The organism is Acinetobacter sp. YH12052 (assembly GCF_013419835.1).
Lineage (GTDB): Bacteria > Pseudomonadota > Gammaproteobacteria > Pseudomonadales > Moraxellaceae > Acinetobacter > Acinetobacter amyesii.
In genome coordinates, this window is record NZ_VOZI01000017.1 from 1 (window position 1) to 57,671 (window position 57,671).

47 protein-coding genes and 1 pseudogene (1 of these 48 running past the window's edge) are annotated in these 57,671 nt (G+C 42.2%); 29 read left to right on the plus strand and 19 right to left on the minus strand.

The window, feature by feature from the left end; translation table 11 throughout:
• Both FTU06_RS12980 and tusA read right to left on the minus strand, forming a co-directional pair.
• Positions 1–1,022 (minus strand): phage late control D family protein (locus FTU06_RS12980; RefSeq protein WP_180147056.1); only part of this gene is annotated, 1,022 nt, incomplete at its 3' end.
• A 133-nt stretch (positions 1,023–1,155) separates the two neighbouring features.
• Positions 1,156–1,413 carry a sulfurtransferase TusA gene (tusA, locus tag FTU06_RS12985; RefSeq protein WP_078189780.1) on the minus strand — a complete coding sequence of 86 codons (258 nt, stop codon included), beginning with the start codon at positions 1,411–1,413 and terminating at the stop codon, positions 1,156–1,158.
• Positions 1,414–1,613: 200 nt separating this feature from the next.
• Here tusA and FTU06_RS12990 point away from each other — a divergent pair, with 200 nt between their 5' ends.
• Complete coding sequence (locus tag FTU06_RS12990) at positions 1,614–2,453, plus strand: HlyC/CorC family transporter (RefSeq protein ID WP_078189781.1); 840 nt, start codon at positions 1,614–1,616, stop codon at positions 2,451–2,453.
• Positions 2,450–4,009 carry an apolipoprotein N-acyltransferase gene (gene lnt / locus FTU06_RS12995; RefSeq protein WP_180147059.1) on the plus strand — a complete coding sequence of 520 codons (1,560 nt, stop codon included), beginning with the start codon at positions 2,450–2,452 and terminating at the stop codon, positions 4,007–4,009. Before FTU06_RS12990 ends, lnt begins: the two co-directional genes overlap by 4 nt.
• Before the next feature lie 83 nt (positions 4,010–4,092).
• On the opposite strand, the pseudogene FTU06_RS13000 reads toward lnt, so the two are convergent.
• The 4 genes and pseudogenes from FTU06_RS13000 to gspF form a co-directional block, all read right to left on the minus strand.
• Positions 4,093–4,432: pseudogene (locus FTU06_RS13000) on the minus strand (tRNA-binding protein).
• A gap of 232 nt (positions 4,433–4,664) precedes the next feature.
• Positions 4,665–5,000, minus strand: coding sequence for a hypothetical protein (locus FTU06_RS13005; RefSeq protein WP_180054286.1), 336 nt, complete (start codon positions 4,998–5,000; stop codon positions 4,665–4,667).
• A gap of 283 nt (positions 5,001–5,283) precedes the next feature.
• Positions 5,284–5,700, minus strand: a complete 417-nt coding sequence (gene gspG / locus FTU06_RS13010; RefSeq protein WP_373683967.1) for a type II secretion system major pseudopilin GspG — start codon at positions 5,698–5,700, stop codon at positions 5,284–5,286.
• Positions 5,701–5,757: 57 nt separating this feature from the next.
• Positions 5,758–6,963 (minus strand): type II secretion system inner membrane protein GspF, encoded by a 1,206-nt coding sequence (gene gspF / locus FTU06_RS13015; protein WP_180147061.1) that lies wholly within the window; start codon positions 6,961–6,963, stop codon positions 5,758–5,760.
• A 150-nt stretch (positions 6,964–7,113) separates the two neighbouring features.
• Here gspF and FTU06_RS13020 point away from each other — a divergent pair, with 150 nt between their 5' ends.
• From FTU06_RS13020 to FTU06_RS13060, 9 genes are all read left to right on the plus strand, one after another.
• Positions 7,114–9,336 carry a primosomal protein N' gene (locus tag FTU06_RS13020; protein WP_180147063.1) on the plus strand — a complete coding sequence of 741 codons (2,223 nt, stop codon included), beginning with the start codon at positions 7,114–7,116 and terminating at the stop codon, positions 9,334–9,336.
• A 78-nt stretch (positions 9,337–9,414) separates the two neighbouring features.
• Positions 9,415–11,256, plus strand: coding sequence for a monovalent cation:proton antiporter-2 (CPA2) family protein (locus FTU06_RS13025; RefSeq protein WP_180147066.1), 1,842 nt, complete (start codon positions 9,415–9,417; stop codon positions 11,254–11,256).
• A 50-nt stretch (positions 11,257–11,306) separates the two neighbouring features.
• Complete coding sequence (hslO, locus tag FTU06_RS13030) at positions 11,307–12,182, plus strand: Hsp33 family molecular chaperone HslO (RefSeq protein WP_078189788.1); 876 nt, start codon at positions 11,307–11,309, stop codon at positions 12,180–12,182.
• A gap of 245 nt (positions 12,183–12,427) precedes the next feature.
• The gene (locus tag FTU06_RS13035; RefSeq protein WP_180147069.1) at positions 12,428–12,880 is read left to right on the plus strand and encodes a DUF2147 domain-containing protein; all 453 of its coding nucleotides are present in this window, start codon (positions 12,428–12,430) and stop codon (positions 12,878–12,880) included.
• 284 nt (positions 12,881–13,164) lie between these two features.
• Positions 13,165–13,629, plus strand: a complete 465-nt coding sequence (locus FTU06_RS13040; protein ID WP_168377964.1) for a DUF2147 domain-containing protein — start codon at positions 13,165–13,167, stop codon at positions 13,627–13,629.
• 188 nt (positions 13,630–13,817) lie between these two features.
• Positions 13,818–14,282, plus strand: a complete 465-nt coding sequence (locus FTU06_RS13045; RefSeq protein ID WP_168377965.1) for a DUF2147 domain-containing protein — start codon at positions 13,818–13,820, stop codon at positions 14,280–14,282.
• 141 nt (positions 14,283–14,423) lie between these two features.
• The gene (locus FTU06_RS13050) at positions 14,424–15,386 is read left to right on the plus strand and encodes a DnaJ C-terminal domain-containing protein (RefSeq protein WP_180147119.1); all 963 of its coding nucleotides are present in this window, start codon (positions 14,424–14,426) and stop codon (positions 15,384–15,386) included.
• A gap of 10 nt (positions 15,387–15,396) precedes the next feature.
• Positions 15,397–15,735: a chaperone modulator CbpM gene (locus FTU06_RS13055; protein ID WP_078189792.1), complete on the plus strand. Its 339-nt coding sequence runs from the start codon at positions 15,397–15,399 to the stop codon at positions 15,733–15,735.
• Positions 15,736–15,804: 69 nt separating this feature from the next.
• On the plus strand, positions 15,805–16,068 hold the full coding sequence (locus FTU06_RS13060) for a YdcH family protein (protein ID WP_180147073.1): 264 nt from the start codon (positions 15,805–15,807) through the stop codon (positions 16,066–16,068).
• Between the two features lie 477 nt (positions 16,069–16,545).
• On the opposite strand, the gene FTU06_RS13065 is transcribed toward FTU06_RS13060, so the two are convergent.
• The 6 genes from FTU06_RS13065 to FTU06_RS13090 all read right to left on the minus strand — a co-directional run bounded on the left by FTU06_RS13065 (position 16,546) and on the right by FTU06_RS13090 (position 30,929).
• A complete protein-coding gene (locus FTU06_RS13065; protein WP_180022601.1) occupies positions 16,546–17,814 on the minus strand; it encodes a magnesium transporter CorA family protein in 1,269 nt (422 codons plus the stop codon).
• A gap of 137 nt (positions 17,815–17,951) precedes the next feature.
• Positions 17,952–20,039: a polyribonucleotide nucleotidyltransferase gene (gene pnp / locus FTU06_RS13070; protein WP_171262611.1), complete on the minus strand. Its 2,088-nt coding sequence runs from the start codon at positions 20,037–20,039 to the stop codon at positions 17,952–17,954.
• A gap of 284 nt (positions 20,040–20,323) precedes the next feature.
• Positions 20,324–20,593, minus strand: a complete 270-nt coding sequence (gene rpsO, locus FTU06_RS13075) for a 30S ribosomal protein S15 (RefSeq protein WP_067761248.1) — start codon at positions 20,591–20,593, stop codon at positions 20,324–20,326.
• Positions 20,594–21,454: 861 nt separating this feature from the next.
• The gene (recD, locus tag FTU06_RS13080) at positions 21,455–23,236 is read right to left on the minus strand and encodes an exodeoxyribonuclease V subunit alpha (RefSeq protein ID WP_180147121.1); all 1,782 of its coding nucleotides are present in this window, start codon (positions 23,234–23,236) and stop codon (positions 21,455–21,457) included.
• A gap of 140 nt (positions 23,237–23,376) precedes the next feature.
• Entirely contained in the window at positions 23,377–27,147 is a 3,771-nt protein-coding gene (locus FTU06_RS13085) for a UvrD-helicase domain-containing protein (RefSeq protein ID WP_180147076.1), read from the minus strand.
• On the minus strand, positions 27,144–30,929 hold the full coding sequence (locus FTU06_RS13090) for an exodeoxyribonuclease V subunit gamma (RefSeq protein WP_180147078.1): 3,786 nt from the start codon (positions 30,927–30,929) through the stop codon (positions 27,144–27,146). Before FTU06_RS13090 ends, FTU06_RS13085 begins: the two co-directional genes overlap by 4 nt.
• Positions 30,930–31,108: 179 nt before the next feature.
• Between FTU06_RS13090 and FTU06_RS13095 the strand changes: the two genes are divergently transcribed.
• The gene (locus tag FTU06_RS13095; RefSeq protein WP_180007073.1) at positions 31,109–31,630 is read left to right on the plus strand and encodes a hypothetical protein; all 522 of its coding nucleotides are present in this window, start codon (positions 31,109–31,111) and stop codon (positions 31,628–31,630) included.
• A gap of 138 nt (positions 31,631–31,768) precedes the next feature.
• On the opposite strand, the gene FTU06_RS13100 is transcribed toward FTU06_RS13095, so the two are convergent.
• Positions 31,769–33,187: a phosphate--AMP phosphotransferase gene (locus FTU06_RS13100; protein ID WP_180007071.1), complete on the minus strand. Its 1,419-nt coding sequence runs from the start codon at positions 33,185–33,187 to the stop codon at positions 31,769–31,771.
• A gap of 205 nt (positions 33,188–33,392) precedes the next feature.
• On the opposite strand from FTU06_RS13100, the gene FTU06_RS13105 reads away from it, so the two are divergent.
• From FTU06_RS13105 to FTU06_RS13135, 7 genes are all read left to right on the plus strand, one after another.
• A complete protein-coding gene (locus FTU06_RS13105) occupies positions 33,393–34,106 on the plus strand; it encodes a hypothetical protein (protein WP_180147081.1) in 714 nt (237 codons plus the stop codon).
• Positions 34,107–34,331: 225 nt separating this feature from the next.
• A complete protein-coding gene (gene ubiE, locus FTU06_RS13110) occupies positions 34,332–35,276 on the plus strand; it encodes a bifunctional demethylmenaquinone methyltransferase/2-methoxy-6-polyprenyl-1,4-benzoquinol methylase UbiE (RefSeq protein WP_078189802.1) in 945 nt (314 codons plus the stop codon).
• Positions 35,277–35,292: 16 nt separating this feature from the next.
• Positions 35,293–35,961, plus strand: coding sequence for an SCP2 domain-containing protein (locus FTU06_RS13115; RefSeq protein WP_180147084.1), 669 nt, complete (start codon positions 35,293–35,295; stop codon positions 35,959–35,961).
• An 18-nt stretch (positions 35,962–35,979) separates the two neighbouring features.
• A complete protein-coding gene (locus FTU06_RS13120) occupies positions 35,980–37,599 on the plus strand; it encodes an AarF/ABC1/UbiB kinase family protein (RefSeq protein WP_180123782.1) in 1,620 nt (539 codons plus the stop codon).
• A gap of 114 nt (positions 37,600–37,713) precedes the next feature.
• Positions 37,714–38,121 (plus strand): hypothetical protein, encoded by a 408-nt coding sequence (locus FTU06_RS13125; protein ID WP_180147087.1) that lies wholly within the window; start codon positions 37,714–37,716, stop codon positions 38,119–38,121.
• 106 nt (positions 38,122–38,227) lie between these two features.
• Positions 38,228–39,307: a patatin-like phospholipase family protein gene (locus FTU06_RS13130; RefSeq protein ID WP_180147089.1), complete on the plus strand. Its 1,080-nt coding sequence runs from the start codon at positions 38,228–38,230 to the stop codon at positions 39,305–39,307.
• Positions 39,308–39,379: 72 nt separating this feature from the next.
• Positions 39,380–39,694: a hypothetical protein gene (locus FTU06_RS13135; RefSeq protein WP_078189807.1), complete on the plus strand. Its 315-nt coding sequence runs from the start codon at positions 39,380–39,382 to the stop codon at positions 39,692–39,694.
• Positions 39,695–39,719: 25 nt separating this feature from the next.
• Here the strand turns inward: FTU06_RS13135 and FTU06_RS13140 are convergent, their stop codons facing one another.
• The 3 genes from FTU06_RS13140 to FTU06_RS13150 all read right to left on the minus strand — a co-directional run bounded on the left by FTU06_RS13140 (position 39,720) and on the right by FTU06_RS13150 (position 46,551).
• On the minus strand, positions 39,720–41,900 hold the full coding sequence (locus tag FTU06_RS13140; protein WP_180147092.1) for a SulP family inorganic anion transporter: 2,181 nt from the start codon (positions 41,898–41,900) through the stop codon (positions 39,720–39,722).
• A 233-nt stretch (positions 41,901–42,133) separates the two neighbouring features.
• Positions 42,134–44,101 carry a DUF2075 domain-containing protein gene (locus FTU06_RS13145; protein WP_180147124.1) on the minus strand — a complete coding sequence of 656 codons (1,968 nt, stop codon included), beginning with the start codon at positions 44,099–44,101 and terminating at the stop codon, positions 42,134–42,136.
• Positions 44,102–44,190: 89 nt separating this feature from the next.
• Entirely contained in the window at positions 44,191–46,551 is a 2,361-nt protein-coding gene (locus FTU06_RS13150) for a Tex family protein (RefSeq protein ID WP_180007060.1), read from the minus strand.
• A 335-nt stretch (positions 46,552–46,886) separates the two neighbouring features.
• On the opposite strand from FTU06_RS13150, the gene ompR reads away from it, so the two are divergent.
• From ompR to FTU06_RS13175, 5 genes are all read left to right on the plus strand, one after another.
• Positions 46,887–47,651 carry a two-component system response regulator OmpR gene (gene ompR / locus FTU06_RS13155; protein ID WP_078189809.1) on the plus strand — a complete coding sequence of 255 codons (765 nt, stop codon included), beginning with the start codon at positions 46,887–46,889 and terminating at the stop codon, positions 47,649–47,651.
• Between the two features lie 285 nt (positions 47,652–47,936).
• Positions 47,937–49,397 (plus strand): ATP-binding protein, encoded by a 1,461-nt coding sequence (locus FTU06_RS13160; protein ID WP_111885830.1) that lies wholly within the window; start codon positions 47,937–47,939, stop codon positions 49,395–49,397.
• A 206-nt stretch (positions 49,398–49,603) separates the two neighbouring features.
• Complete coding sequence (locus tag FTU06_RS13165) at positions 49,604–51,121, plus strand: acetyl-CoA hydrolase/transferase family protein (protein WP_168378000.1); 1,518 nt, start codon at positions 49,604–49,606, stop codon at positions 51,119–51,121.
• Between the two features lie 129 nt (positions 51,122–51,250).
• Positions 51,251–51,670 (plus strand): GNAT family acetyltransferase, encoded by a 420-nt coding sequence (locus FTU06_RS13170; RefSeq protein WP_078189811.1) that lies wholly within the window; start codon positions 51,251–51,253, stop codon positions 51,668–51,670.
• A 149-nt stretch (positions 51,671–51,819) separates the two neighbouring features.
• Positions 51,820–52,506: a DsbA family protein gene (locus FTU06_RS13175; RefSeq protein ID WP_111885832.1), complete on the plus strand. Its 687-nt coding sequence runs from the start codon at positions 51,820–51,822 to the stop codon at positions 52,504–52,506.
• Between the two features lie 77 nt (positions 52,507–52,583).
• On the opposite strand, the gene FTU06_RS13180 is transcribed toward FTU06_RS13175, so the two are convergent.
• Complete coding sequence (locus FTU06_RS13180) at positions 52,584–52,784, minus strand: dodecin family protein (RefSeq protein ID WP_067761311.1); 201 nt, start codon at positions 52,782–52,784, stop codon at positions 52,584–52,586.
• Positions 52,785–53,021: 237 nt separating this feature from the next.
• Between FTU06_RS13180 and FTU06_RS13185 the strand changes: the two genes are divergently transcribed.
• The 5 genes from FTU06_RS13185 to FTU06_RS13205 all read left to right on the plus strand — a co-directional run bounded on the left by FTU06_RS13185 (position 53,022) and on the right by FTU06_RS13205 (position 56,921).
• Complete coding sequence (locus FTU06_RS13185) at positions 53,022–53,270, plus strand: glycine zipper domain-containing protein (RefSeq protein ID WP_171525839.1); 249 nt, start codon at positions 53,022–53,024, stop codon at positions 53,268–53,270.
• Between the two features lie 234 nt (positions 53,271–53,504).
• Entirely contained in the window at positions 53,505–53,693 is a 189-nt protein-coding gene (locus FTU06_RS13190) for a hypothetical protein (protein ID WP_180147095.1), read from the plus strand.
• Between the two features lie 350 nt (positions 53,694–54,043).
• A complete protein-coding gene (locus FTU06_RS13195) occupies positions 54,044–54,223 on the plus strand; it encodes a hypothetical protein (RefSeq protein ID WP_078189814.1) in 180 nt (59 codons plus the stop codon).
• Between the two features lie 11 nt (positions 54,224–54,234).
• Positions 54,235–55,683 carry a hypothetical protein gene (locus FTU06_RS13200; RefSeq protein ID WP_180147098.1) on the plus strand — a complete coding sequence of 483 codons (1,449 nt, stop codon included), beginning with the start codon at positions 54,235–54,237 and terminating at the stop codon, positions 55,681–55,683.
• A 98-nt stretch (positions 55,684–55,781) separates the two neighbouring features.
• A complete protein-coding gene (locus FTU06_RS13205) occupies positions 55,782–56,921 on the plus strand; it encodes a hypothetical protein (RefSeq protein WP_306669627.1) in 1,140 nt (379 codons plus the stop codon).
• A 68-nt stretch (positions 56,922–56,989) separates the two neighbouring features.
• On the opposite strand, the gene FTU06_RS13210 is transcribed toward FTU06_RS13205, so the two are convergent.
• Together FTU06_RS13210 and htpG are read right to left on the minus strand one after the other, a co-directional pair.
• Positions 56,990–57,265: a hypothetical protein gene (locus tag FTU06_RS13210; RefSeq protein ID WP_180147101.1), complete on the minus strand. Its 276-nt coding sequence runs from the start codon at positions 57,263–57,265 to the stop codon at positions 56,990–56,992.
• 153 nt (positions 57,266–57,418) lie between these two features.
• Positions 57,419–57,671, minus strand: the 3' end of a protein-coding gene (gene htpG, locus FTU06_RS13215; RefSeq protein WP_180147104.1) for a molecular chaperone HtpG. Its footprint extends 1,667 nt past the window's final position; the window shows 253 of its 1,920 coding nt (coding positions 1,668–1,920); the start codon falls outside the window, past its right edge — the gene reads right to left on this strand; the stop codon is at positions 57,419–57,421.

Sequence of the window (57,671 nt, forward strand, 5' to 3'; positions counted from 1 at the left end):
GCATTGAATTTTTTCGATTGTAGCTCGTGATAGCGCGTTAGGTTTTGATTCAGTTTTTCAATTTGGCTATTGGATGAAGCGGTAGCTTGGTCTTCGCCTTTTAAGTCTTGCATCCATGCAGGGCTGATATGCCATGCTTGTTCCAAACTTAAGCTGGCATTGTCTTGGCTTTGGCTATGCTGATGTTTACTTTGAACTGAACCTGCGCCTTCTTCTTGGCTGAGTCCATCGGCTTGCCAGCGCTGCACATGGACCGCAGTCGGTTGAATGCTACGCTCACCGATCAAGCTGGTGATGCTGTCTTGTTTTTCTGTGGCACTAGAGCGATGAAAGCGGATACTACGACGGCTGAGTGCTTGATATTGGCTATTGTCATCAATCAGCCGGAGTTTTTGTTTTTCAATTGGCGCTGAGGAATGTGGTGCTTTCAGCTGCGCTTCATCGATGAGCCAATTGATGCCTTCACTGCGCCAAAGACGCGTTAAAAAGTCATAATCGCTTTCATTCGACTGCATGATGAAAGGTCGTACATCATAGTTCTGACTTAAACCGCTTAGATCTAGCGTTAGACTGGCAGCAAAGAGCGGACTTTTGCTTTGCCATTCTTTAAAGAGAGTTTCACTGACATCGCGAACAGATTTGTTCATAAACACACGGCTGTTCCTGCGTTTATGCCACAGCGATGTTGCATCTTCTAAAGTGAGTTTATACAGGGTGAGTGAACCGTCACTCTGCCCTTGGGTGGCTTCGGTAATAATACCCGTGGTGCGGAAGAGTTCGCCCTGATCGGTTACTTGATCAACGGCGACTTGTGCGCCAATAAATTGTTTTAGCGGAATAAGGGCATTAGTAGATAGGCAAATCAAAGTCGCTTGCACGCCTTGGTTTAAGACATGCTCCCCATCAATACGTTGAATAAAAAGCTCTTCATTCAACGCAGGGTTGGAAAATTGCACATGAATGGCACGTTTTTGGGCGGATAAGCCTAATTTTTCAAGTATAAGAGCAATCGAATTTAACATTTTAAAAGTCTGTTTTTTAAACTTTGTATAATTATGCTGCGAATGATATAGGCTAGCCATCAGACTTGACCAGCCTATTTTATTAATAAAAATGTAATATCTTAATAATTATTATTTTTTACAATCTCTTAAATTAACCTTTCTGAACCAAATAATGGAATTCTTTATTTCCATTTTCATCAAGACGTTCTTCTTGAAGCAAAAGCTCATGACCTAAATGCATACAAAATTTCGGAATATCCCAAGAGGTCGAATTATCTGTTGCAAAAACCTCAACAATATCGCCCGATTTTGATTTACGAATGGCTTGATGCAACATCATCACAGGCTCAGGGCAACGTAAGCCACGGGTGTTTAATTGAATTGATGGGGGCACAGAAGGCTCAGACATTAGAAAACTCAGTATTAAAATCTAGGCCTATTTTAGCATAATCCTAACGACCGAATGTTAGCTTGAATAATGCAGATGATAACGTCTTAAAATGACTTGATCGCTCATCATCTAGATCAACATTAACAATAGACAACTGTATTTTCTACGGTATGATAAAATCATCATTTATTAGATATTAAGAGTCTTTAGGAAAGATCATGCAAGAGGAATCCGGCCCGTCGTGGGGCATGCGCGGCTTACGTAAATGGCTGGGCACTGCACCAGAAACCCGTGACGAACTGTTGAAATTGGTACAAGATTCACGTCGCTTCTTAGAACCCGATACAGTTGCCATGCTCGAAGGGGTACTCGACTTACCTGCAACTAAAATCCGCGAGGTCATGACCCCCCGTACTGCGATGATCAGCTTGCAAGAAGATGATGAGCTATTAGATATTTTGCATGTACTTGTTGAATCTGCACACTCACGTTTCCCAGTCTTTTCCTCAGACCAGCCAGACAATGTTGTCGGTATTTTGTTGGCCAAAGATTTGTTGCCATTTTTGACAGAACCGACCACCAAAGTCGATATTCGTGCATTAATGCGTCAACCCTTATTTGTACCCGAGAGCGCGCGTTCTGACCAAGTTTTACGTATGTTGAAAAATACCCAAACCCATATCGCTGTAGTGATTGATGAATATGGCACAACTTCAGGCTTAGTCACTTTAGAGGACATTCTTGAAGAAATTGTGGGTGAAATTGAAGATGAACACGACAAAGTCGATGAAGAAGCTCAATTTATCATTCCAGATGAAGACCCACTAAGTGCAAATACATGGTTGGTTCAAGCACTTACACCAATTGAACACTTTAACAATCTTTTAGATGCTGATTTTTCAGATGATGAAGTAGAAACTGTGGGCGGCTTACTGCTACAAGAAATGGGCTTGGTCAGTGATTTACAAGGTCAAGTGATTGAACTTGAAAACTGGGAATTTACCATTTTGGAGGCAGATGCACGTACTATTCATCTGATCCGAGCTGTCCGTAAATGAGAACCTACTTTGATAAGCTGCTAAATCACTCACAACAAAAAAAACAGCTACCTTTCATCTATCCTTTGCTGATTGCATTATTTTCAGGTGCCATATTCAGCTTGTCGCTGGCACCTTATCATTATTGGTGGTTGGCAATTTTATCTCCTGCCCTGCTATATGCATGCTTAAGTCAGCGTACCCCTAAACAATCGTTTTTCATTGGTCTAGCTTATGGCTTTGGCTTATGGTTTGTCGGGGCTTTTTGGCTGTATACCTCGATCCATGTCTATGGTGATACCAATTCAGCACTGAGTGTTTTGATGATTGCCATTATGGCGATTGTGATGGGGCTGTTTACCGCAGTTCAGAGTTGGCTCTACCGCCGCTTCTTTCCAGAAACCCCACTGACCTTTGCGCCACTGTGGGTGTTTTTCGAGTGGAGTAAAACTTGGGTCTTTACCGGTTTTCCATGGCTGTTTGCAGGTTATGCATTTACTGAACGATTCCTCGATGGCTATGCGCCATTATTCGGGATCTTTGGAGTATCTTTTGCGGTCATTGTATTGGCCTGCGCCTTGGTTGAAATCCTGCGTAAACGCATCTTTTGGATTGTTCCCTCTGCCCTTGTTTTGCTCGGTGCATGGGGTGCAGGGCAAGTGCAATTTGTTCAGCCTAAAAATGAAAAACCGCTGAGTGTTTCCTTAATTCAAGGCAATATTCCGCAAGATTTAAAATGGTTAACAGAATACCAAGCTCAAACCTTAATGAAGTATGCGTCATTAAGTCGGACCGAATGGGGGCGTGATGTCATTGTTTGGCCGGAATCCTCCATTCCTATGTTCCAAACCGATATTGAGCCGTTTCTGGATGCGATGAAAGTCCAAGCCAATAAAACAGGGACGGCTTGGGTGACAGGTATTCCCTATTGGGATTTGGCAGAATCACAGCAAAACCAACACCCTATGTATTACAACACCATCATGGCAACTGGTGATGAATCTTCTGGTCTATACAAGAAGCAACGTCTAGTCCCCTTTGGTGAATACATTCCGCTTTCAGGGATGTTAAGTTGGGTACTACCTGCCCTACAAAATGACCCGTCGATGAGTGGCTTTTCACGTGGCGCAAACAACCAAAAGCCTTTAAATGTCAAAGGTCATGATTTAGGTGCGGCGATTTGCTATGAAGTGGCTTATCCCAACTTAACGCGCCGTAATGCCAGTCAAAGTGACTACCTAGTGACCATTTCCAATGACGCATGGTTTACTGGAACAGCGAGCCCGCATCAGCACCTACAAATGGTTCAAATGCGTGCCAAAGAAAATGGCCGTTGGTTTATCCGTGCAACCAATACCGGCATTACCGCCTTTATTGATCATAATGGCCACATTGTGAAACAAGCACCGATGGATAAAGATGCGGTACTTCGTGGTGATTTACCTGCCATGCAAGGCGAGACACTTTACACACGCTTAAGTGATTGGCCTGTGTTGATTTTCTCATTCTTGTTATTGGTTCTCGGTTGGATTTATCGCCCGCGTAAAGTTGATATTTCTTTTAAATCACGCCGTTAATTCCGCTACAAAAGATCAAAAAACCGAGCCAAAGCTCGGTTTTTTATTGATAAACTTTCAGGGTGCCAGCTCACCTTACTTTTTCAAAGTAACTTAGTGCCTAGGGGAATCTCTGCATCAGGCACACAAAGAGCAACATGCCCCTCTGCATTATGAAAACCTGTGACCAAACACTCTGACTGGATCGGCCCAATTTGTTTTTTTTGGAAAATTCACGACGGCAACGACCAATTTTCCCAATAGATTTTCCGGCTGATATAGCTGTGTAATTTGCGCACTGGATTTTTTAATGCCCAGTTCCTCTCCAAAATCCACATGAAGAATGTACGCGGGTTTACGTGCTTGCTCAAAGACTTCAGCCTGCACAATTTTCCCCACACGTAATTCAACTTTCAAAAAATCTTGCCAATCGATCTGTTGCATTTTTCCCTCTTTCTTTTCTTTGTTGTACTTCATCTGGCTATCTATGCATTATAAAAATTTCATTCAGGCTGACGATATGTGAAACAGACATTCGATGCGTCTAAACGGACAAAGTAAGGTCATCTTAGAACACGTATCACATTAATGTACGCTTTGATGTAGGCTAACTGTTCATTAGCATGAGACATAAAAAAACTGGAGCAAGCTCCAGTTTGGAAGGTTAATTTTGGGGTTATAACTGCGTAACTAAATAGGAAAGCATGGCAGCTAAAGATACCATTGGAATATATCGATAAAGACGAACAACCATATGTTCGATGGCAGATGCATGTTCTTGTTTTAAATTTGCCACAGTCGCTTTTAATGCAGACCAAAAACTTAAAGCCAGTAATGAACTCATTAAGCTCATGGCAAAGAAGCCCACCATAATTTGGCTACTACCCTCAGTGCTTTGCCATAAATACACAATGCCTTGACTGATCGGCAGAATACTTAAAATCAAAAGAACAGATTTCAGCATAGACCAATGAAATTGGTTAATTTCATCCGTTAATAATAATGCTTTCATACTATCCTCCATGGCTAAAAAAGTACCATAAAAGATATTATGCGCGGTTTTATTTAAATGAAAAGCCTATATTTATTCATATTTTACGATTATTGTAATCAATAAAATTGGGAATAATTATTATTATAAATATCACATATTTTATATTATGTTATTTAAAGTAAATTCAACAACTTAATATTAATTTTATAATTAAGATTTATTATCACTTCACTCAATATTGAAACATCCTATTAAGTGAAGTGATTAATTCCATTAAAACTGAATTTATAATTATTCTCAGTTAGTGTTTATAGTAAATATCAGCATCATTTTCTTCACCGCCAGACTGACCATCCGCACCAAATGAATAAAGATCATAAGGACGGCCTTCAGAACCGGGAATCACATATTGAATGTCATTGTCCCAACTGTCTTTTGGATATTGCCCATTTAAGTATCCATCTGGTAACCAATTTTTTGCAGATTCTGGCTTAGTGATTAAGGCATTTAAACCACCATCTTGCATCGATGGATATTTACCATTATCAATTTTGTATTGCTTTAGTGCACCTGCCACAGTTTTTAAGGTAATCGCCGTAGTATCGACTTTGGCTTTTTCACCACGGCCCATCACGTTCGGTACAATCAGCGCAGCCAAAACACCTAAAATGACAATGACCACCATCACTTCAATTAAAGTAAAACCTTGTTGCTTCATATTTTTTGTCTTCACTTTCATGTTACAAATCTCTGTTCACATCATTGTTCGAATGTTTTAAATCATATTATTCATATTCACGATTGGCAGCATCACAGCAATCACGATCACCAGTACAATGCTCGCCATAAATACCAACATCAGCGGTTCAAGCAACGCCAATAAAGTTGAAATTAAGGTCGTCACTTCTCGGTCTTGCATCGTCGACGCACGTTCGAGCATCCGATCTAATTCGCCTGAACTTTCACCACTTTTGATCATTTGTACCATCATCGGTGGGAAATAACCACTTCGCTCAAGCTGTGTTGCTAAATTACCACCTTCTGTTACTTTCTCTGCCGCAAGGTTGACCGAATCTCGAATCACCCAATTATTACTGACCGCTGCGCCAATTTTTAAAGCATCGACCAAAGGCACGCCAGACTTGGTTAAAATCGACAAGGTACTGGCAAAACGAGCGGCATTAATGCCTTTAGACAGTTTGGAAAATAATGGTAATTTCAAAGTCAATCGGTCAAAGGCATAATGTCCCGCCGCTGTTCTGAGGAATCGAACCAAGAGAAAAATCGAGACTACGCTACCGACCAATAAAAATGGCCAGGCCATTCGAATAAAATCACTGGCTTTCATTAAAGCGACCGTTATCCACGGCAAGGCATCTTTGCTTTGATCAAAGGTTTTGACAATATCTGGGACCACATAGGTCATGAGTCCCATCACAATACCGAAAGACATTAACATCAGGATGATCGGATAAATCATCGCACCCTGCACTTTTTTTTGCATGGCAAAGCGATTTTCGGTGTAATCGGCAAGTTGGTCGAGAATGAGATCGAGATGACCTGAACGCTCACCTGCTGCAATCGTGGCAATATACAGTTCAGGAAAGCGTCCCGCTTGTTGTAGTGCGTTGGCTAAAGAATGCCCTTCCAAAACTTTAGAACGCACCGACATCAACAGGTTTTGCACATGGGCTTTTTCGTTTTGTTTTCCCACAGCACGAATCGCTTCTTCTAATGGAATCGCAGCGGCAACCAAAACTGAAAGTTGGCGAGTCAATAAAGCCAAGTCATAGGCATTCAGCCCTTTTTGAAACCAGCGCTGCTGCGTGTGTTTGTCTTTTTGCTCTATCGGATCGACAGCAACTGGAATGAGTGACTGATCTCTGAGCTGTTGACGAATTTGACGCGCAGAATCACCCTCAAGTACACCCTTCTGCTGCTTCCCTGAAACGTCTATGGCAGTAAACTGATATGCAGGCATTGTAATGCTCTAATTTTCCAAAATTTCTATCAGCGCAGTTGCGTCTGACCATCAAAATCATTCATATTCTTAGATATAAAATATGAGCTCACTCTAACACAACTCCTTTACGATCACGACGAAATTTAATCAGGAACTTATCCACGTTTTATGGCAAATTCAGCGAGCATTGCAACACCTATTTACCGCGTTCGAGTCGCCGTTCCGGTATATTTATACGACTGCTTCGATTACAGCTTAAGCCAAGAGCAATACCAAAAAGCTGAAGTAGGTGCACGCGTTGCTGTATCTTTTGGTCGGCAAAATTTGACCGGTATCATCGTGGAAAAAATTGCACCCGATGCACCACTCGATTCAAGCTTTAAACTCAAGGCCATTACTGAACTACTTGATGATCGCGCCATTTTAGATGAGAAAGTTTTAAATTTATTGACATGGTCTGCACAGTATTACCAATTTCCAATTGGTGAAGTCATGCAAAGTGCCCTTCCAACGCTGTTACGCCAAGGAAAGCCCTATAATTTATTGGCACGGACATGGAATCTGATTGACCATAATGCTGAAGCCAAAATTAAACGTTCAGAGCGTCAACAAGAAGCGTATAAAATACTAAAATTACATCCCACAGGCACAGGTGAAAATCTTTTAAATTTGTCAGGTGTGGAAACAGCAACACTCAAAGCCTTAGAGAAAAAAGGTATCTGCGAATGTGTGTTAGCAGAACAAGACTTTAGCCCGATGCCGATGAGCATGGCGCAAATGCCACTTACAGCAAACCCTGACCAAAAAAAAGCGATCGATAGCGTATTAAAAGCACGTAAAAAATATCAGGCCTTCCTGCTCGATGGCTTAACTGGCAGTGGTAAAACTGAAGTCTATTTACAAATCATGCAAGAGGTTCTCAAGCATGGCAAACAGGTCTTGGTTTTAGTTCCTGAGATTGGACTCACCCCACAGACCATTAGCCGCTTCCAATCACGTTTTCATTGCAATATTGCCCTATTACATTCGGGGTTAAACGATTCAAAACGTATGCAAGCTTGGCAAGCTGCGCAAACGGGCAAGGCGTCTATTATCTTAGGCACGCGTTCTGCGATTTATACCCCACTGCCTAATCTAGGTTTAATTGTGATTGATGAAGAGCATGATCTGTCCTTTAAACAACAAGAAGGCTTTCGCTATCACGCTCGGGATGTCGCACTTTACCGTGGGCATTTGGAACAATGCCCCGTAATTTTAGGTTCTGCCACGCCTAGCATTGAATGCTATGCCCTTGCCAAACAAAGCAAGATGACAATTTTGGAACTAAACCAACGCGCAGGCACCGCGGTCATGCCGAAAATGCACATCCTTGATCTGAAAGTGGCACAGAAGCAGCATGGAATCAGCCAACTTTTGATTGGTGAAATCCGTAAACGGCTTGAAAAAAAAGAGCAAGTATTGGTGTTTTTAAACCGCCGCGGTTATGCACCTGTACTGATTTGTGAAAGCTGTGCATGGCAGGCCAAATGTCCACACTGTGATGCCAATTTCACGGTTCATCGCACACCTTATCAACATTTACATTGTCATCACTGCGGCACCATTCACCGTATGCCAGATCACTGTCCACAGTGTAATCATCAGGAGCTCAAATCTATTGGGATGGGCACAGCCAAAGTTGAAGAAAGTTTAAATGAGTTGTTTTCTGAACATGACATCATTCGAGTGGATCGTGACTCGACCAGCCGCGTTGGTAGTTGGCAAAAGATTTATGACAAAATTCAAAAAAGTGAGCCTGCTATTTTGCTTGGTACGCAAATGCTGGCCAAAGGTCATCATTTTCCTTACGTCACCTTGGTGGCGATTTTAGATATCGATTCAGGTCTGCTGAGTGTGGACTTCCGTGCCATCGAGCGTACTGCACAGCTCATTGTACAAGTCACTGGGCGTGCCGGCCGTGGTGAACGTAAAGGCGATGTTTTTTTACAAACCCTAAGACCCGACCATCCGCTTTTGAATATCTTGGTCAATGAGGACTATCGAAAATTTGCCAAAGAAACCATGAAAGAACGGGAAATGGCACAAATGCCACCGTTTCGCTATGCCGCATTGGTGCGCTGTGAGTCCAAAAACCAAGAACTCAATACTGAATTTTTACAGCAACATGCCCAATTGCTGCGTCAGGACTCTGCTGGAATTATTGACATTTGGGGGCCGATTCCTGCCCCGATGGAGCGCAAAGCCGGACGTTATCAATCCCACATGGTTTTACTGTCTACAGATCGTGCGCGCTTACATTATTATCTGCGTTATTGGTGGCAAAACATCTTGCATAACAAGCCATCAAATATGAAATTGAGCCTCGATATAGACCCACAGGAACTCAGTTAAACGCGTACAATTCAGTCTGAAAAATCAGTCATACTGAATTGAAACTTTCGACCAAAAACACAACTCTAGGACGAGTAAATGTCACTACTGTTACAGATCACAATTTTCCTTGGCGCATCCTTATTGCTTGTCCCTTTGCTCAAGCGCTTTGGTATTGCAACGGTATTGGGATATCTGTTCACTGGTATTTTGCTCGGCCCCGATGTCTTTAACATTGCCAGTGATCCCGAAGCGATCCAAGAGCTTGCTGAGTTTGGTGTGATCTTACTGATGTTCCTGATCGGCCTCGAACTACGTCCACAGCGACTATGGAGCATGCGTAGTTCTATTTTCGGCATGGGGAGTTTACAAGTTGGTCTGACCGGTCTGCTTTTAGCGCTAGGCAGTTTTTTTGCATTACAACAAGGCATTGCAGCCAGTATCGTTATCGGTTTCGCTCTCGCTCTTTCTTCTACTGCCTTTGTCTTGCAGATGCTGAGTGAGAAGCAGCAATTAAACACCACCTATGGGCAACAATCCTTTTCGATTTTGCTGTTTCAAGATATGGCCGCAATTCCGCTGATTGCAGTCATCCCCCTGCTCGCAGGAACAGAATCATCACATCATGGAATCGCCTATTTCGCCGCCATCATTGCGACTTTTTCAGGCTTATTTTTATTTAGTCGATACTTAATGCGGCCTTTTTTCCGCTTCGTCGCGAAAAGTGGGGCGCATGAACTGATCACCGCTGTCGGCTTATTTATTATACTGGGTGTCGTGGTGTTGATGGATGTACTCGGCATCAGTACCACACTCGGTGCATTTCTAACAGGCGTGCTATTGGCAGACTCTGAATTCCGCCATGAACTCGAAGCCAGTATTGCTCCGTTTAAAGGGCTTTTACTTGGTTTGTTCTTTATGACCGTAGGCATGACCACGGAACTGTCATTATTCGTTGAAATGCCGTGGTTCATTATCGGTGGTGCGTTGGCACTGATGCTCATCAAAATGGCGTCACTTACGGCGATTGCGCGTTATCTTAAAAATTCATGGCGCAACAGTATTTTACTGGCGACCTGTTTGGCTCAAGGCGGTGAATTTGCCTTTGTGGTCTTTAGTGTGGCGAAAAGTGAAAATGTCGTACAGCAAGCCATTTTGGAGCCATTAACCCTCATCGTCACTTTGTCGATGGTGTTGACCCCTATGTTGTACTGGTTAATACAATCACAAATTTTGCCACGTTTTAATCCAAAAACCATCCCCGAATATGACGACATTCCGGATGAACATAATCCTGTGATTATTGCGGGCTTTGGACGTTTTGGACAAATCATTGCTCGTGTGGCGCATTTACAGCATTTGTCTTTTACCGCCATTGATAGCAACTTAGACAAAGTCGATTTCGTACGTAATTATGGTGGTCATCTATATTATGGCGATGCCACACAACCAGATATTTTACGCGCTGCGGGCATTGAACATGCCAAAGTGTTCGTCCTTGCCATAGATGATATTGAAGACTCGATGAACGTGGCGCGTCATATTCGCCTGAATTACCCTCAGTTAAAATTATTGGTCCGTGCGCGTGACCGTCATCAGGTGCATCTGCTGCGTGATTTGGGGATTGAGCATATTTGGCGTGAAACCTATTTATCGTCTTTAGGAATGGCCTATCACATGTTGTGTGACTTAGGCATCAGCGATGAAGATGCCTATAAAAGTATCGAGTTGTTCCGTGATTATGATGAAAAACTGCTGACTCAACAGCAGCAAATCTATACCGATGAACAAAAGATTTATGAAACGCATCGTAACGCTTTAGCTGAACTGGAACATTTGTTTGAAAGTGATGCGCAAGCCCGTGAAAAACCTACAGGTGTTGATTTACAACGCAGCTTACAACGTCATCGTATTGATGTCACAAGAGATGATAATGAATGACTTGTGTTTTACAATATCGTCACCATTAAAGCAGGGTTATGGAGAATTTTATGTCAGATTTACGCCAACGCTTTTTTATTGAAGATAGCCCTGTTCGTGGAGAAGTGGTTCATCTTGAAGAAGCCCTACAAACGATTCTTGCACAGCGTGACTATGCACCTGCTGTACAAATTCTCTTGGGTGAAATGCTCAGCGCGACTGCCTTGTTGGCCAGTACCTTAAAAATTAAAGGTCGTATTAGCTTACAAATTCAGGCAGCAGGCACATTTAAATGGGCAATGGCGGAATGTAATCATCTCGGTGAAGTTCGCGCACTTGCAGATTATGAAGAAGACCCGCACTTTCAAACCGCTGAAGACAGCAGCACGGTACTCAAAGCCTTGGTAAACCCAGTACTTTTCATTAATATCGAGCCTGAATTTGGTGAGCGTTATCAAGGGATTGTACCTTTAGACAAACCGACTTTAGCGGGTTGCTTGATGCAATATTATGATCTATCTGCACAGATCCCGACACGCATCGTCTTAGCAAGCAGCAACAGCCGTTCAGGTGGTTTACTGATCCAGTTATTGCCGCGTAACAGCGAAGAAGAACAACGCCGAGTTGATGAAGATCTATGGCCACGTTTAACCATGCTGACCGAGACATTAAAAGCAGAAGAGTTAACGTCTTTATCTGCAAACGAAATTTTATATCGTTTATATAACGAAGAAGAAGTTCGTCTACCTGAAACTGAAGCCTTAAAATTTGGCTGCACATGTTCAAAAGAACGCTGTGCGACAGCACTTGAACAAATTGGTGTTGCTGCAGTTCGTGAAACTCTAGAGTTTCAAAACCCAATTGAAATGGACTGCCAATTCTGTAATACAAAATATACTTTTACGGCAGAAGAAGCTCTATCCCTTTTTGGTCAACACCTCAGCTAAATCATTGCATGATTAAAAGCCTAAATCTAAGCATCCCTCGGGGTGCTTTTTTGTTGTCCCCGCAAAATTTAGACCTACTACTTTCTTGCGCTTAGTCGAATGGTTGCGAACTTTAGAACCTCAATATGATCAGCTGTATTTGCGATCAATTTTTTTTAGAGTAGAATCGCGCCAGAAATAAAGTCAAAAAAACCAACAAAGCTTTATTTTTTAATAGAAAAATAATGTAAAAAACTGGATAAAATATGAAACTCAAAACACTCGCTATTCCCTTAGCCATGTTCTGCTTTGGCCCAATGACAGCACATGCAGCAGACCTCGTCGGGACATGGAAAACCATAGATGATAAAACAGGCTATGCTCGTGCTGAAGTCAAAATCACTAAATTAAAAGACGGCAGCTATAGCGGTAAAATCACCAAAGTGCATGCCATCCCCAACCGCCCTGTCACCACGATTTGTGAAAAATGCGAAGGTAAACTCAAAAATGCACCCTTAATTGGTTTACCGATATTCTCTGGCTTTAAACATAATGCAAAAGAGAATGCGTACACCGATGGCAAGGTGATCGACCCACTTTCAGGCAATACTTATCAAGGTAAAGGGCAATTGAATGCGCGCGGCAATGTCCTGACACTTCGAGGTTATGTTGGAACCACGCTTCTCGGCCGGACGGTATCTTGGATGCGCGTCAACTAAAGTCGCCATTTGGCTTTCATTGGCATGATGAACTCAACTCCAGACGAGTTCATCATGCCGATAATAATCTACTTTGAGATGAATTCCGACTATTTTACTAGTGCGTAGACGTTCAGCATAAACCTCATTTAGCGCCAACTCGTTCATGTTTTGGCTCAAAATATAAATACCAATTCTTAAAAAATCACTAGAATATTCATATTATTTCAGGCTACATTAAACCCATAATATTTTTATGCCTTTAAGTTTTAGGCATCCGCTTTTTGTGTAATGTGGGTAATTATATGGCTGTTAAATTCCTCCCTTCTATCCTGTTCGGCATGTTCTCCATCTGCAGTTTATCCTCTGCTTTTGCAGCGATTGACCCCTTAGTGGGGACATGGAAAACCATTGATGATCGAACAGGATATTCCCTTGCCGATGTGGTGATTCGTAAAGATAAGCATGACCTGTATTCGGCCACCATTATCCAAAGCCGAAGCGTACCCGGAACAGCAAATGTTTCGACATGCACGCAATGCACCGGTGCTCAGAAAAATAAACCCATGGTCGGTTTAACCACTTTAAGCGGCTTAAGCGCTGATCCAGAAAAGCCCAATGAATTTGTGGGTGGAGTGATGCTCGATCCCAAATCAGGCAAGCACTACAATGCACGCGCTCGTTTGATGAATAATGGCAAGCATTTGATCATCAATGGTCGTACTGAAGGCTCTGCAATTGGACGCAATGTCACTTGGGTCAAAAACTAAGCACGAGGCCTTTAAATCATTAAAGGCCTTTTTTAACTTAAAAATTAGAGTAAAAACTCCATATTAAAGCAGTGTTTTAAAAAAATCTGCCAAATACATCACAAACCATCACATTGATTTTGTAGGGCTTTATATATAAATTAGGCAACTTACTCTAAAAACACAATTCTGAATTTTCAGGGGATGAAATGAAAAAAATATATCAACAATTATTTGCCGGAATAGTACTTAGCACTTTGTCAGGATTGTCAATCGCTGCGGAAACCGATCCGCTAGTGGGTAAGTGGAAAACTGTCGATGACCGCACCGGATATTCACGTGCAGACGTTGAAATTCGCAAAAAAGCCGATGGAAGCTATGAAGGCATCATTGTCACCACACGCAATGTCCCTGGCACTGAAAAAATGGGCGTCTGCTCGAACTGCCCAGGTGAATTGAAAAATAAACCTTTTATCGGCTTGCCATTTATTTGGGACTTTAAACAAGATCCAAAAAATCCACGTGAATTCCAAAACGGTAAAGTTCTGGACCCGATTGGTGGAAAAATCTATAAAGGCAAAGCAAGACTTAGTGCTTCAGGAAAACATTTAACTATACGTGGGTATGTTGGTGTATCTGTGATTGGTCGTAGTGTCACTTGGATAAAATATTAATTTTAAATGTGTTTTTAAAAGCCTCCTCGTGAGGCTTTTTTATTGTCATGTTTTGAAACAATAAGATGCTGTTTGCCCCTATGACAGTTTGATGAACCCTTCTATATTGATTTAAACATGATCAATATTTATACAGAGAGTATGCCAGACAATCACTATCAAACTTTAGGGATCGCCCGAGATGCTTCGGCAGATCAAATTAAAAAAGCCTATCGAAAATTGGCGCGTAAATATCACCCTGACGTCAGTAAAGAGGCTGATGCTGAAGCGCGTATGCAAGCGATTAATGTTGCATACGACACCTTGAGTGATGCCGAAAAGAAAAAACAATACGATTTTGAACTCGATCATCCACAAGGATTTTCTGGGTTTAATGCTGGCAACCAAGGTGGTTTTGACCAATCTCAGTTTTATCGCCAATCGACGACTGATGGTCAGCATGCGGACTTTAGTGGATTTGAAGACTTGTTTGGTCGTTTTGGGCAAGGCTTTGGTGGCGGTGACTATCAGTATCAACGTGCAAACCGCCAAACCAAGAGCTTCCGTGGTGAAGACCAACACGCCAGTTTAGAAGTGGATTTAGAAATCGCATTTCATGGTGCAACGCAGAATATCACCTTGCAGATTCCAAGCCTCAACCCCCATGGTGAGCCTGAAGTTCAACGTAAAACCCTACAAGTCAAAATTCCTGCAGGCATGAAATCAGGTCAACAAATTCGACTCTCGGGCCAAGGGCAAGCTGGCTATAACGGTGGAGCTGCTGGTGATTTATACATTGAAATTTTGTATAAACAAACCGAGCAAACCCGTGTAGAAGGTGCTGATATTTTCCAACAACTGAATATCAGTCCTTGGGAAGCCGCATTGGGTCAAAAAATTGCATTTACCAGTCCTGATGGCAAAACATTAGAGCTACAGATTCCTAAAAATGCGCGTACTGGACAGCAGCTACGATTAAAGGACAAAGGGATACCAAACAAAACACCCGGACAGCTTTACCTGATTTTAAATATAGTGATACCAGCTGCACACACAGAACAAGAGCAACAAGCTTATGCGGCTTTTGCTCAAGCTTTTCCGTCATTTAATCCACGACAGTCTTAAGGAGAGCACCATGACAACAATTCATTATCGTGAAATTGTCTGTGACGGATGTAAACAGACTGAAATCGTAGACGAAAAAAGTAGTTTTGATCTACAACACTTTGCCTCTGCCTGTGGGCAAAGTCCAGAATGGGTTCTGCAACTACTCGAATACGATATTCTGCCTAGCCGTTCAGAAGACAGAATTCATCAATTTTTTGGCGATGATATATCTCGCGCACGGCGTGCCTATCGGCTTCAACGAGATTTCGATGCCAGTTTTACTGCGGTCGCCATGATGCTCGACCTAATTGATGAAGTCCAACAACTACGTCGCCAAGTGAAACACCAACAGCTTCATTCGCACTAAATGTATTCGTGAACGCTCTGTCCTGCAGGGCGTTTTTCTTTTTTCTTGTAGAGGAAATGATCGACAACCATGAAAACACGAGATCGCAATAAAAAAGTCAAAAACATGTTTCCTGAGTACCGTGATTTGGTCACTCAGTTACGTGATGAAAATCCGCATTTTGCGCGGATCTTTGAAGAACATGATGAGTTGGATCGCGAAATCATTCAATTGGAATTAGATCCTGTTAATCACTACAACACAGATATTGAGACCATTAAGCGTAAGAAATTAAAGCTAAAAGATGAAATTTATCGCTTACTGAAAAGTAATGAAAATGATGATATATCTTGAGATATCGACTCGTATAGGGGAATTTTCATGATGCATGTCGTTCGCAGTACAACCCACGAGGCTAAGCAATTGAATTGCTAAGACCATAAGGATCGGTCAAATCGCGTTGTACTGCAGATTCTTTAAAAAACAAAATGTAAAACAATTACATCATGACAAAGGATTCATCATGCACATGCATCATGTCCTATTGGGTGGCATTACTCAGTTTCAGTAGTCTATTACATGCCAGTGATAAACGAGTATTTGAAAAACCATGGATGACCAAACAGGATATTCACGCGGTGATGTGACCATCGTCAAAAATGCCGACGGGACGTATAGTGGAACACTTACTGCAATACGCCCAATGCCGTACAAGCCCTTGGTCGAAGTGTGCTTAAAACGCAAAGGCAAACTCAAATATGCACCCTTGGTGAGTCTCGAAGTTATCAAAGGATTTAAAGCAGACCCATCCATCAGAGAAGCTAACGCGAACTATTTGAGTTTCGTCAGCTTCTCAATTTCTTTCATAGTTTTAACCGTACCTTTGACTGTGCCCTTCACCGTTTGTTTAATTGGTTCATAATCCATAAACCAAAACAAATTCATGTGTTGATCGCCATGTTGCTGTGCCAGCATATCAATCACACTTTTTTCGCCACGCCCCACCAAATGCCGTCGATAAAAATAATACAGCAGTAAAATCGTGGTAATCAACATGATACCAAGCATGATCCAAAAACCGGTTGGCGATTTGAGTCCGGGAATAAACTCAAAGTTCATACCGTATATACCAGTTAATAAGGTTAATGGTGCGAAAATCGCCGTAATAATCGCTAAAATACGCATATTTTCATTGGTTTGGTTGGCAACGGCTGAAAAATGCAGATCAATGGCGGCCTGCACGGCACTGCGTAATCGTGTGGTGTGTTTTTGAATGCGTTCGATATGGCTAGTTAAATCATCTACGCGAACCAGCATGATATCCTGCTTTTCACTGCGCTTTTTGCCTTTCAAATGCGGGTAATTATCCACAACTTCATCACGCAGTTCTTGCAAGGCTTCAATTTGCTCTTCACACAAGTTTTCCACTTGCTGAAAGGCCATATTTTCCTGCAACAGTTGATGCCACTTGGTAAAACGCCGATGCCCTTGCAGCAATTCTCGCTGCCAAAACTCGACACGGCGGGTCAAAGGAACACGTAAATCCAAGTATCCATCTACCATATTATTCAGTAAGCGCAATGCCAAATCTAAGGGTGTAATGGCTAATTTTCGTGGTTTATTTTGTTCATCAATCGGACGAGAAATTAAAGTTTCAATCCGTTGGATATAACTTTCAATGGCTTTGTTGCCTTTTTCGCGCACCGTGATCAGCACTTGGGGCGTGATCAAAAAACTGATCGGGGTGGTCGCCAAACCAAAGACCCGCTCATGCTTTTCAAGAGCTTCTGCACCTGCAACAATTTGGTCATCGGGTGTGACCATTTTTCTAAAAATTAATAAATCATAATCATCGAGTGTGTCAAAGGCACACGGATGCTCTAAATTTAAAATATCCCGCAGATGGTATTCATTGACCCGTAGATCTGATGCCTGAAAAATATCACTCTGCCACTGCTCTGGGCGGTTGACGACATCTTCACGGGTACAATCAATCCAAATAAACTCAGGCTCAAGTTCAGGATAATGCTCACATTGCACTTGGTCTTGCACATAGATATGCGCGGCTGTTGGATGCTGAAAAAAATAATAGGTTTGCATATCTCATTTATTATTGTGTTTACTTTTTCATGATGCCATAAAAAAAGCCTTGAGCAAGTCAAAGTTCATACTCTGACTGCACTCAAGGCTTTTTAGAATCCATTCACAGAGCCGAAACCCTGTGAATCAACAAACCATTAAGCTTGTTCGATGTCTTTCATGGTTAATTTGATACGACCGCGGTTGTCGACATCAGCAACTTGTACTTTGATCTCTTGACCTTCAGATAATACGTCTGAAACGTTCGCAATGCGTTCGTTAGAAATTTGAGAGATATGAAGTAAGCCATCAGTACCTGGAAGGATGTTTACAAACGCACCAAATTCAACGATACGAATCACTTTACCAGTGTAGATTGTACCTGGTTCGATTTCAGCAGTAAGCGCTTGGATTTTCGCAACAGCAGCTGAAGCAGCCGCTTTAGTTTCACCAAATACGCGAACTGTACCGTTATCTTCGATATCGATTGCTGCTTTAGTTTCTTCAGTGATCGCACGAATCGTTGCGCCACCTTTACCAATCACATCACGGATCTTATCAGGGTTGATGTTGATCACTTGGAATGTAGGCGCGTGCATAGAGATTTCAGGACGAGCGCGTGAAATTACTTGGTTCATTGCATTTAAGATGTGCATACGACCTGCATACGCTTGGTTCAATGCAACTTCCATGATCTCTTCAGTAATACCTTCGATCTTGATGTCCATTTGAAGTGCAGTAATACCGTTTGCAGAACCTGCTACTTTAAAGTCCATGTCGCCAAGGTGGTCTTCGTCACCCAAGATGTCAGAAAGAACTGCGAAACGCTCGCCTTCTTTGACTAGACCCATTGCGATACCCGCAACTGGCGCTTTAAGTGGAACACCTGCGTCCATAAGTGATAGAGAAGCACCACATACAGAAGCCATTGAAGATGAACCGTTAGATTCAGTGATGTCCGATACGATACGGATCACGTACGGGAAGCGGTCAGCTGCTGGAAGTACAGCTTGTACACCACGACGCGCTAAACGACCGTGACCGATTTCACGACGTTTAGGACCAGATTCACGACCAGTTTCACCTACAGAGTATGCAGGGAAGTTGTAGTGCAACATGAAGTTGTCAGTTTTCGTACCCGCTAATGTATCTACCATTAACGCATCACGTGTATTACCCAAAGTTGTTGTTACCAACGCCTGAGTTTCACCACGTGTGAATAATGCAGAACCGTGAGCACGGTCTAACACGCCAACTTGTACGTCAAGCGCACGAACTGTTTTAGTATCACGGCCATCAATACGTGGTTTACCTGACAAGATGTTGTCACGTACTGTACGGTATTTCAGGTCTTCGAATAATTCAGCTAAGTCGTCAGCGATACCGTCAACGTCTTCTTCTGGAACAAATTGAGCAACAGCTTCAGCTTGAAGCGCATCAAGTGCTGCATAACGATCGTGTTTAACAGCGATTGTGTATGCTTCAGAGATTTTCGCTTCAAACGCTTCTTTTAATTTTGCACGAAGGTCTTCGTTTTTCGCAGGTGCAGTCCAAGTAGACTCTGTTGCACCAGCAGCCGCAGCAAATTCTTTAATCGCTTGGATCGCGATTTGCATTTCGTCATGACCGAACAATACAGCGCCAAGCATTTGGTCTTCAGAAAGTTCTTTCGCTTCTGATTCAACCATCAATACTGCAGATTCTGTACCTGCAACCACAAGGTCAAGGTCAGATTCTTTAAGCTGTTCGTGGTTCGGGTTAAGGATGTATTCACCGTTGATTAAACCAACGCGCGCACCACCGATTGGACCACGGAAAGGCGTACCCGCAATTGCAAGTGCAGCAGATGTACCTAACATTGCAGCAATGTCAGCATCCATCGTTTTGTCAGAAGAAATCACAGTCGCAGTCACTTGGATTTCGTTGTAGTAACCTTCTGGGAACAACGGACGGATTGGACGGTCGATTAAGCGTGAAATAAGAGTTTCAGCTTCAGACGCGCGGCCTTCACGTTTACCGTAACCGCCCGGGATACGACCTGCAGCATATTGTTTTTCTTGGTAGTTAACAGTCAATGGGAAGAAGTCTTGACCTGCTTTCGCTGTTGGTTGAGCAACAACGGCAACAAGAACTTGTACACCACCCATAGTGATGATTACAGTGTTCGCTTGACGCGCAACACGACCTGTTTCTAGGACAACTTGATGCTGACCGTATTGGAATTCTTTACGAATAATATTAAACATCGACATGTTTTATTTTTTCCTAGTTCTTGTGAACAATTATTCTAGTGGAGACCCCTAAGGTTTGGCATTCACTCAACGCCCCAAACGCTGCAACATAAATGACAAAGCTTAGAAGCCGACCTCACTAGATATTAAAAACATTAATTAAAAATACTAATTTGAGACACAAAGAAGGAGCGAATCAACGCCCCTTCCCCATTATCCAACCAAGGTTGGATAGACTTTAGTTTTCAGTAATACAGCACTAAGCATGCAATAGTCCGAAAATAAAAGTTTAAATCGAATTAACGACGTAAACCTAAAGCAGCAATCAATGCGCTGTAACGAGTAGCGTCTTTACCTTTAAGGTAGTCAAGAAGCTTACGACGTTGGTTAACCATACGGATAAGACCGCGACGGCTATGGTGGTCGTGTTTGTGCTCTTTGAAGTGACCTTGTAAATCATTGATTTGAGCAGTTAAAAGAGCTACTTGAACTTCTGGTGAACCAGTGTCGTTTTCAGCGCGAGCGAATTTTGCAATGATCTCTGCGCGATCTGCGTTTGTTAAAGCCATTCGATTTCTCCGAGATGCTTATAAAGTTAACTTTTGATACGAATCAACCAATAAATCAGCTGACTGCCGTGCATCACTACAGCAAGTGCATTATATTAAGGGAAAATCGTCCCAATTGCAAAAAGAGATAGCCGACTTCGTCAGGTTTTCTTAATGACAATAACGCCTTATTTTTCCTCTCGATTCCATTATAAATTTTTTATATGCTTCGACACTCTATACGACACAAAACTGCATATTTCCAACACATTGAATTCCATATTATTGAATGAATTTTAAACTTATTTTTGATATATTTTGCCACTCGATGTTTAGCATGCAAAACTCAAAGTGGAATGATTAAAAAAAAGCCCGAGCTAGGCTCGGGCTTTTTTGCGCTGTAGTTTCTTCTTTTTTAGTTATTGTTTTATTATTTATTGTTTTATGTGGCGCTTTTCCGCGTCCTTATGTCAAACATTCCATGTTTTAACTTGCACTTCCTTATGTGGTAGATTTTGCCACAACGGCTATTAGATAAAAGTCGTATTTTTCGTATCTATATGTAAGCTTTTTCGTACATCAGTTAATTTCTTTTCTGTTACAGCGTATAGGTATTTCTTATTTTCCAGACATAAAAAAGCCCTGTAGTCTCTCCCAAAACTACAAGGCTTAGCGGCTGTAAGTTTCCTATTTCCTTACTTCACTGTAAGTTCGCTGTCTTTTGACGTTATTCTTATACTTTTGCGATTTTACTCAACCATCCGTGTTGAGTTCTTTTTCTGTGAAGTCATCTTCTCAAAAAGCTCTAAAAAGCTCTATGCGCAAATCTCCTGAATCGATGTAAGCCATTTCTTACAAAATACGGTACATTTTGCCTAGGCTTTACAAAGGTAGGTGATTGTTAATTTTTTCTAACAGACCACTAACTCGCGCTGTTCTTTTTATAAGCGCTTTTGCCAATGCATCTTTTGCAACAAGCAAACTCACCACTTTTTTGGCACGAGTGATGGCGGTATAAATCAGCTCTTTACTCATCATTTCGGTAGCATGATTTTCCAAAACTACCGCCGTATGGGTAAATTCAGAACCTTGAGACTTATGTATGGTCAAGGCATAGGCGGTTTCTATACTTTTAGGTAACCGTGTTGCCACCACCCATTTATCCAAACTTGGAAAATAAACCTCAAACTGCGACTTTTCCGTCATCGGTCGTTTTAAGCAAATCCCGATATCACCATTTGATAGTCCAAGTTGATAATCGTTATAGGTCATCATGACTGGACGACCGACATACCAATCCCCTTGTTTCAACACACCCAAGGTATTTAAGACCCGAAGTTCAATCTGCTGATTGAGTTCGTGTAAGCCTAATTTTCCATGTCGAATGGCCGATAGAATCCGATAATCATCAAAATAGCGAATCAATTGGGCTGACCAATTTGCATATTCAGCGGGTTGCTCTGGCCATTGTTTTAACCATGCCACATAGGGCTGAAAACCATACATCAGTTGATCATAATATTTTGCCCAATGTGCCGCACTGTTCGTAGCGTCGGGGAGATATTGCAACTGAATCACATCGCTCATATTCGGTGTCAGTTGAATCGGCTGAAGTTCGGATGCAGATACCACCTGATGTTCGAATTTCGCCAGAACTTCAGTGGTTGTTTGCTGTTGTTCTTGTTGTTGAATAAAACGAGCAAACTCACCAATGGCTGCACCCTGTACAAAACGGCGGCTGGTCTGTAAATGGGTACGGTTGGCTTGTAAGGCATCGACATCCTGAAGGTTGGCCAAAACAGCGCCAACATCGACCGAAGCCAACTGTTCTGCATCCCCTAAGAGAATCAGCTTGCTGTGTTGAGGGATTGCCGCGAATAGCATCTGCGCCAAACTTAAATCCAACATGGAGGCTTCATCGACCACAATGACGTCATAGGGTAAGCGTTGGCGCTCATTAAACCGCGGGATAGCGCGCGTCCCTAAACCCAATAGACGATGCAAAGTTACGGGTTTCAAATGTTTGTGAATAATCGAATAATGCTGCAATGCAGGATCTTTAAACGCTGCTTGTAAGGCTTCTTCCATTCGCTGCGCCGCTTTTCCTGTCGGCGCTGCCATCGCAATTCTTAAATTTGGATTTTGCTCATTCAACACGGCAATAATCCGAGCCAAGGTATAAGTTTTACCTGTCCCAGGCCCACCGGTAATGATATTAAAATTGTGCTGACACACCATGTGCAGTGCTTGGATCTGATGGGGATCGGTCAGTAAATCCTTTTCAATATTAAGCATCTGCGTTTGATTAAGATCTTGCTTTATTTGCTGTTTTAAACGTGCAACTTGCTTGGCTAAAGCATTTTCTAGTGCCCAATAGCGATAGAGATACAGTCGCTGTGAATCAAATACAAAAGGCGCAACCGGCGTTTTTTCAGCTTGCTCAAGCTGAACCATCTGAGCCAAACATTGAATCTGTACATTTTCGGCCAAAATACAACTGTCGCCTTTTTCCACGGCTTGCATCAATTGTTGAATTAACTGATTTGCAGCAGGATGACTGACCTGATTGGGTAAATAATGTTGGATTAAATAGTCAATCCAATCCGGCAAAACCGCATCTAAATCAGCAGTTTCTTGGGGATTTTGGGTAACTAAAACCTGCATTTCTACAGTGTTTTCTTGTCCCGCGTGCAAAGGCTGTGCTGACAAGGCTTTTTGATCATTTTCCACACAGTTATCCTCAAACTTATCCACAAAGCAACTTATTGTTTCAGCGTGAATATTTTTATCTTTTTCGTGCTTTTTCACGTTTTAGCCACAACCTTTTCGCTCAATATTGCATCGAGGTTTTGAATGAATGTATCCGCCGGCTTCCAGTGATATACTCCACGATCGGACTGTCCATCCATACCACGAAGATACAGATAACTCGCCCCACCCAAATGCTGCGTCATATCATAGTCTTTCATCACGGCTTTCAAATAACGATGCAGGGCCACCAAATATAATGCAGCCTGCAACCAGTAACTGGAATGACTCATACTTTCTCGAATATAGGCATGATCATAATGTGCGGTCTGATCGCCTAAGAAATTACTTTTATAATCGGCAATGTGATAGCGCTGACCATCAAAATACACCAAGTCAATCGACCCCGTCAGATAGCGTGCTGTAAACACATCATTCAAATCTTGTATTTGTAAATCTGGCTCTTTTAGGCTTTCAAATAGCATGCGTATTTTACGTATCGCTAATGCACGATCTGCCATACTCAAATGAAAATCCATTTCCGAACGATATTCGCCATCGTTTAACTGATGCAAGCTAAAACCATCATGCAATGGTGTATGAATAATTTGACTGTACCATTCCCGCATTTCTTCAATCAGTTCAGCTTCATCTTGCTCAGGGTTTGCCGTTTGCCCGAACTGTTTCATTAAGTTTTGCAACATTTGCGGCGAATCAAACTCAACATCACTATGAAAACGTGATGCGATGGCTTTGGCCAACTTCTCTTCTGGGGTGCTAAATCGAACTTTTTCCATCAATTTATGCAAGAAACTTCCGGGCTTGGTTCCCTTTGGAAAATGCCGTTTAATCCAGCTTATTTTCTCTGCCGTTTCTGCTTCAACGATTTCAAGCTGTTCAACTTCATCGGCAGCACTGTCTTCCTGTTCGTTCATTGCCGCTGCCAGTTGGTCACGTTGTATATGTGTCTTATGTGCCGTACGCGTGAGCGCGGTAAAACTGGTGGTTTCCCGTGGATAAAAATGGCTGTTGGGAATTTCTTCCGCGTCTAATACAACAGTTTCAACCTGAGTCTGAGTCAAAATTGGTGGTGCTGCACGCAAAACATCAGCATCCACACTTTCTGCATGTTGGAACAGATCAGGTTCGCTTCCACGCCAAAAAGTCAGTCCTGAACGCGCTTCTGCCATTTGTTTCTTTTCTACTTCATGATGACGTAGCACGGCATAGACACGATAACTGGCACGGGTCAACGCCACGTACCACAAGCGATGATGCTCTGCTTCATTGCGCGCATCATTTTGTTGAATATCATCTTCGGGTAAGTCCGAAGACTTCACGGCAATCACACGTTCTAACCCAAGGCTTTTTTGCTGATTGTCTTTAAGGGAAAAATTCAAATTGCCTTTTTCACTTAAGCCCGCATTTGCTCCCAATAAAAACACACAACCAAATTCTAAGCCTTTGGATGCATGAATCGTCATCAGTTGCACCCCCAATTGCCCAGTCAATTTTCGCTCTTGGGTACTTTCATTATTGATGCCTAAATTGATTTGGCGAATAAACCATTGATAAAGCTTATGTACACCTGTGTAATGTTCACTTTGCTGACTTAATAATTCTGCGATATGGCGTAAATTCACCACTGTGCGTTCATTATCTCGACTTTGCCCAGCCACCAAACGCGTCCACACCTGAAAGACCGTCATGCAGCTATTCCACGCGCTGCGGAATCCTTGCTCATTCCAAATTTGTCGAATCTGTTCGAGTTTTTCGATGATGTCGCTGAGTCCATCCGCTTGCTGTTCGAGTGCGACCAGTTGTTTCAGATCAAAACCCAATAAACGGCTCAGCAGCGCACGTTTCACCTTGGCTTCTTGATAGGGATTCAAAATCGCGGTCAGCAAAGCGGCTACATCTTGTGCGACGGAACTTTTATAGACACTGTCCCGAGATGCTTTATAACAAGGAACGCCGAGCTGCAATAAACATTGTTGCACTTGCTCTAAGTCGAAATGGTTTTGCCCCAAGACCGCAATATCGTTTGCTGTCAGTGCTCGCTGGGTATTGTTGTCTTGAAAATATAAATGTCCTTGCTGCGCTTGGTTGAGTAATGACTGAATCTGCCAAGCCACTTGCTCAGCTTCATTTAGCGTTTCATCCAAAGCCAACCAACGCAGCGGTTGTGGATTGACTTGATCATGATCAATCAACGGCGGATGCTCACGCTCACCTGCTTGAATCGGGGTGTATTCAACATGCTCACCAAAGTCCGTTTGCCGATGAAACAAGGCATCCACCACTTCAACCAAGTTTTTGACTGAACGATGGTTTTTGTTCAAGGTATAACAACGTCCACCCTTGGTTTGAATATCATGACGCGCTTTACGATAGGTCAGCATGTCACCGCCACGGAACCCATAAATCGCCTGTTTGGGGTCGCCGACCATAATCATACAACCCTGATGTAAGCGCTCCTTGACCCGCCAAATGCTAGACAGCATGTCATCTTGATCTTGGTTGGTGTCTTGAAATTCATCGACTAAAATCAGCGGATATCGTGCCAAAACATGGGCAGCAAAACTGTCTTTCCCTGCTGCTGAACTTTGCTGTAAGGCTTCCGATAAAGTCCGAATTTGTTGTGAAAAGGTGGTTTCCCCTGCGTGAGACAACACTTGAGGCAAACGCTTTTTAGCTTCCTGCGCCAAATAAAAATTCAGGTATTGTTCTGCTTGATTGATATGTTCATAAGCGCTGAGCACCGCTCGGAGTTGTTGAACAAAAGCATGTTGATAAAACGCTATTGAGACATCCGGCTGCTCTTCAACGACTTTGTCTTTAAAGACACGTGGCTTAAATTCAGTTTTATTCGGATCATAAAATAATGAACGGATGGCTTTCATCGTCGGCTGTAACACGTCGGACTGAGTCAAAACCCCTTGGCTACCCGCAGCTTCAAAGTGCTGTAATAACTCGGGAATGCGTGTGGTAAAGGTGACAAAGAATGCCCCTTTATTAAAACGTCGAGCGTCCACCAGGTTTTTATAATGACTTGCAGCATCAAAACACGCCGCAAGCTCTACACGAGCGGCAGGCAGCATTTGCGCAAGCTGATGACACATCGCTTCAAAATGCGCCAAAGCATTTTCGGGTAATTCAGGGACACGTAAATCCACCGATGGGAAGTTTAGACTTTCCTTTACCACGCCCAGATAGTATTCAGGGCCTTTTAACTGATGATTCAACATCAAATATTCAATCAAATGTGCAGGCTGCTGCTGAATCCAATCTCTTAATAAATCATGAATGATCCGTTCAATATGTAGGTCTTCATCATCACTGATTTGTACCTGTTCAATACGACCACTTTCAAAGGCAAATTCACGTAATAACTTTTGACTAAAGCTGTCTAAAGTTCCGACAAAGAGTTCTTCATATTGTTGTAAGACCACGTTCAGACGATTGTAAGCATAATCTAAATGATGCCCATGATCTTTTAGCACTTGCTGATACAAAGGGTCACTCAAACTTTGCTGAAGTTCGGCCAACTCATTTTGAGGTGCCGCGAGCAGGCCATAAATAAAGTCACGGGTTTCTTCAATCCGCAGTCGTACCCGCGCTTTGAGTTCCGCTGTGGCTTTACGTGTAAAGGTGGTGGCAATGACCTGATTTGGCATATAGCGATCGAGAAAAATCCGCACCATCAGACTGGAAAGCGTATAGGTTTTCCCAGTACCCGCAGAGGCTTCAATCCAGTGCAGTCCGGTAAAGCTCATGTCTGCAATCGGGTTGGTGGACATTTTCATCGTTTGCTGTGGCATATTCATTTTTTCACCTCAGGCTTGATGACATTGAGTTTTTTTAGGCCGTCATCCGCCTCGGTATCCATCACATGATATAAACGTTCTGCATAATAACGACAGGACAATGCCAGAAGCTCATCTGCCGCTTGTTGCTGTAAAATAAAGCTCCAATCACGATGGTGGCTATTGGCTTCATTCGACTCCAACTCCACTCCACCAAAACTATGATTTTTCAGCCATTCCTCTTGAAGCTTTGCAAAATTATCTGGCATGAGCTGGCCTGTTTCATTCTCCACCCAAGTGCATTTTTCTTGGCGAATTAAGGCAGCAGGCAGCACCACAGGACGTTTTTGTGCATGTTTCCACATCGCCACCCATTCACTGAGCTGCAGCTTGGCTTGTGCAGAGCTTAATCCACAACAGACTATGCTTTTATCATTACAAATCACTTCACGACGATACGTCGCGCCCTCATCGCCTAAGTCTAAATAGCTCAACCACAGCAGATATTCGAGCCAGGTTTGCGTCTGACGCTTAGGCTTTGCCCCAGACGCCATACAGCTTAACCAATGCATACTCTGAGAGTCTTCAGGCACGGTGATACTCAGTATCAAATGCGGTTCAAGCTGTAAGTTTTGTAAGGTGGTCGCGGTTACACGGCGTCCATCCAAACGCTCTAATAACTGTGCCTGCTCTTGCAAACTGAGCTTCCAAGTCGCTATTTGACTATGTCCCACAGGCAGTACATCTTGGAACAAGGCCATATCCGGTTCAGTTGGAGTCGTAGAGTTCTGATCCTCAGCTTGATGGACACGAGAGGCAGGTTGCACATAATGCTTTTGCAATAAGTCACGGACATGATATTGCTGTAAACGGTCGAGCAATAAAGGCTCTTGCTGTGGTAATTGGTCACCTGTATAGACACTGGCCACGCCAAGCGTTTTCAAATATGCACGAGCTGGAAACACCACATCTTTAATCCATTCCTGACCATCCAAAACCCGTACTTCTTGTTCATCATGCACAGGATAATCACGGTTAATCCACGATTGGCGTTGACCAGACTGATCTAAAATATGTTCCGCCACAGCAAACCATTGATCTTTATATCGTAGGTTTTTCGACTGCTGAAAACCCATCGGGTCAAATGGCTGCAAAGGATAAATATGGTATAGCGGCTCGAGCTGCTGTGGAATGCGTAAGCCATCCAAATCCAGCATGGCATCATGTGGTTGGTTCAATTGCTGCGGCTGAATCATCCGTGCGAGGAATTGGCTAAATTCATAAATCACGGATGATGGCTCACGACTTTCACCATCATTGACATCAAAGCCATTATAGAAAATCCACAAGGACTGTCGGGCAAATAACAAGGCATCTAAAAATGCACCTTTATCATCTTCCAAACGTGAGCGATCACCCAATACCGGTTTAAACACATCCATTAAATCAAAAGGCACTTGCTGATCACGACGTGGAAACTTACCACTATCCATGTTCATCAACACCACCAATGAAAATGGGACTTGGCGGATTTTCCCCATGTCCGCAAAGGTCACGGATCCTGTCGGTTCGATCTGATCGGCAGAGCTATCGATGCCTTGTTGTATTTCTTTGAGCAGCAAAGATAATGGCAAATTAAAGCTGTTTGGGAGCGACTCAACTTTATCACTTTGAGCATTGTGCAGACGTTGCGTCATCGCACGCATCACACTGCGAATGGTTTCAAATGCTCGACCACTGGCTTCCACAAAAGGCTTTAAATCTGCATCTAATTGTTGCAACCACACTTTGACAGTCTGTGTGCTGAGATTCGGATTGAGCCAATCTCGACGCGCACTGATATCTCGGTAGATCTGAATTAAAGTTTGAACCAACTCAAAATCACTACTCAACACCCCTGCAAAACTTAACGTGTCCTCAAATACGGCATGTTGTGGAATCGCAATCCCTAAAGCCAAACGGTCTAATGCAAATTTAAAGGTATAACGATAATCTCGGTCTTGCTCGGACAAATAAGCCAACATGTGCTGTTCGTCTAAACCACGACGGAAACCAGCTTGAATCAGCAGTTCCATCATACGTTCCATTTGCACATGGTCGAGCTGATACAGTTCTTGCACCGCATTCAAATTCAGCCAATCATGAAAATCTTCTGCGGTAAAACGACCTTGGCTAATTTCAATGCGTCCAACGAAAGCTTGCCATGCATTTTGAATATCTTGGCTGACCACCCCTGCAATTTTGACTGGGATATAAGGTAAATCCACCGCACTGCGTCCCATGCCACGAGTCGTCGAAAAGACCGTCCGAATATGCGGTTCAAGCTCTTTTAAATTTGGCACCAAGACCAAGATATCACTCGGATGGCGTGGCTCCTGTTCCGTGCCCTCGGCCAACCAATGTACCAACTGCTCACGTAAAACCTCTAATTGACGCAGGCTAGAATGACAGACATGAAATTGAATCGATTCATCTGAGCCCGCAAGTGCATATTGATGCTGCTTGGGTTCTTCTAAGGTCATGATGTCATATTGAATTTGAGCGAGCAGTGTTGTCGGCTCGGTGTCTGGAAAAATATCTTCCCAGCCTTCGCCACCAGACATATTCACCAATAATGCAAAGTTATCCCGCGCACGCTTGCCTAAACGCGTCAGTAGTGAATGCTGTGATTCACGAAATTCGGCATTGGTCGTACTCAGATAGGCCTGAATTTGCGCTGTGCTGACATTGGGATTTCGCTCAATATAACGCTGTTGTAATTTCAAGTTATAACGATCTTTCCAAACTGGATCGACCATGTCTGCCCAATACTCACGCGATGGGTTGAAATACAACAAATGTACTTTGGTATACGCCGCCAAGCGATATAAAAATTTCAGTTGTGCAGGTGGTAATTCTAAGGTCGTAAAAACAAAAATTTGTTCAGGCAAACCGTTATAGGTTTGATGACGCTCATCATCATCGCGTTCATCATCCTCAGCATCCAAATCAAACTGCTGCTGCCGATTTTGCTCAGCACGCGCCAAGGCAAACCAAAATTTATTGTCTATTTCCTGACGGTCATTAAAGTCTTTTTGGAATACTTGATGCCATAACCAACGCTGCCAATGCTCCAGTTGTCGAGCCTGCGTCGGTAGATATTCATCGGCTTGTTCAGGTTTCAGACCTGTGAGTTGCATGATATTTAAAGGCTGATTGTGACTCCACGCCTTCAACCAATCGGTATCGCAATGTGGACAAATCCAGTGCTCAACACCTTCATCTGGGGTATGAATACAACTGCCACGAAAGGCCATGTAGTTGGTAAAAAGCCGAGTGACTTGAGCAGCGATCCAGTACAACATTTCTTGCCGCTTTTGCTCACGTTTTTTTCGATCTGAGAGCTGTGCTGTGCTGTCAAAAATACGCTGAACTAAGGGCTGAACATCTGTCGGAATCTGTGCTGCATCAAACTGATCAGCTGCAATAAAAACCGCTAAAGCATTATAAATACGCCATTGCATAATCAACGGCGGCATGTTGATACCTTTAATCCGCTCTCGGTCTTGTTTATTCGGCAAGGCCCAATCGTAGGCTTTCCACTGCAACCCTAAAATTTTACGATGATGCTTAATATTGGCACTAATACTGATTTTTTCAGCAATTTGTTTTTCTAACCATGCAGCAATGGCTTGATCGGGCACCACGATATGTCGTTCTTGCAAGACGGACAAAGCATTGGTCGATTGATTCGATTTCAATTTTTCGATTAGACAATCCACCAAAACTTCGATTCGTTGACTTTGAATTACATGTATTGCCATGGATTACCTTTACAGCCTGAGTGACCAACTACTACAAAACAACAATGATTATTTACTATACATCTTGGGCTGTCTATGCGACTTTGACAAGAGAATAGATTGCAAAAAATGCTTTTAAACAAGTATCTTAATGATATTTTATGAGAAAAAAACCAATCCAGTATCAAGGGTATCTGCTTATGAAAATTGATAACATTCCTGATTCCATCGACCCTAACTTAAATCTGGAAATTATTCGCGCTGAATGCTTAGAGCTTGTGAAAAAACGTGCTTATTTTTCAGCAGGTGCAGCCATTATTCCTGTGCCATTTTTGGATGTGGTGATTGACGTCGGAATTTTGTCGCAGCTCATTCCAGAAATTAATGCGCGTTTTGGTTTAGCGCCAGATCAAATTAGTGTGTATGACCCGAAAACCAAACAGATTCATTGGACGGAACTGCGTAAACGTGGTGTCGAATTTTCTGGCTTAGTGGTTGCACGAACCGCGATGAAAAAATCGCTGAATAACATTGCGGCAAAATATATTACCAAACAAGTGACCAAATTTATTCCGCTAGGTGGACAATTGGTGGCAGCCAGTTTGGGTTATATCGTGATGAAAAAAGTCGCTGAAACCCATGTGGAAGAAAGCTACCAATTGGCGAAGCGTATTCAACAGAAATTTCCGAACCAACCTGTCCCAACGCCGAACAATGGTTAACGGAGCGATGTCTAGCAAATCTATAAGATTTAATAATCAAAGTGATCTAAACCATAGATCTGAAGATTAAGTAAATCTGAAAATGAGCTAGTTTTGAAAATGAAAAAAGCCACGAATATCGTGGCTTTTTTCATGCATTTAATCTGCTTTCAATTGCGCCAAGATCGTCTCTAGCACTTGTAAGCGCGCACTGTGCTTGTCATTGGTGGCGATCACATGCCACGGCGCATATTCTGTATCCGTGCGTTGCAACATATCTGCGGCAGCTTTGAGATAATCATCCCAACGGTCACGATTCCGCCAGTCATCTGGAGTAATTTTAAAACGCTTATGCGCGGTTTCTTCTCGGGCTTTAAACCGTGCAGCTTGCTCATCCTTTCCAATGGCTAACCAGAACTTGATGACAACCGTTTGACTGTCATATAAGTCCTTTTCAAAACGGTTGATTTCATCATAGGCTCTCTGCCATTCAACCGTATTGGCAAAGCCTTCAATTCTCTCAACCAAAACGCGACCATACCAACTGCGGTCAAAAATCGTGATCTTTTCTTCAGGGAGAATTTTATTCCAAAAGCGCCATAAGTATGGACGGCGTAGCTCATATTTTTCGGGTGCTGCAATGGTATGAATTTCATATTCGCGTGGGTCCAACTTTTTGACGATGCGTTTAATTGCCCCGCCCTTTCCTGCGGCATCCATTCCTTCAAAGACGATCACCACATTGCGTGAATCAAAACGTAAAGCTTCAGCCACCTTGCGGCTTAATTTTTTTAATTCTTTTTTATAATCAGCCTCATCAGCCACGACAGTGCTGGGTTCCAATAACGCCTGTGGTGTTTTGGCTTGTTTCCAGCGCCCCACCGCTTTGGTTTCATGTGCTGGACAATGTTTTAAAGTGCGTAAAATATGCTGTGCAAATTGTTGATCACGGACTTGCTCATCTTCACAGTCGATGATGACCCAGTCATGACTAAAACGCTGACGTAAACGTTGTAGGTTGTCATATTGTTTTTTATTGCGCCAATCTAAACCATGCAATTTATGCCAACGCGCTTCACTCGGGTCCATTTCATCCAAGCGCTTTTGTAAGGATTTCCAAGATAAATCGAACCAGACCTTAATCACATCGACATGATTATTTTTTAGGTCTTGTTCATAGGCTCGCATGTTCTCGACATATTCATCAAATAAGGTTTCATCCAAAGGCTTCGACACATGCATGGCGGTACTGAGCAAATCACTGTACCAGTTTCCAAACATCACCATGATTTGCCCTTCGGCAGGAATAAACCGTGCATAAGACTGCCAAAACGTTTGTTTTTGATTAAACATGATCGGGGCATCCGCTTTCACCCTTAAGTAGCGTGGATCGACCCATTCGCGGAGCTGTTTGACAGCCTCTCCCTTACCCGCAAGCTCGATTCCACTCACTAAAATCAACATGCTTTTGGCATTGGGCTGACGGCTGGTATTTTTCAGTTGATACTGCGCTTCAATCAGCTCAACCGAGAGTTGTTCTTCATCCATCAATTGAAATTCTGTTTCTTTTAAGCTCATGGCGGACCCTTGGTTTTATTCTGTTTTGAGTATAACCATGCCCTTCACCCCACAACAATGCTTTCATGTATATGCTGAAATGGAAAATATGACCGTTTCTGCAACAAACTGACTCAGATTGACCTGTAATTTCGTCACTTTGTCATAGCCCTAAGCTCCAACACCCACTAAGATTCAAACATCTAAAAAATAATTGAGACACTCAATGTCCAAACTTGCAGTATTAGATGATTTACTTGAACTGTATTACCAGTTGAACTACCACAAAAAGCCAGAAATTTTACAGCGTTTACAAGATGTCCAGCAGTGGCAAAAACAACGTATGCAACGCACACATGCCGTACAATTTGCTGAAAAACACAATGTGCTGATGTCTGAATATTTTATTAATCGTTTATATGGCGGTCCTGATTTTGATGCATTAGCAGCACAAATTGCTCGTCTCACGCGCTATGCACACAAAGCTGAAAAATTGATTCCAGACAATGCCATAAAGACTGGTACTTCGGGCGTTCAACTTGCCATTTTAGCCGTACAGCTTGATGAACAAGTGGCCATTCAATTACTGCAAGATTATCCAAATAATCCAACCCTGACCGATGAAATGATGCGTCAGACCTATCTCAAGCTCGATCAAGGTAAAGACCGCATGTTGCAGCTGCAACTGCTGGACGATTTAGGCCGCAATTTAGATAAATACATGCGCTCATTTATGGTCTATACCGCATTTAAAATGTGTAAGGGCGCAGCAAACAAATACAATTTCGAAGTAATGTACGACTTTATGCAAGATGGCTTCTTGGCAATGAAACCGCTCAAGTCAGCAGAAAAATTTGTCCGCGAATTTACCGCTGTAGAACGCAAAATCGTTGACCGTGTACATGCCGGAGACCCGAACCCGTTTCAGCCTGCGGCTTAACAAAACTCACATCCCATAAAGCCCGTGTTTGATATAAAACAAACTGGGCTTGCAAGACTGAATTCAGATTTTTTATAGGGGATTTGCAAAGCAATTACAGCAGACCCTTATTTTTTCTGTATATTATTCACAACAAATGCAAATGACTGCTGTATAACAACAGAGAATCTGTCATCATGCTTGCAAAGCAACATTAACCCTATTTATAAGTTAGGAGTGACTCTAATGTCTAACGAGAATCAAACGCCTGCCCCTACACCTGAGTCGGCACAAAATACAGACAAAGTGAGTCCATTCTTAACTGAGCCTTTACCACAAGGGACAGCGCAAGGTCAGCAACAATCTTTAGAACAACGTCTGACCGACACACCTGTGACAGGTTCAGTACCCAAATATAATCTGCCACGTGGCGCGAATACTGGTAACGTTGGAGCAACCACGCACTTTGGTTATCAAACCGTGAGCAGCGAAGATAAAGCGCAAAAAGTAGCGGAAGTCTTCCACTCAGTGGCTGCAAAATACGACATCATGAATGATTTAATGTCATTTGGTATTCACCGTCTATGGAAACGCTTTGCCATTAACATGTCAGGCGTACGTCGCGGTCAACACGTGCTTGATATTGCAGGCGGTACAGGCGACCTTGCCAAAGTGTTCAGCCGTGAAGTTGGCCCGACTGGTCATGTGGTGCTTTCAGACATTAATGAATCGATGCTCAATGTCGGTCGTGACCGCCTAATTGATGCTGGTTGTACCAATGTCGATTTCGTTTTGGCCAATGCTGAAACTTTAGAACCTTTTGCTGACAACAGTTTTGACCTATTGACCATTTCATTTGGTCTACGCAACGTGACTGACAAAGATGCTGCACTAGCTGCAATGTACCGCGTACTTAAGCCAGGTGGTCGTTTACTGATTTTAGAATTCTCTAAACCGGTATTTGAACCATTCTCAAAACTGTATGATTTGTACTCATTCACTGCATTACCGATCATGGGTAAAATCGTAGCGAATGACTCTGAAAGCTATAAATACCTTGCAGAATCGATTCGTATGCACCCAGACCAACGTACGCTTAAAGGTATGATGGAAAATGCCGGCTTCCAAAACTGTGATTACCACAACTTAACGGGTGGTATCGTAGCTGTACACCGTGGTTTCAAACTTTAATACTGCAGGCTGAACTATGTGGTCGATTCTCGCACTTGGTGCAGTTGAACGCTTAATTCATCATGTCATTGATTTGGATGCTATTACTCGCATCCAACTGAATGAATTGCAAGGCAAAATGCTTCGTGTGGTGATCGACTCACCACAATTGTCGGTGGATGTGTTTTTTGACGATCAGAAAGTTCGCTTAGAACCGACGCCAACAGGACATACTGAAACTGCATCCATCTTTGAGCAACGCCCTTTCGAACAGCATTCAAACATAACTGAAGCAACGGCGACCTTACATGTCAAAACAGTCGTCGAGCTCCTTAAACTGCTGTTGGCTGAAGATGTTGGCAATATCCCATTGCAAGGTGATTATCACTTATTGCAGGATATCCAGCGCATTATGCAGCAAGCTGAGCCCGATTTAGCTTCGCATCTAAGCCCTTGGATTGGGCCAAGCCTTGCGCATGAAATTGGTAAGTTACAACTTGCACCCAAACATCTCAAACGTACTTTACAAAGCCATTTGTTCTTTGCTGAAGATGCGTTAAAAGAAGATTCAGGCTTGCTTGCCCCACGCTGGCAAATGGATGACCTGAATCAAGACACCCGAATTTTGAATCAAAATCTGGACCGTGCAGAAGCAAAAATTCAGCAGCTGCACAGCCAAATTGACTCATTACAAGACAACACTTAAGACTAGGTAATTGCATATATGATTCCGCACGTTTCACGTTTACTCGACCTTTGGCGCATTGCTGCGCACTATAGACTCGACACGTTGTTTCCTGCGGAAGAATTACCGGAAAAAGCCCGTCATATTCTTTCCCTCATTCGTATACATCCTGCAGCACGTTTAAGCAAAGAACGTAAAAATCCACTGAAGCTAAAACAAGCTTTAGAAGATATGGGACCTTTGGCCATTAAACTCGGTCAATTACTGTCTACCCGTCGTGACTTGATTCCACCTGAAGTTTTACAGCAATTGGTGCTTTTACAAGACCGTGTAAAACCTTTTTCAAATGACGTTGCCAAAATGCGCATTCAGGAATCACTCAAAGCCGATGTTAATACCTTATTTGCACGCTTTGACGAGCAGCCTTTAGCCGCAGCATCTATCGCACAAGTGCATACTGCTGCACTGCATGATGGTCGCGAAGTCGTAGTGAAAGTGACTCGCCCGAATATTCGCAATCAAATTCTGCATGATTTTGAAATATTAGAGTGGCTTGGTCAGTTCCTTGAAAAACGCCTAGAAGCCGCTCGTGCCCTGCATCTGTCTGAAATTATTCAAGACTACCGTCAAATTATTCTCAATGAATTGGATTTGACTTTAGAAGCGGATAACACGCGTCGTATGCGTCATTACTTCACCGGTTCAAGCATGATGTACGTGCCTGAAGTCTATATGGACAGCCGTGATGTCATGGTCGAAGAGCGTATTACGGGTGTACCAATTTCAGATATTGCGACCTTTGATCGCTTGGGCATGGATCGTAAAGATTTAGCCGAAAAAGGGCTCACCATTTTCTTTACCCAAGTGTTCCGCGACAACTTCTTCCATGCAGACATGCATCCGGGGAATGTCTTCGTCGAAACCATTAATCCAAGCAATCCACGCTTTATTGCCTTGGACTGCGCGATTATGGGCGAGCTGTCGAAGCATGACCAGATGACTGTTGCACGTATGTTGCTCGCTGTTATGAACAGCGACTTTATGCAGCTGATTCAGATTGTGCACCAAGCGGGCTGGATTCCACCGGGCACAGACCAAGATGCTTTGGCGCGTGAAATGCGTCGCACTGTTGGCCCAATGGTCTCTAAACCAATGCATGAATTGGACTTCGCCGGCATCCTGATTCAAGTGATGGATATTGCGCGTCGTTTCCATTTAGAGATTCCGCCACAATTGATGTTGCTGCTCAAGACCTTGGTCCATGTTGAAGGTTTAGGAACTGATCTCTATCCTGAATTGGATATTTGGAGTTTGGCAAAACCAATCCTCACCGATTGGATTAAAGCGCAAATGAATCCGCAGAAAAACTTAAAAGAACTCGGGCAAAAAATTCCAGACTTACTTTTAGGTGCGCAAGATTTACCAACGCTGATGATCGACAGCCTGAATGGTTTAAAAAATCAGTCGGCTTGGCATGCCAAACAACTGAATGAACTGCAAAGCATGCGCTTGCAAATGGAACATCAGCAAAAACGTAGTTGGGTTTTTGGCAGTATTATGGCCATCTTCCTCTCCATCGCGATAATTGCGCCATGGTATGTTTCCATCGTATTAATTGCACTTTCAAGCTTACTTGCCATTTGGCGTGTGTTTAAATAATCTTTGTATTTAAATAATATGTTGTATCCATAGCTCCTTTAAGCCTTTTGACAATAAAGGGCTTAAAGCTATAAAAACAAAAAAAATTCAAAAATTTGAATAAGGCTGAACGCCATGTCATACAGTTATTTAGGGGTACTGTATAGTCGAAATCCACTCCGAGCATGTGCAACGGCCTTGCTGTATAGTTTTTCGACCCTGCTCGATGTGCTAGTTCAATTAAATATGCACATGCCTTTCCTAAACTGGCAACCGCCAGCCAACACCACTCTGTATCGGATGCAGCATAGCGCTGCATTTTGGTGGATTATTTTCTTCAATGCACTTCCCTGTTTATTCCTACTTTGTTTGCCACAGCAAAAGCTGATGGCAGGGTTAAATTATTGGTTATTTGTTGGGGCCGTGATTTTTATCATTAACTTTTTTGCGTGGGCGGTCTTTCCAATGGCAACATGGGCAATCGTCTGCCTCAGTTTGTTTCAATTGCATCGGCATAATGAACAATTATTACAGCATTCCTGAGCGACGCCCTGATATGACTGAGAAGTCATTTGTCGTAAGTTTCAGCCATTGGGTCCGTGCAAAAACACACTAGAATAATTCTACGACTGTATTTTAAGCGACTGCCATGACTCAAATTTTGCAAAAAAGACCGCCTGCGCTCAATATCCGTGCTGGCCATTTAGCCCGCCAACTGATTGAACAAGAGGGTTTAAACGCTGCTCAAGTGGATATCCTGCCGGGTGCTGCTGGTGGTCCGAAAGGCATTGGTATTCAAGGTTTAGATCAGGCAATTTTTGCTGACTTTTTGCCACGCGCGCAACAAAAGCGTACTTTAATTGGTTCATCGATTGGCAGTTGGCGCTTTGCCAGTATTGCTGCTTGGGGAGCTATCGAAGGGACGAAGCGCCTCTCTGAGCTGTATACCAATCTGAGCTTTCATAAAAAGATGAGCCGTCAAGAAGTCAGCGATGTGTGTCGTGGCATGCTGATCGATTTGATTCAAGGTCAAGAAGCGGCACTGGTTAATCACCTGGATTATCACCTCACTGTGCTTTCAGTCAAAGCTCAGCATATTTTCCAAAGTGATAAAGCCCTGCCGCTGTTAGCCTCTGTCGCAGGGATCGTGGGAACGACAGCGCTCGCACGTAAACACAGTCGTTATTTCATGCAGCGTGTAATTAGTCAGCCTGTGTCAGGTCATCAATTTACCGTGGCGGATGATGGCTTTACCACGCATTACCATGCATTGACTCAAGACAGTGTCATGCCGTGGCTCATGGCTTCTGCATCTATTCCCGGTGTCATGGCCGCGATACGTGATATCCCTGATGCACCACAAGGCAGTTACCGCGATGGCGGCCTGATCGACTATCACATTGACCTGCCCTTCCAAAGTCAGGGCATCGTGCTGTATCCACATTTCACGGATAGCATCACCCCCGGTTGGTTTGATAAATTATTTAAACGCCAAGCCAATCCTGAAAATCAGGCGCGTACCCTGTTACTGTCGCCTTCACAAGACTACCTTGCAAGCTTGCCGCTTGGCCGATTTCCTGACCGTAAAGACTTTACCCTCAAAGGCTTAGACAACCAACAACGCATTAAAATGTGGAACCAATGTGTGGCAGAAAGTCAGCGTATGGGCGATGAGTTTTTGGAGTTGGTTGAAAAGCAACATTTCCCAGCAGTCATGCAAGCACTCTGAGCGTTACAGTAATCTCTTGCGAGGGACGCTATAATCCTATTTCAGAATTTTGAGCTTATTTAGTATAGATTTATGCGGATATTTTTAACTGTTTTGCAGTATGCCTGCATCGCTTTTGCACTTTTCCTTGTTTATCAAGTGTCAACCGCCTTGATCAGCGGCCAATACGATTTAATGGAAGTGGTGGCAGATGTCGGTACGATATTAATTTGTATTGATTTGGCGGTGTTTTTATTTACCAGTAATGCAAAACAAGGCATTAGCATCGAAGACTATGCGAAACAATTGGAACAAAAGCCGTCAAAATTGGTATATGTCACCCGTAAATTGGGACATTTCGGTATTTTGCTGATCATTACCAGTTGGATTGTACCGATGATTCGCTAATGTATTTTATGTCATCGGATTTTATTTATCCGAAGAAATTAACCCGTCCAGTTTTTACATCATACACTGCACCAACAATCGCCACTTTACCTTCTTGCACCAACTGCTGTAGCACTTCACTATTTTGCAAAATATAGCGGATGTTGTAATGCACATTCATTTGCGTCACTTGCTCTAAAAATGCCGGACTCAGCGTTTGTGGTTGCATCAATTCTGCAACACGCGATACAGACTCATTGAGTGGCCCCAGCACATATTGAATATGTGGCATACGCGTCAGGTTCTGAATCGATTGACCGGCTAAATGCAACTGACAAGCACTGCTAACCGCACCACAGTCCGTATGACCAAGCACTACGATCACTTTGGCACCTTTGACTTCGCAGGCAAATTCCAATGAACCCAAAACTTTTTGCCCTGCGACATTCCCCGCTATGCGTAAACTAAATAAATCGCCAATTCCAACATCAAAGATCATTTCAGTCGGCGCACGAGAATCCATACAACCTAACACTGCCGCAATCGGATGCTGTCCTTCTTCTGCGGTCACCCGCAGTTGACGATAGATATCTCGTTGCAAACGCTCATTTTGTACAAACCGCTCATTGCCGGCTTTAAGCAAAGTGAGCACGGCCTCCGGAGTCAAACGTTGCTGTAAAGCTGCGGTACTGATATCTATATCTAATGCCGCCTCCTGCGCATCGGCATAGTGTGCCTTGAAACCAATCAACTGTACTTGCACTTTACGCTGCACAGCCTTTTCCTGTTGGTACTCTTGAATGAGTTGGAAAATATCAGCATCCATATCACTCACAAGTGTGGCATCAATCACCACTTGTTCGCCGCGGCGAATATGTTCCAATGCCGAGATTAATGCCGAACGGTTAAGAAAACTAACTTGTGAAGGCAATTCAATCCGTGTAATCACCCCATGCAAATGATGCTCTTTATACACCTTCAGTCCCTTATTAAAATTGGCGTATAAAATGAAGGCCGCACTACTGGCTAAACCAATCAAGATTCCGAGCAATAAGTCTGTGAATAAAATCGCCAATAAGGAAATAATAAAAGGAATAAATTGTTTCCAACCTTTTAAATACAGCTGTTTAAACAATTTGGGATGTGTCAGTTTAAAACCTGTGAGGATTAAAATTGCAGCTAATGCTGAAAGCGGAATCATGTTCATCAAAGGCACTAAACACAGCACGGCAAACAAGAGCAACACGCCATGAAAGATAGCAGAACATTTACTTTTAGCTCCGGCACTGGCATTGACCGAACTACGGACAATTACTGAAGTTAGCGGCATCCCGCCTATAGCGCCCGAAACGACATTACCGATGCCTTGCGCCCATAACTCTCGATTGGGGGGTGAAGAGCGCTTATGCGGATCCAATTTATCTGCTGCTTCTAAATTCAATAAAGTTTCTAATGACGCCACAACCACCAAAGTGATAGCGCCCGTATAAATCAGAGGATTATTTAAAGCGGTCCAATCCGGAAAGATCATCACATTTTGTGGCTGATCCCAAAGGTTAGGAAGTTGGATGAGATTTGATGGATGAACTGCAAAAGACGAGCCACTAAGCACCAACACGGCATTACATAGTGCAGCAAGAACGACAGCAACCAAGGCTGAAGGCAAAACCCATTTTTTGCATGGGCTCTGCTCCCAAAGCAACATCAGTACAAGGCTACCGATACCGATCACAATGGCACCCACATCCCATTGCAAATTGAGCGGCTGTGACTGCCACAACACTGACCATGAAAATTGGTTCAAGCCAAACAGATAAGGCATTTGACTCCCAATCAAGATCAGCCCGATAGCTGCCAATAAACCCAATATGACATTGTTCGGAATAAAGTTGGCAAAGAAACCGAGCCTAAATATGCCAAATCCAATCTGTAAGATACCGGCAAAAACAATACACAATAAAAAGGCGGCATAGTTGCCGCCGAGTAGTTCAAGCTGTACCAAAATGACTGCTGTTAAACCTGCTGCTGGCCCTGCAACACTGATATGTGAGCCACTCAGTGCCCCAACTAAAATACCACCGACAATGCCGGCAATAATGCCAGAGAGAATCGGTGCGCCAGAAGCCAATGCAATGCCTAGGCATAGCGGTAAAGCCACGAGAAATACCACTGTTCCAGATAAAAAGTCGTGAATATGAAATCGATGTCGTTCAATTTTAGATGTCATCATTTTACCGTTTATAATAAATATCAAATAATTAGATGTAAGTATGTAAAACCTAAAGTTTGTGACCACTTTATGGCGTGACTTATATTGTCTGACAATCGAACGATTCTATAGTGTGTTTTGATACGTGATTTGTGTGATTTTTACACTTTATTGCGAAGTTTAAGATTCAGCTCATTTATCTTTGATAGGCCTTAAAAGAAATAAAAAAACCTCCCAAATGGGAGGTTTTTTTATAGCGTATTGAAACCACATTGCTTCAAAAAATTATACGTCGAATCATAATATTTCTTGGGACGAGTCCAGTCACTGTCATCTACAGATGGTATATACAACACCATACCTTGTCGCGCCCGAGTCAGTAGCACTCGATATGCATTTAACAGGTATTTCTGCTTTTCAGTTTGCCTTATATTTTGCCATCGACTACCTTTAAAGGCTTGAAATTGCCAATCTTGATCAAAATAAAAATTAATATCCCATGCCACGCAACTGTAATCTATTTCCAAGCCTTGCACATCAAACTCAGTTGCAATATCTTCCAAATAATACGCAGAACGTACATCTGTATTTGAATTCAAAAACCAATCTGCAGGTGTTATTTTATTCTTTACATCAATACCTTCGGCTTTTAAACGTCTGGCACCCGAACTAGCAATAACCCCAAAGCGCTCTGAACCCTTAGCCTTTCTTTTTAACCACTGTTTAGCAACATTAAAATCACGACAAAGCAGAATAGGATAATCTTGGGACATCATATGGTAAGTTTCTTTCGCGGACTTTGCATCACCATCTAATACATGTTGAATCAAATGTGAAACTTGTTCGCTGCGAAATGACCGGACAGAAACAGCAAGATGTAAATCTTCCTCATTTTTTCCATTTTTTTGAACCCAGAATTGTTGTTTAGGATCAGTTAAATAGACTTTATCCTGCAAAATTTTGTTAGAAAAGTAGATCTTCCATTTCGGGTATTTATGTTCTAATGCTGATAGCCATTCAGAAACACCTGCTTCTCCAGTGTTAATCTCCTGCCCACCACCAATCAGGCAAACAACGACACACCAATCAGCGTGGCGATCCATAACACTAATGAGAAACTCTGGTTCAGACATCGAAAAATTATCAATACCTTTTTTCTGTTTCATAAAGTTTGAAACCTGATCCTTTCGCCAGGCCCTTTGAGCTTCATCAAAAATAACGACTTTTTCGATTGGCACCTCATTTGATTTCAAATAATGATCTCTAAAATGATGAATATTTTGTATAAAGGCTTTGGCTTCACGTTCTGCCTCAGATCGCGTCTTTTTTTCTGTTTGTTGCTTAGCAAGTTCCACGGTATTTCGAACCAATGCTTCACGTAAAACATCAACTAAAGGACCATTCCCAGATAAAAATACAGAATGTTCTTGTTCATTTGTTTTTAAACGCTGGTTCGCAATATTAAGACCGGCCAATGTCTTTCCTGCACCAGGTACACCCGTTAAAAAATAAATCGTTTTTTTATTTGTTAATTTTGCATCTTCAATAATTTGTTCGATTTTTTTCGAAGTGATCGCTAAATTTTTTGCACCGGCATCACTTCTAGAAATTTCATCCACTGTATGACCTTGATATAACGCCTGAGCTGCTTCAATAATTGTGGGTGTTGGTTTATATCGAGACTCAACCCACTGTTTGATATTAAGTTGCGTAAGACCTGCAAATTGATAAAGCGCTTGTTCGATTACAATCCGTAAATTATGGGTGTTACAGCATAAAGTATCTTGATAAGTGGATACCGCTGACCATGACTGTTCACAACTTTGAGCTTGGGTTGAAATTAAAAGTGGTATGACCTTTTGCTGATGACTACCTTCATGAAAATTCAACAAATCCAAACAATAATCTATGACCTGAGTCTTAGCATATTGTGGGTAACTCTTTTCACCTACTTTAAATTCAATAACAAAAATTAAATTACGTATCAAAAGAATGTTATCTACGCGCTTACCCATCCGTGGAATAGAGAATTCAAAAAAGATTTCTCCCTCATCTAAAAAATCCAACTGTTGTTTTAAAATCTCAATTTGTTTTAACCAAGCGTTCTTTTGTAAATCTTCCAATGCAAATTCATGCTGTAGTGCCAAAGCCCCCATAATTTCTTGTTCATTTGTATGTATGAATTGTTGAACTGAACCCTGATAATAACTACGTAACATCATGATCTTCTAAGTTTATTTAAGCTTTGATTGTTTTAATCTTATATAAAAAAACCTCCCATATGGGAGGTTTTTTTAACAGTTAAAGATTACTTCGAACCTTTAATCCCTGCTTGTAATAACAACGCACCTAAACCACCAATTTTATTTTCTTGTGGTTTCGCTGCTTGAGGTTTTTTATGACCTTGTGGGCGGTCGCCTTGCGGACGGGCATGCTGTGGACGTTTCGCATGTGGCTTACGCTCACCACGTTGTTCTTGCTGGGCATTGTCACGACGTGGTTGACGTTGTGGTTTCGCTGCAGCAGCACCTTCTGCACGCATAGACAAGTTGACACGGTTACGTTCAACATCGACATTCAAGACACGAACTTGAACAATTTGACCTGGTTTCACGACTTTGTGCGGATCTGCAACAAATTCATTTGCAAGTTCAGAAATATGCACTAAACCGTCTTGGTGTACACCCACATCCACGAATGCACCGAAGTTGGTTACATTCGTAACCACACCTTCAAGCTGTAAACCTTCAGTCAACTGCGCCACTTCTGTGATGTCTTCACGGAATTTAGCCGTGCGGAACTCTGGACGTGGGTCACGGCCTGGTTTTTCAAGTTCAGATAAAACGTCTTGAATTGTCGGTAAACCAAATTGGTCATTTACAAATGCTGCTGCATCGATCTGACGGATAATTTCAGTATTACCAATAATATCTTTTACAGTCGTCGCTTTTGCTTCCACAATTTTTGCCACCAAGTCATATGACTCTGGGTGAACTGCAGATGCATCCAATGGTTCAGAACCATCTTGAATACGTAAGAAACCTGCTGCTTGTTCAAAGGTACGTTCGCCTAAACGAGGTACTTTCTTCAAACTTTGACGGTTATCAAAACGACCATTTTCTTTGCGGAATTCAACGATTTGCTGTGCAATCGATTTATTTAGACCCGCGATATAACCCAAAATAGCAGATGATGCTGTGTTGACATCAACACCTACTGAGTTCACACAGTCTTCCACAACCGCTTCTAGCGTTTTTGCCAAACCGGTTTGGTTCACATCATGTTGGTATTGACCCACACCAATCGATTTAGGATCAATCTTCACAAGTTCAGCCAATGGATCTTGTAAACGACGTGCAATCGATACAGCACCGCGGATCGATACATCTAAATCTGGCAATTCATTTGACGCCAATTCAGATGCTGAGTAAACCGACGCGCCTGCTTCAGATACCGACACACGAATCAAGTTCAAGTCTGTATTTGCTGCCATCATTTCAGCTACAACAGCTTCAGTTTCACGGCTTGCAGTACCGTTACCAATGGCAATCAGTTCAACATTAAACTCACGGCATAGACGTGCAAGTTCAGCCACTGATCCAGCTTTGTCTTCTTTCGGAGCAAATGGGTAAATCGTGCTATGTGCAAGGACATCACCTGATGCATTCACAACAGCCAATTTCACACCCGTACGGATGCCTGGGTCTACACCCAATGTGCAACGTGCGCCTGCAGGAGCAGAAAGTAATAAATGACGTAGGTTTTCAGCAAAGACATCCATCGCTTCAGCTTCAGCAGCCAAACGTTTTTCAGTCAATAATGAATGTTCAATCGCAGGACGAACTTTACCGAGCCAGAACAATTTTGCAGTTTGTTTTAAGAAATCTGCACGCGCTTGTGGTTGTGCTGTTTCTAAATTGTATTCAGTATCAATACGAGCCAATGGTGCATCATCTTCACCATCGACTTTTAAGCCCAAGACATTTTCTTGACGGCCACGGAGCATCGCCAATAAACGGTGTGAAGGGACTTTATTTAAGCTTTCAGAGAAATCAAAGTAATCACGGAATTTTTTACCGACTTCTTTTTTCTCATCGCTTGCAACTAAACTTTTCAACACTGCAGTTTTCGCAAATGTCGCTTTTAGCTCAGTGGTTAATGCAATATTTTGTGCCCATTCATCAATTAAAATGTGTTGAATCGCATCAAGTTGACTTTCAACATCTGCATAATCTTCATGGCTAAAGCCTGCCAAAGCTTCCGTAGGATCGATCGCTTCATTAAAGATTTTTTCAGCGATTGGGCCTAAACCCGCTTCTTTGGCTTTAAATGATTTACTGGTACGTTTTGGACGGTACGGTGCGTAAATCTCTTCTAAAGCATTTTTCGTTTCTGCTGCATTCACGCGAGCAAGTAAGTCATCAGATAACTTGTTTTGTTCTTTTAGAGATTCGATTACCTTTTCACGGCGCTCAAATAAATCACGCAGGTAAGTCAGACGTGTATCGAGCTGACGTAATTGAGTATCGTCCAGACCTTGCGTCACTTCTTTACGGTAACGTGCGATAAATGGAACACTGGCACCTTCATCAATGAGCTTGATGGCCGCTTCAATTTGATTTGGACGTACGGCAATTTCTTTTGCCAACTGCTGAACTAAGTCAGTCATCGTATTAGATCCCTGCAAGGATAAGTTCTAAAAGCCATGATTATAAAGACCAAGACCATAAAATCCACAATTGTTTTTATAAATTTATTCGTGGTTTTTAATGCCAGTTCATCTCAAATACACATTTTTTTACGAAACTGACTATGAAACAGCAAATTAGCGAGACTTAGATAAGCAAACTGATTCGAACAACATGTATACATTTGGTATCTATGTCTTGATTTTAACTGCAATATTTGTTGCTTTAGAGCATAGTAAATTTATATAAATGAATCGTATACTCAAGTGAAATCGACTTTTTGTTTACGATGACAATAAAGAATAAGGAGCACGTCATGAGTTTAGTTGTACCTGCTGAAAAAACAGATGCCGTACAAGCCGAAACCGACCGAGTCGAACGCATTCTGGTTGTCGATGATGATGTGCGTCTACGCACCCTCTTACAACGCTTCCTAGAAGATAAAGGTTTTGTGGTCAAAACCGCACATGATGCGACTCAGATGGATCGTCTGTTGCAGCGGGAACTCTTTTCCCTGATTGTGCTCGACTTTATGTTACCTGTTGAAGATGGCTTGAGTATTTGTCGCCGTCTGCGCCAATCTAGCATCGATACCCCAATCATTATGCTGACCGCTCGTGGTAGTGATTCAGACCGTATTGCTGGACTTGAAGCCGGTGCAGATGACTATTTACCAAAACCATTCAACCCGAATGAGCTTTTGGCACGTATTCGTGCCGTATTACGTCGTCAAGTGCGTGAAGTTCCGGGCGCACCAAGCCAACAAATGGAAGTGGTGTCTTTTGGTCCGTGGTCACTCGACCTGTCTACTCGTACATTAACCCGTGAAGGTCAAGTCGTCACATTAACAACGGGTGAATTTGCCGTACTTAAAGCATTAGTTCAACATCCTCGTGAACCACTGACACGCGACAAGTTAATGAATCTTGCTCGTGGTCGTGAATGGGGTGCTATGGAGCGTTCAATTGACGTTCAGGTTTCTCGCCTGCGTCGTTTGGTTGAAGAAAACCCAGCACGTGCACGCTATATCCAAACCGTTTGGGGCGTGGGTTATGTCTTTGTTCCAGATGGTGCTGAATAATCCAAATAAATAGTAATAAAAAATTCCGCCATTCATTAGGCGGAGTCTTTTCATTGAACATTAAATTTATCCAATAACCTGCGGTTCGCCTTACTTTTGTTTCGGCAAAAGTAAGCAAAACCATTGTCATACGCAAAACTCGTCTCATTTCTGCTTCATATCAGAATCATCGCAGAAACATAATCTATTCCATGCTTCCTGCCTCGAACAGTTGCGTATGACCTGAACGCGTATCCAACAGGGTTAATTGATCTCACACTCTAAAATTTACTCTAGGGATATAGCGTGAAACTCGAACCCATCGACCCACAGGAATTTACCGACTACGTTACCTACTCCGAAAAAAAACGGACACCTTGGGAACGCTTCCTCGATAAAATCAAACCCCGCTCTGCAGCCATGCGGACCACCGTATTGGTCTTATTTGTGGTGTTTTTTAGCCTGTTTATGTCCTTATGGTTCTTTTGGCGCACACTCTATTTACCCGAAATTCAACAACATGCTCGTTACCTCGCGGTCGAGCTTGAAATCATTAACAATCCTGATTTACGGATTTTTCATAACAATGCCGAAGTGGATGTCGACGACTGGATGCGCAACCGTGTCGGGATCGAATATGTGACCGATCCGAAAGAATTCCCCAATGTCAAAGACAAAGTCATTGCAGAGTTCTTTACCAATCAAATTGAAAAGAAACTGGCCAAAGAAATGCGCATTGATAATGCGACCGTGTATTTCCAATTTAAACCTGACCCACGCATCTGGATTCAAACTCCAGAAATGAATGGCAACTGGGTTCGCGAGCCTTTAAAAACCTATGCCAACTATAGCGCAGAGCTGATTTTAGGCTGGTTATTGGGTATTCCGCTGATTGCTGGCATCATTATCTTAACCTTGGTTCGTCAGCTCAACCGTCCACTAAAACGTTTACAAGATGCGGCAAACAACTATAGTAAACACGGCACTGCACCTTATTTAGAAACCAACCATGGGCCACAAGAAATCCGTGAAGTAAACCAAGCCTTTAACCACATGGTCTACACGCTGGAACAAACTGAACGTGATCGCCGCATCATGTTGGCCGGTATTTCCCACGATTTGCGTACTCCGCTGACCCGTATTCGACTCAGCGCAGAAATGATGCCTGATGATGACTTCCTAAAAGAAGGTCTGATTTACGATGTTGAAGATATGGATGCAATTCTGAATCAGTTCATTTCGTATATGCGAGATGGCTCTGATGAGGTTCCGCAAGATACTGATTTAAATGCGCTATTGCAGGAATTAGTGATTCAATTTAAACCTTTAGATATTCGCTTTGAACCTCAAGACTTACCGATTATTCAAGCACGTAGCCTGTCCTTAAAACGATTAATAGGGAACTTAATCAATAACTCAAAACGCTATGGTGCCGAGCCGATTGAACTGTCTACCGAATATGAAGGTGACCATATTCAAATTCGCGTTGCCGATAATGGCGAAGGGATTCCTGAAGACCAAATTGAAGACCTGATGCAACCTTTTGTACGTGGTAATGATGCACGTACCATTCAAGGCAGTGGACTCGGTTTAGCCATTGTAAAACGTATTGTGGATATTCACGAAGGTCAACTTTCAATTCACAATCGAGCAGAAGGTGGACTCGAAGCGATCATTTCTTTACCACTGCAAAAACTCGAAAATGATGAAATATTAAACAACAGCCCATTGGAAAAAATTAAGCAAAGTTTAACTGAACGCTTTTAACAAGCGTTCAAAAAAGCAACGAACAGTTTTGCTTAAGCTTTAACCATTGATATTTTTAACTTTATTATTCAGTGGTTTAAAAAACATAATAAAATCTTATACCCACATTTTTTCAAAAAATTAGACCTTAGCCTAACAGGTATGCAAAATGGCTTTTTTGATCGGTACAATCCGTATCAGTTTTGAGAATTTCACGAGAGTATATGATGTCTTTAGATCGCATCCGTTTAGCTGCCCTACACGACAAAGTTATCAGCGCAGAAAAAGCTGCTGAATTCATTCAGGATGGTATGACGGTAGGTATGAGTGGTTTCACACGCGCAGGTGAAGCGAAAGCTGTACCTTTAGCGTTGGTTCAACAGGCTCATGCTAATCCTCTTAAAATCACCCTAATTACTGGCGCGAGCTTGGGTAACGATTTGGACAAAAAATTGACTGAAGCAGGTGTTCTTGCTCGTCGTTTACCGTTCCAAGTAGACAACACATTACGTAAAGCCATCAACAAAGGCGAAGTGATGTTCATCGATCAGCACTTGTCTGAAACAGTTGAACAAATGCGTAACCTTCAACTTAAAAAGCCTGATGTGGCAATTATTGAAGCTGTTGCGATCACTGAAGATGGTGGCATCATCCCTACAACTTCTGTAGGTAACTCTGCAAGCTTCGCAATTTTTGCTGAAAAAGTGATTGTTGAAATCAACACCAACTTAAGCCCAGCATTCGAAGGCTTACACGATATTTATATCCCAACGTATCGTCCAACACGTCAAGCGATTCCATTGACTCATGTTGACGAACGTATTGGTACACATGCAATCAACATCGATCCTTCAAAAATCGTAGGTATCGTATTTAACAACGAATTGCATGACTCTCCATCTACAGTGACTGCACCTGATGATGAAACTCAAGGTATTGCAAACCACCTGATCGCTTTCTTTGAAAAAGAAGTAGAAGAAGGTCGTTTACCGAAAAACCTAGGTCCATTACAAGCAGGTATCGGTTCGATTGCAAACGCAGTATTGACTGGTCTTAAAGATTCTAACTTTGAAGACTTGATCATGTACTCTGAAGTACTTCAAGACTGTACATTTGAATTGATCGACGCAGGCAAAATGAAATTTGCTTCAGGTTCTTCTATTACACTTTCTGCTAAATATGGCGAAAAAGTATTTAATAACCTTGAACAATACAAAGACAAACTTGTATTACGTCCACAAGAAATTTCGAACCATCCAGAACTGGTACGTCGTTTAGGTATTATCGGTATCAACACTGCACTTGAGTTTGATATCTACGGTAACGTGAACTCAACTCACGTTTGCGGTACAAAAATGATGAACGGTATTGGTGGTTCAGGTGACTTCGCACGTAATGCACACTTAGCAATCTTCGTGACTAAATCAATTGCAAAAGGCGGCGACATTTCCTCTGTTGTTCCATTTGCTTCTCACATTGACCATGCTGAACACGATGTTGACATCTTGGTTACTGAACAAGGTCTAGCTGACTTACGCGGTCTTGCACCACGTGAACGTGCTCGTGCAGTAATCGACAACTGTGCTCACCCTATGTACCGTGATGCGCTAAATGATTACTTCGACCGTGCATGTGCGAAAGGTGGTCAAACACCTCACCTTCTACGTGAAGCATTGTCTTGGCACATCAACTTCGAAGAGAACGGCCACATGTTAGCTGCTCAACCAGAAGTTAAAACTGCTTAATTGACAGTGAAATAAGAAAACGCTCTTCGGAGCGTTTTTTTTTATGGCTTTTATTTTTTAATATGACTTATCAAGTCTGCAAAACTCGACTAATCTAAATTGGTCAAATTACATGCTAAAACAAAAATTATGTTTATTATCCGCCCCTATCTCGAATCTGATTTAGACGATGTGATTGCACTTTGGGAACTGTGTGATCTGACCCGCCCATGGAATAACCCTGAAATTGATATATTTCGAAAATTGGCTCAACGTGATCAATTATTCTTGTTGGCGGTCAAAGATGATCAACTGATTGCAACTGTCATGGGTGGCTATGATGGACACCGAGGCTGGGTCAATTATCTTGCCGTACATCCACATTTTCAACGTAATGGCGTCGCTACCGCCCTCATTCAACAATTAGAAAAACGCTTAATTGCTTTAGGCTGCCCAAAACTTCAATTACTGATTCGCCAAGACAACATTGACGTACAAAATTTTTATGAACAATTGGGCTATGAAGAGGTTGAAGTGATTTGTTTGGGTAAACGTTTAATCACGGATTAATCGTTCGACAAATCTTCATTCAATCCTTGTAACAAAATCAAAAAAAAACCGACATTGCGCCATCGAAACAAAAATGGATTGCATTGCTTGGCTTTAAATTTTAGGATTTGCCCCCATCATTTTCCCAGAACATAGAAAAGAGATTTCCCATGCGTGTAGATATCTGGTCAGACGTGGTTTGCCCATTTTGTTATATTGCGAAAAAACGCCTTGAAGCTGCTGCCGAAGAATCGGGTGTAGAGCTTGAAGTGTTTTGGCATAGCTATCAACTTGACGCAGATGCGCCCGCTCGCCTAGAAATTTCTAATACTGAACGTCTAGCTCAAAAATATGGCCGCAGTATTGAAGAAGTAGAGGAAATGCAGCGCAATATTGCCGAAATGGCAAAAGCTGAAGGTATTGAATTTAACTGGCAAAAAGCCAATTCAGGCAATACTTTCAACGCGCACCGCTTGATTCATCTTGCACAAAGCAAAGGTCTCGGCAGTGAAGCCAAAGAAGCTTTCTTCTATAGCTATATGACGCAAGGCTTGGCCATTGGTGAACGTGAAACCTTAGAAGATGTTGCATCTCGTATTGGTCTAAACCCTGTTGAAGTCGATGATTTATTAGACTCAGATGAATTTGCCGATTTCGTCAAATACGATGAAGAAGTAGCACGCGATCAACTTAAAGTTACGGGTGTACCGTTCTTTGTATTTGAGCAACGCATTGCTTTAGCAGGCGCTCAACCGAAAGATGTATTTAAAAAAGTGATGGACAAAGCTGCGGAACTTCCTGAGCTTGCTCCTACACCTGTGTGTAATGATGAAAGCTGTGAAACGCCTGAAAAATAATTCAGCGTGTTCAAACAAAAATCCCCGAACTTCGGGGATTTTTTTTGATCAGTTTTTAACATCAATAAAATTAAAACTTATTCAACCAAGAAGCTGATTTTTAAGTTCACTCGATATTCCGCAATTTTATTGTCTTTCACCACGACTTTCTGTTCATTAATCCATGCACCCTGAACGTTTTTCACGGTTTCAGTGACTTTATTAATTCCCGTTTGAATTGCATCTTCAAAACTTTTTGTGCTACTTGCATTTACTTCAACGACTTTAGCAACAGACATTGTATTTATCCTCATTGTTATGATTTTGAAACTTCATCATATGATTAAGTCGCTTATTTTGGTTATTTTTTAAACATCAAAACAGCAAAATATTACATGTCTTACACAGGAGTGAATTCCACTTCGAGGGATTACAAACTGACCATCATTTATTACATGCTTTCTGTTTAAGCAGTGGTCGCTTCCGATTAGGCTAAAAGCTTCATTCTTCTAATGATCATGCTCGGGAGTAATGTCATGACAATTGAACCTCAAGTAACTTCTGCTGAAACCGATCTATCTACCAATACACCCCCTCAAGCAACCGCCAACGAGTCGCAAACAGGGAAGAATAGCTTTCTCTCTCGCTTTTCTCCGACCGTCAAAGGTGCTGCGATCGGTGCTGTTGCAGGCAGTATTTTGCCCGTTTTTGGTACGATCAGCGGTGCCATTATTGGTGGTATCGCAGGCAAAGTCTATGAAAAGAAATGTGCCAAACATTCATAGATTTTTCATCTTTATCTGAGTGATACAACGCTGTCACTCAGCCACCAAAAGCTCTAGAGCAATAACTCTAATAGACTGTTTTATATAAATATTAATTCATACCGTTTATCTTGCGTTGCCGAATCGATCATTTTTAATTGATTATTTTTTGATATTATTTTCACATAAATTCAAGTGATTAATTTTCTCCCTGACTCAATTTTTGAGTCACTAATGATTGATAGGAATACACAAATGAACGCAATCAAATATGCTATGGCTGTTGCTGTGATGGCGCTTTCTGCAACTGTTTCTGCACAAATCGTTTATGTACCAGATTTTCCAGTAAAAAAAGCTGTGACTGCTGAAACTGCCAATGCAGATAACAAAGCACCCGCTGCTGATACAACCGAAATTGTAACAAACACAGAAAAAAAAGCTTAATTTTTAGCTGATTTTTCAATAAAAAACCGATGGCTTCCACCATCGGTTTTTTATTTTTTGTGCCTTTTCTTTGGGCTTTATTCTTTACTCAACATTAAAAATCAACGTCTAGCAGCGCTTAATCGCTGATGATGACTTCAAAAAAATTGATCAAACCATACCGCTATATCTTTTGCAAAACCTATCTTTAAGCTAATGATTTGGTATTATTTTTAAACAAAATGCGCATTAATTGTCATATTTAACGCTTAATTTGTAGAAGCTGACATTTATTTCCATGTTTTTTTTAATGAAATCTCTATAATCAAATGAACTAATCGACTTCTTTATTTTTAAATTTACATTGTCCTATGCAAGAACTTCAGGCACTGATACAAGGAAAAATTTCACCGCAGGTCATCGATATTGAACGCCTGATTGAATTGGCCAATACATATCGAAACCCGAATTCGGCTGAATATAAATTAGTAGAACTTGCAACCAATATTGTATTGGCTAAATATTTAGAAAAAGCACAAAAAGTCCTTTAGGAAGTGGACAAATGAATTTACAAGACAAAGTACAATTAATAAAAGAAATCCATGTACTGACCTATCAACTTGAACATCGTGCTTTGAATTTTTATGAAACTGCGCTTTCTAAACGTCGAATTCATGAAATTTTTGCCTTATGCGATGAACCGATTTTTCAAAAGCAAATATTAAGTTATCGTGCATTAACTAAGCCACAAATGGCTGCCACTGAATTTTCCAAACAAACGCCATATTCATTGTTATTTCGTGGCTATTTTAACCATGATGCTGCACTTGAAAATGCTTTATATCAATATCCAGAGATGGGTTGGGCCTTGCTGCATGACCATAAATTAGGTTGGCAAGTGTGGATGATTCCAGCCAAACAGCGCACAGCTCTACTCAGTGAATGGGGCAATTTTAGCGAATGCTATGATTGGTTAATTGAGCAACAACAGCTATATAAATGTTTAATCAGTGATATCGATCTACGTCTACATGCCTTACGCCTAAAGGATGAAATCATCACAGCGCCAAGCTGTGTTGCAGCAAGTGTGGACGACCTACTGCCAATTGAAGCGATAAATAAAGACGGATCTGTCGATCTAGATCATTGCGATAAGCAAATCAATGAAGCGGATACGTTGCTTGATAACTCAAATACAAATAAACCGGAGCTTTCTGCACCTGATACCATTCCTCTTGTTCTAATTGAGCAGCCAACACATGCGCCATCGGAGGCATATCTCAACTCGACAATGGCAGGCGTTGAACTTCCTGAACAGGTTCAAATCGCTCAATACACCGCTCGCGTTCAAACGCTGCAAAACATCGATGCACAATTGGCCTTGTATGAATTGCAGTTTATGGATCAGCCTGAACTCACAACACAGCTTGATGTTCTATTGCATACGACAGATGGTACAGATTGGAAAAACCAGCCGCTGTATTTAGCAGAGCAAATCAATACCGAAGGTCGCTTCATCAAATATCTCTTGTTGTTTGGTGCGCAAACGCAGATGGAAGCCATTCGACTCTCTCAGCTGTTTTGCCAACAACATCAACATGAACTTGCTGCGATTAAAGTCATATCATGGGACAATCTAGAGCAACTCTGTGCTGCACCTGATCAGCTCTATCAACAGTCTCAGCAGGCTGAAATGATTTGGTCGCAAAACAACTATTACCCCTTTATCCCGGCACAATTAATTCATACGCAAAAATTCATTCATTTTGATGAACCTGAACCGACACTACATACCCCGTTGTTATTATTACAAGAACGTCAAAAAATACGGTTAATCCACGGTCAAAAACGCATGGCACTCTTGCGTACCGAACAAGCCCTTCCCTATTTGATCCTCCATCGACAGCAAGGTTTAAATTGGCAAAGCATCCAAAATGTGATCCAACAATTGCCTCAACCCATTGATGTGATTTCGCTTTATCAAGCACTTAAGCAAATGACCGAAGATTAATTGCATTTATTTTGTAGTTTGGCTTGCATTTATCCGACAAAAATAACAAAACTACAGATGCAGGATACTCAGATGATAATTAAATAGAGCCAAAACATATGCATAAAAAACAACAGTACTTTATTCGGACTTTGCTTTTTTCCGCATCAATGAGCTTGATGTATCAAGTTGCTTGGGCCAATGAAACTGAGGGGCAACATTCGCAGGATGTGCCTGCAACCGAGCAAAGTTCACCGTATATCATGCCAAAAACCTATGATTTTTTAGATCAAATTCCACGTTGGATTGATGCAACACCGACCTTCTTACCTGAACAATCAGATCACCCCATTGTTCCGACAACAGAACAAACGGAAAATAATAGCTGGACCGATCGACAACAGAAGAAAGTCCGAAATTGGGCAGATCGAACGGCCGTTCGCATGGATAACTGGTTTGGGCAAAGTGAGCCTGATAAACCAGCCAATGCTACCCTTAGGGTGATTTTAGACAACAGTTGGAATAAGCACGATGAATACGAAATTAAGCCACGTATTCGCGGTAAAATTAAGCTTCCCACTTTAGAAAAAAAATTGAGTGTGGTCTTTGGTGATGACTCACTTGATAATGAATTAGAAAATAATGCTGCAATTACCAATGAAAACCCTGCGGGGCGTAGTGATAAAAATTATGACAATAAGCAAACCCGTGAAGATAACAGTTCGCTCGCGTTACGTTGGTCAGAAATTTCAGATCGACTGCCCTTTGAAACTGACGTTGATCTAGGTTTACGTTCTGGTGATGACCTATATGTCCGCTTAAAAGCAGCTAAAAAATGGCAACTCGACAACGACTTTAGCTTTTTAGCCGAACAAATTTATCGTTATGGTATCGATAGTGAAAATTATCTAAGAACCAATTTAGAATTAACCCATGCCCGTCCAGGCCAACCCTTTATCTCAAACCAATTCAACCTAACCTATGCAGATGCACAGGATGATGATCTGAAATGGGATAACTTCAGTTACCGCCAACACCAATTTTTTAAAGGTAACCGATTCAACTACGGCCTATATACAGGTGGTTTTTACAATAACGATCAACTGCGTTTAAACAGTTGGGGACCCTATGTATCATGGCGACAACCCTTTCTGCGCGAATGGTTTTATATCCAAGGTGATCTCAACTACCTCAACAACCATCGTGACGATAAAAGCCACTTTGTGGGCGCTTTAGTGCGCCTTGAAGCCTTGTTCTAGAACCCGCTATTTCACAGCGAATAAAAAGCCCATCTCAACAGGATGGGCTTTTTTTAAATAACTCAGCTTCAATTTTTCTTAATCACACGCACGCGATCATTACGTACAATACTCGGCTGTTTTTCAGCGACTTTTTTCACTTTAGGAAAACTATACTGAACACGATCATTTCGCATCACACGGCGACTATCTACAAAAGGATTGATATCATATTGTGCGATTTGTTTTGAAACCTGCACACGGTCATTACGCACCATTTTTTGCTTAGAGCTGTCTGCCTGAGCAGATTGCATGAAGCCCATAGACAGCAGCGAGCCCATTACAGCGATCACTAAAATTTTCATCTTAAGATTCCCAATACTTAATGATCGTTATTATAGATTAATTATTTATTTTTAATTTATTTTAAAGATTAAAACATGGACGTTTTTATTCATGTGCTCTATCGAAAAACCAAATAAAAAACCTCCCGAAGGAGGTTCATTTCATATCTACCGTTACTTCAGCAATAAGCTGTTAATCCGTTTGATGTATTGGGCAGGATCTTCGGGTAAACCGCCTTCAGCAATCAACGCCTGATCAAAAATAACATTTGCTAAGTCATCAAACTGCACCGAACTTTCTAATTTTTGTACCAACGGATGGGATGGATTGATTTCCAAGACTGGTTTTGACTCTGGAACCGCTTGTCCTGCTTGTTTTAGCATGCGAACCAGTTGCGGTGACAACTCACCCTCAGCCACCACCAAA

Bases quoted from the DNA above. Each gene is read 5' to 3' on its own strand.
- tusA (WP_078189780.1), bottom strand. From the start codon at position 1,413: ATGTCTGAGCCTTCTGTGCCCCCATCAATTCAATTAAACACCCGTGGC.
- FTU06_RS12990 (WP_078189781.1), top strand. From the start codon at position 1,614: ATGCAAGAGGAATCCGGCCCGTCGTGGGGCATGCGCGGCTTACGTAAA.
- lnt (WP_180147059.1), top strand. From the start codon at position 2,450: ATGAGAACCTACTTTGATAAGCTGCTAAATCACTCACAACAAAAAAAA.
- FTU06_RS13005 (WP_180054286.1), bottom strand. From the start codon at position 5,000: ATGAAAGCATTATTATTAACGGATGAAATTAACCAATTTCATTGGTCT.
- gspG (WP_373683967.1), bottom strand. From the start codon at position 5,700: ATGAAGCAACAAGGTTTTACTTTAATTGAAGTGATGGTGGTCATTGTC.
- gspF (WP_180147061.1), bottom strand. From the start codon at position 6,963: ATGCCTGCATATCAGTTTACTGCCATAGACGTTTCAGGGAAGCAGCAG.
- FTU06_RS13020 (WP_180147063.1), top strand. From the start codon at position 7,114: ATGGCAAATTCAGCGAGCATTGCAACACCTATTTACCGCGTTCGAGTC.
- FTU06_RS13025 (WP_180147066.1), top strand. From the start codon at position 9,415: ATGTCACTACTGTTACAGATCACAATTTTCCTTGGCGCATCCTTATTG.
- hslO (WP_078189788.1), top strand. From the start codon at position 11,307: ATGTCAGATTTACGCCAACGCTTTTTTATTGAAGATAGCCCTGTTCGT.
- FTU06_RS13035 (WP_180147069.1), top strand. From the start codon at position 12,428: ATGAAACTCAAAACACTCGCTATTCCCTTAGCCATGTTCTGCTTTGGC.
- FTU06_RS13040 (WP_168377964.1), top strand. From the start codon at position 13,165: ATGGCTGTTAAATTCCTCCCTTCTATCCTGTTCGGCATGTTCTCCATC.
- FTU06_RS13045 (WP_168377965.1), top strand. From the start codon at position 13,818: ATGAAAAAAATATATCAACAATTATTTGCCGGAATAGTACTTAGCACT.
- FTU06_RS13050 (WP_180147119.1), top strand. From the start codon at position 14,424: ATGCCAGACAATCACTATCAAACTTTAGGGATCGCCCGAGATGCTTCG.
- FTU06_RS13055 (WP_078189792.1), top strand. From the start codon at position 15,397: ATGACAACAATTCATTATCGTGAAATTGTCTGTGACGGATGTAAACAG.
- FTU06_RS13060 (WP_180147073.1), top strand. From the start codon at position 15,805: ATGAAAACACGAGATCGCAATAAAAAAGTCAAAAACATGTTTCCTGAG.
- FTU06_RS13065 (WP_180022601.1), bottom strand. From the start codon at position 17,814: ATGCAAACCTATTATTTTTTTCAGCATCCAACAGCCGCGCATATCTAT.
- pnp (WP_171262611.1), bottom strand. From the start codon at position 20,039: ATGTTTAATATTATTCGTAAAGAATTCCAATACGGTCAGCATCAAGTT.
- rpsO (WP_067761248.1), bottom strand. From the start codon at position 20,593: ATGGCTTTAACAAACGCAGATCGCGCAGAGATCATTGCAAAATTCGCT.
- recD (WP_180147121.1), bottom strand. From the start codon at position 23,236: ATGCAGGTTTTAGTTACCCAAAATCCCCAAGAAACTGCTGATTTAGAT.
- FTU06_RS13085 (WP_180147076.1), bottom strand. From the start codon at position 27,147: ATGAATATGCCACAGCAAACGATGAAAATGTCCACCAACCCGATTGCA.
- FTU06_RS13090 (WP_180147078.1), bottom strand. From the start codon at position 30,929: ATGGCAATACATGTAATTCAAAGTCAACGAATCGAAGTTTTGGTGGAT.
- FTU06_RS13095 (WP_180007073.1), top strand. From the start codon at position 31,109: ATGAAAATTGATAACATTCCTGATTCCATCGACCCTAACTTAAATCTG.
- FTU06_RS13100 (WP_180007071.1), bottom strand. From the start codon at position 33,187: ATGAGCTTAAAAGAAACAGAATTTCAATTGATGGATGAAGAACAACTC.
- FTU06_RS13105 (WP_180147081.1), top strand. From the start codon at position 33,393: ATGTCCAAACTTGCAGTATTAGATGATTTACTTGAACTGTATTACCAG.
- ubiE (WP_078189802.1), top strand. From the start codon at position 34,332: ATGTCTAACGAGAATCAAACGCCTGCCCCTACACCTGAGTCGGCACAA.
- FTU06_RS13115 (WP_180147084.1), top strand. From the start codon at position 35,293: ATGTGGTCGATTCTCGCACTTGGTGCAGTTGAACGCTTAATTCATCAT.
- FTU06_RS13120 (WP_180123782.1), top strand. From the start codon at position 35,980: ATGATTCCGCACGTTTCACGTTTACTCGACCTTTGGCGCATTGCTGCG.
- FTU06_RS13125 (WP_180147087.1), top strand. From the start codon at position 37,714: ATGTCATACAGTTATTTAGGGGTACTGTATAGTCGAAATCCACTCCGA.
- FTU06_RS13130 (WP_180147089.1), top strand. From the start codon at position 38,228: ATGACTCAAATTTTGCAAAAAAGACCGCCTGCGCTCAATATCCGTGCT.
- FTU06_RS13135 (WP_078189807.1), top strand. From the start codon at position 39,380: ATGCGGATATTTTTAACTGTTTTGCAGTATGCCTGCATCGCTTTTGCA.
- FTU06_RS13140 (WP_180147092.1), bottom strand. From the start codon at position 41,900: ATGACATCTAAAATTGAACGACATCGATTTCATATTCACGACTTTTTA.
- FTU06_RS13145 (WP_180147124.1), bottom strand. From the start codon at position 44,101: ATGTTACGTAGTTATTATCAGGGTTCAGTTCAACAATTCATACATACA.
- FTU06_RS13150 (WP_180007060.1), bottom strand. From the start codon at position 46,551: ATGACTGACTTAGTTCAGCAGTTGGCAAAAGAAATTGCCGTACGTCCA.
- ompR (WP_078189809.1), top strand. From the start codon at position 46,887: ATGAGTTTAGTTGTACCTGCTGAAAAAACAGATGCCGTACAAGCCGAA.
- FTU06_RS13165 (WP_168378000.1), top strand. From the start codon at position 49,604: ATGTCTTTAGATCGCATCCGTTTAGCTGCCCTACACGACAAAGTTATC.
- FTU06_RS13170 (WP_078189811.1), top strand. From the start codon at position 51,251: ATGTTTATTATCCGCCCCTATCTCGAATCTGATTTAGACGATGTGATT.
- FTU06_RS13175 (WP_111885832.1), top strand. From the start codon at position 51,820: ATGCGTGTAGATATCTGGTCAGACGTGGTTTGCCCATTTTGTTATATT.
- FTU06_RS13180 (WP_067761311.1), bottom strand. From the start codon at position 52,784: ATGTCTGTTGCTAAAGTCGTTGAAGTAAATGCAAGTAGCACAAAAAGT.
- FTU06_RS13185 (WP_171525839.1), top strand. From the start codon at position 53,022: ATGACAATTGAACCTCAAGTAACTTCTGCTGAAACCGATCTATCTACC.
- FTU06_RS13190 (WP_180147095.1), top strand. From the start codon at position 53,505: ATGAACGCAATCAAATATGCTATGGCTGTTGCTGTGATGGCGCTTTCT.
- FTU06_RS13195 (WP_078189814.1), top strand. From the start codon at position 54,044: ATGCAAGAACTTCAGGCACTGATACAAGGAAAAATTTCACCGCAGGTC.
- FTU06_RS13200 (WP_180147098.1), top strand. From the start codon at position 54,235: ATGAATTTACAAGACAAAGTACAATTAATAAAAGAAATCCATGTACTG.
- FTU06_RS13205 (WP_306669627.1), top strand. From the start codon at position 55,782: ATGCATAAAAAACAACAGTACTTTATTCGGACTTTGCTTTTTTCCGCA.
- FTU06_RS13210 (WP_180147101.1), bottom strand. From the start codon at position 57,265: ATGAAAATTTTAGTGATCGCTGTAATGGGCTCGCTGCTGTCTATGGGC.